Source organism: Nonomuraea sp. NPDC050153, from assembly GCF_044460125.1.
In the GTDB taxonomy this organism is placed as follows: Bacteria; Actinomycetota; Actinomycetes; order Streptosporangiales; family Streptosporangiaceae; genus Nonomuraea.
The window spans coordinates 112846-168917 of sequence record NZ_JBITJQ010000025.1 but is presented as its reverse complement, the minus strand read 5'-3'; the positions used below and the strand labels follow the sequence as shown (position 1 = coordinate 168917).

50 protein-coding genes (1 of these 50 running past the window's edge) are annotated in these 56072 nt (G+C 71.5%); 27 read left to right on the top strand and 23 right to left on the bottom strand.

The genetic code is table 11. The annotated features are described in order from the left end of the window. The 3 genes from ACIBQ1_RS42560 to ACIBQ1_RS42550 all read left to right on the top strand — a co-directional run. Window positions 1-2656, top strand: the 3' portion of a protein-coding gene (locus ACIBQ1_RS42560; RefSeq protein ID WP_397286244.1) for a CHAT domain-containing protein. The gene continues 791 nt to the left of window position 1, outside the view; only the last 2656 of its 3447 coding nucleotides appear in the window; its start codon lies beyond the left edge, outside the window; the stop codon is at window positions 2654-2656. A gap of 189 nt (window positions 2657-2845) precedes the next feature. Further along, the gene (locus ACIBQ1_RS42555) at window positions 2846-2998 is read left to right on the top strand and encodes a hypothetical protein (protein WP_397286242.1); all 153 of its coding nucleotides are present in this window, start codon (window positions 2846-2848) and stop codon (window positions 2996-2998) included. A gap of 816 nt (window positions 2999-3814) precedes the next feature. Beyond that, window positions 3815-3964, top strand: a complete 150-nt coding sequence (locus ACIBQ1_RS42550) for a hypothetical protein (RefSeq protein WP_397286240.1) — start codon at window positions 3815-3817, stop codon at window positions 3962-3964. A 440-nt stretch (window positions 3965-4404) separates the two neighbouring features. Here ACIBQ1_RS42550 and ACIBQ1_RS42545 read toward each other — a convergent pair whose 3' ends face one another. Next, complete coding sequence (locus tag ACIBQ1_RS42545) at window positions 4405-4926, bottom strand: RICIN domain-containing protein (RefSeq protein WP_397286238.1); 522 nt, start codon at window positions 4924-4926, stop codon at window positions 4405-4407. A gap of 340 nt (window positions 4927-5266) precedes the next feature. On the opposite strand from ACIBQ1_RS42545, the gene ACIBQ1_RS42540 reads away from it, so the two are divergent. From ACIBQ1_RS42540 to ACIBQ1_RS42515, 6 genes are all read left to right on the top strand, one after another. Next, window positions 5267-7270 (top strand): histidine kinase, encoded by a 2004-nt coding sequence (locus ACIBQ1_RS42540; protein WP_397286236.1) that lies wholly within the window; start codon window positions 5267-5269, stop codon window positions 7268-7270. Then, window positions 7258-7905: a response regulator gene (locus ACIBQ1_RS42535; protein ID WP_397286234.1), complete on the top strand. Its 648-nt coding sequence runs from the start codon at window positions 7258-7260 to the stop codon at window positions 7903-7905. The genes ACIBQ1_RS42540 and ACIBQ1_RS42535 overlap by 13 nt, the downstream gene beginning before the upstream one ends. 190 nt (window positions 7906-8095) lie before the next feature. Then, the gene (locus ACIBQ1_RS42530) at window positions 8096-8767 is read left to right on the top strand and encodes a hypothetical protein (RefSeq protein ID WP_397286232.1); all 672 of its coding nucleotides are present in this window, start codon (window positions 8096-8098) and stop codon (window positions 8765-8767) included. A gap of 354 nt (window positions 8768-9121) precedes the next feature. Beyond that, window positions 9122-9301: a hypothetical protein gene (locus ACIBQ1_RS42525; protein ID WP_397286230.1), complete on the top strand. Its 180-nt coding sequence runs from the start codon at window positions 9122-9124 to the stop codon at window positions 9299-9301. A gap of 97 nt (window positions 9302-9398) precedes the next feature. Then, window positions 9399-9656, top strand: coding sequence for an acyl carrier protein (locus ACIBQ1_RS42520; RefSeq protein WP_397286228.1), 258 nt, complete (start codon window positions 9399-9401; stop codon window positions 9654-9656). Between the two features lie 7 nt (window positions 9657-9663). Next, entirely contained in the window at window positions 9664-10872 is a 1209-nt protein-coding gene (locus ACIBQ1_RS42515) for a wax ester/triacylglycerol synthase domain-containing protein (RefSeq protein ID WP_397286226.1), read from the top strand. A 7-nt stretch (window positions 10873-10879) separates the two neighbouring features. Here the strand turns inward: ACIBQ1_RS42515 and ACIBQ1_RS42510 are convergent, their stop codons facing one another. Further along, window positions 10880-12958: an alpha-galactosidase gene (locus ACIBQ1_RS42510; RefSeq protein ID WP_397286224.1), complete on the bottom strand. Its 2079-nt coding sequence runs from the start codon at window positions 12956-12958 to the stop codon at window positions 10880-10882. Between the two features lie 72 nt (window positions 12959-13030). On the opposite strand from ACIBQ1_RS42510, the gene ACIBQ1_RS42505 reads away from it, so the two are divergent. Then, complete coding sequence (locus ACIBQ1_RS42505) at window positions 13031-14197, top strand: ROK family protein (RefSeq protein ID WP_397286222.1); 1167 nt, start codon at window positions 13031-13033, stop codon at window positions 14195-14197. Then, on the top strand, window positions 14198-15946 hold the full coding sequence (locus tag ACIBQ1_RS42500) for a glycoside hydrolase family 36 protein (RefSeq protein ID WP_397286220.1): 1749 nt from the start codon (window positions 14198-14200) through the stop codon (window positions 15944-15946). It begins immediately after the preceding gene. Between the two features lie 121 nt (window positions 15947-16067). Here the strand turns inward: ACIBQ1_RS42500 and ACIBQ1_RS42495 are convergent, their stop codons facing one another. Genes ACIBQ1_RS42495 through ACIBQ1_RS42480 form a run of 4 tightly spaced genes read right to left on the bottom strand, consistent with a single transcriptional unit; the run spans window position 16068 to window position 21415 of the window. Next, window positions 16068-17645 (bottom strand): hypothetical protein, encoded by a 1578-nt coding sequence (locus ACIBQ1_RS42495; protein ID WP_397286219.1) that lies wholly within the window; start codon window positions 17643-17645, stop codon window positions 16068-16070. Window positions 17646-17652: 7 nt separating this feature from the next. Beyond that, window positions 17653-18858, bottom strand: a complete 1206-nt coding sequence (locus ACIBQ1_RS42490; RefSeq protein ID WP_397286217.1) for a hypothetical protein — start codon at window positions 18856-18858, stop codon at window positions 17653-17655. Beyond that, window positions 18855-19673, bottom strand: coding sequence for a hypothetical protein (locus tag ACIBQ1_RS42485; RefSeq protein WP_397286215.1), 819 nt, complete (start codon window positions 19671-19673; stop codon window positions 18855-18857). Before ACIBQ1_RS42485 ends, ACIBQ1_RS42490 begins: the two co-directional genes overlap by 4 nt. Continuing rightward, window positions 19673-21415 (bottom strand): glycoside hydrolase family 97 catalytic domain-containing protein, encoded by a 1743-nt coding sequence (locus ACIBQ1_RS42480; protein ID WP_397286213.1) that lies wholly within the window; start codon window positions 21413-21415, stop codon window positions 19673-19675. The genes ACIBQ1_RS42485 and ACIBQ1_RS42480 overlap by 1 nt, the downstream gene beginning before the upstream one ends. Before the next feature lie 179 nt (window positions 21416-21594). Here ACIBQ1_RS42480 and ACIBQ1_RS42475 point away from each other — a divergent pair, with 179 nt between their 5' ends. The 6 genes from ACIBQ1_RS42475 to ACIBQ1_RS42450 all read left to right on the top strand — a co-directional run bounded on the left by ACIBQ1_RS42475 (window position 21595) and on the right by ACIBQ1_RS42450 (window position 27336). After that, window positions 21595-21888 carry a hypothetical protein gene (locus ACIBQ1_RS42475; RefSeq protein WP_397286211.1) on the top strand — a complete coding sequence of 98 codons (294 nt, stop codon included), beginning with the start codon at window positions 21595-21597 and terminating at the stop codon, window positions 21886-21888. A 9-nt stretch (window positions 21889-21897) separates the two neighbouring features. After that, a complete protein-coding gene (locus ACIBQ1_RS42470; RefSeq protein WP_397286210.1) occupies window positions 21898-23325 on the top strand; it encodes an ABC transporter substrate-binding protein in 1428 nt (475 codons plus the stop codon). After that, a complete protein-coding gene (locus ACIBQ1_RS42465) occupies window positions 23322-24221 on the top strand; it encodes a carbohydrate ABC transporter permease (protein ID WP_397286208.1) in 900 nt (299 codons plus the stop codon). Before ACIBQ1_RS42470 ends, ACIBQ1_RS42465 begins: the two co-directional genes overlap by 4 nt. An 8-nt stretch (window positions 24222-24229) precedes the next feature. After that, entirely contained in the window at window positions 24230-25138 is a 909-nt protein-coding gene (locus tag ACIBQ1_RS42460; protein WP_397286207.1) for a carbohydrate ABC transporter permease, read from the top strand. 3 nt (window positions 25139-25141) lie between these two features. After that, window positions 25142-26131, top strand: a complete 990-nt coding sequence (locus ACIBQ1_RS42455; protein ID WP_397286205.1) for an aldo/keto reductase — start codon at window positions 25142-25144, stop codon at window positions 26129-26131. 173 nt (window positions 26132-26304) lie between these two features. Further along, window positions 26305-27336 (top strand): aldo/keto reductase, encoded by a 1032-nt coding sequence (locus tag ACIBQ1_RS42450; RefSeq protein WP_397286204.1) that lies wholly within the window; start codon window positions 26305-26307, stop codon window positions 27334-27336. 106 nt (window positions 27337-27442) lie between these two features. Here the strand turns inward: ACIBQ1_RS42450 and ACIBQ1_RS42445 are convergent, their stop codons facing one another. From ACIBQ1_RS42445 to ACIBQ1_RS42425, 5 genes are read right to left on the bottom strand one after another with little or no spacing between them, the layout of a single operon-like run. Continuing rightward, a complete protein-coding gene (locus ACIBQ1_RS42445; protein ID WP_397286202.1) occupies window positions 27443-28762 on the bottom strand; it encodes a hypothetical protein in 1320 nt (439 codons plus the stop codon). Between the two features lie 47 nt (window positions 28763-28809). Continuing rightward, the gene (locus ACIBQ1_RS42440; RefSeq protein WP_397286200.1) at window positions 28810-32220 is read right to left on the bottom strand and encodes a hypothetical protein; all 3411 of its coding nucleotides are present in this window, start codon (window positions 32218-32220) and stop codon (window positions 28810-28812) included. After that, the gene (locus ACIBQ1_RS42435; RefSeq protein WP_397286198.1) at window positions 32217-33029 is read right to left on the bottom strand and encodes a carbohydrate ABC transporter permease; all 813 of its coding nucleotides are present in this window, start codon (window positions 33027-33029) and stop codon (window positions 32217-32219) included. Before ACIBQ1_RS42435 ends, ACIBQ1_RS42440 begins: the two co-directional genes overlap by 4 nt. Then, on the bottom strand, window positions 33026-33937 hold the full coding sequence (locus ACIBQ1_RS42430; protein ID WP_397286196.1) for a carbohydrate ABC transporter permease: 912 nt from the start codon (window positions 33935-33937) through the stop codon (window positions 33026-33028). Before ACIBQ1_RS42430 ends, ACIBQ1_RS42435 begins: the two co-directional genes overlap by 4 nt. Beyond that, window positions 33934-35238: an extracellular solute-binding protein gene (locus tag ACIBQ1_RS42425; protein ID WP_397286194.1), complete on the bottom strand. Its 1305-nt coding sequence runs from the start codon at window positions 35236-35238 to the stop codon at window positions 33934-33936. The genes ACIBQ1_RS42430 and ACIBQ1_RS42425 overlap by 4 nt, the downstream gene beginning before the upstream one ends. Window positions 35239-35410: 172 nt before the next feature. Between ACIBQ1_RS42425 and ACIBQ1_RS42420 the strand changes: the two genes are divergently transcribed. From ACIBQ1_RS42420 to ACIBQ1_RS42410, 3 genes are all read left to right on the top strand, one after another. Next, window positions 35411-36196, top strand: a complete 786-nt coding sequence (locus ACIBQ1_RS42420; RefSeq protein ID WP_397286192.1) for a DeoR/GlpR family DNA-binding transcription regulator — start codon at window positions 35411-35413, stop codon at window positions 36194-36196. Between the two features lie 93 nt (window positions 36197-36289). Next, window positions 36290-37846, top strand: a complete 1557-nt coding sequence (locus tag ACIBQ1_RS42415) for an alkaline phosphatase D family protein (protein WP_397286190.1) — start codon at window positions 36290-36292, stop codon at window positions 37844-37846. Between the two features lie 15 nt (window positions 37847-37861). Then, complete coding sequence (locus ACIBQ1_RS42410; RefSeq protein WP_397286188.1) at window positions 37862-38758, top strand: discoidin domain-containing protein; 897 nt, start codon at window positions 37862-37864, stop codon at window positions 38756-38758. Window positions 38759-38788: 30 nt separating this feature from the next. On the opposite strand, the gene ACIBQ1_RS42405 is transcribed toward ACIBQ1_RS42410, so the two are convergent. Continuing rightward, on the bottom strand, window positions 38789-39157 hold the full coding sequence (locus ACIBQ1_RS42405; RefSeq protein WP_397286186.1) for a hypothetical protein: 369 nt from the start codon (window positions 39155-39157) through the stop codon (window positions 38789-38791). A gap of 95 nt (window positions 39158-39252) precedes the next feature. Between ACIBQ1_RS42405 and ACIBQ1_RS42400 the strand changes: the two genes are divergently transcribed. Together ACIBQ1_RS42400 and ACIBQ1_RS42395 are read left to right on the top strand one after the other, a co-directional pair. Beyond that, window positions 39253-39684, top strand: coding sequence for a hypothetical protein (locus ACIBQ1_RS42400; protein WP_397286184.1), 432 nt, complete (start codon window positions 39253-39255; stop codon window positions 39682-39684). Between the two features lie 68 nt (window positions 39685-39752). Next, window positions 39753-40412, top strand: a complete 660-nt coding sequence (locus ACIBQ1_RS42395) for a hypothetical protein (RefSeq protein ID WP_397286182.1) — start codon at window positions 39753-39755, stop codon at window positions 40410-40412. Between the two features lie 5 nt (window positions 40413-40417). Here the strand turns inward: ACIBQ1_RS42395 and pcaG are convergent, their stop codons facing one another. From pcaG to ACIBQ1_RS42370, 5 genes are read right to left on the bottom strand one after another with little or no spacing between them, the layout of a single operon-like run. After that, window positions 40418-40942: a protocatechuate 3,4-dioxygenase subunit alpha gene (gene pcaG / locus ACIBQ1_RS42390; RefSeq protein ID WP_397286180.1), complete on the bottom strand. Its 525-nt coding sequence runs from the start codon at window positions 40940-40942 to the stop codon at window positions 40418-40420. Continuing rightward, complete coding sequence (gene pcaH / locus ACIBQ1_RS42385; protein ID WP_397286178.1) at window positions 40939-41691, bottom strand: protocatechuate 3,4-dioxygenase subunit beta; 753 nt, start codon at window positions 41689-41691, stop codon at window positions 40939-40941. The genes pcaG and pcaH overlap by 4 nt, the downstream gene beginning before the upstream one ends. 6 nt (window positions 41692-41697) lie before the next feature. Next, complete coding sequence (locus ACIBQ1_RS42380; RefSeq protein WP_397286176.1) at window positions 41698-42855, bottom strand: thiolase family protein; 1158 nt, start codon at window positions 42853-42855, stop codon at window positions 41698-41700. Continuing rightward, entirely contained in the window at window positions 42852-43481 is a 630-nt protein-coding gene (locus ACIBQ1_RS42375; protein WP_397286174.1) for a CoA transferase subunit B, read from the bottom strand. Before ACIBQ1_RS42375 ends, ACIBQ1_RS42380 begins: the two co-directional genes overlap by 4 nt. Continuing rightward, entirely contained in the window at window positions 43478-44260 is a 783-nt protein-coding gene (locus tag ACIBQ1_RS42370) for a CoA transferase subunit A (RefSeq protein ID WP_397286172.1), read from the bottom strand. The genes ACIBQ1_RS42375 and ACIBQ1_RS42370 overlap by 4 nt, the downstream gene beginning before the upstream one ends. Before the next feature lie 119 nt (window positions 44261-44379). Between ACIBQ1_RS42370 and ACIBQ1_RS42365 the strand changes: the two genes are divergently transcribed. Then, window positions 44380-45864, top strand: coding sequence for an IclR family transcriptional regulator C-terminal domain-containing protein (locus tag ACIBQ1_RS42365; protein ID WP_397286170.1), 1485 nt, complete (start codon window positions 44380-44382; stop codon window positions 45862-45864). Between the two features lie 54 nt (window positions 45865-45918). On the opposite strand, the gene ACIBQ1_RS42360 is transcribed toward ACIBQ1_RS42365, so the two are convergent. Beyond that, window positions 45919-46119 carry a DUF5708 family protein gene (locus ACIBQ1_RS42360; RefSeq protein WP_397286168.1) on the bottom strand — a complete coding sequence of 67 codons (201 nt, stop codon included), beginning with the start codon at window positions 46117-46119 and terminating at the stop codon, window positions 45919-45921. 149 nt (window positions 46120-46268) lie between these two features. After that, window positions 46269-46688, bottom strand: coding sequence for a hypothetical protein (locus ACIBQ1_RS42355; RefSeq protein ID WP_355368969.1), 420 nt, complete (start codon window positions 46686-46688; stop codon window positions 46269-46271). 289 nt (window positions 46689-46977) lie between these two features. Here ACIBQ1_RS42355 and ACIBQ1_RS42350 point away from each other — a divergent pair, with 289 nt between their 5' ends. Together ACIBQ1_RS42350 and ACIBQ1_RS42345 are read left to right on the top strand one after the other, a co-directional pair. Next, a complete protein-coding gene (locus tag ACIBQ1_RS42350; protein WP_397286166.1) occupies window positions 46978-49416 on the top strand; it encodes a LuxR C-terminal-related transcriptional regulator in 2439 nt (812 codons plus the stop codon). Beyond that, window positions 49413-51557 carry an ATP-binding protein gene (locus ACIBQ1_RS42345; RefSeq protein ID WP_397286164.1) on the top strand — a complete coding sequence of 715 codons (2145 nt, stop codon included), beginning with the start codon at window positions 49413-49415 and terminating at the stop codon, window positions 51555-51557. The genes ACIBQ1_RS42350 and ACIBQ1_RS42345 overlap by 4 nt, the downstream gene beginning before the upstream one ends. Here the strand turns inward: ACIBQ1_RS42345 and ACIBQ1_RS42340 are convergent. Beyond that, on the bottom strand, window positions 51499-52416 hold the full coding sequence (locus ACIBQ1_RS42340) for a LysR family transcriptional regulator (protein ID WP_397286162.1): 918 nt from the start codon (window positions 52414-52416) through the stop codon (window positions 51499-51501). The genes ACIBQ1_RS42345 and ACIBQ1_RS42340 overlap by 59 nt on opposite strands. A 103-nt stretch (window positions 52417-52519) precedes the next feature. Between ACIBQ1_RS42340 and ACIBQ1_RS42335 the strand changes: the two genes are divergently transcribed. Then, window positions 52520-53611 (top strand): 1-aminocyclopropane-1-carboxylate deaminase/D-cysteine desulfhydrase, encoded by a 1092-nt coding sequence (locus tag ACIBQ1_RS42335; RefSeq protein ID WP_397286161.1) that lies wholly within the window; start codon window positions 52520-52522, stop codon window positions 53609-53611. Window positions 53612-53623: 12 nt separating this feature from the next. Here the strand turns inward: ACIBQ1_RS42335 and ACIBQ1_RS42330 are convergent, their stop codons facing one another. The 3 genes from ACIBQ1_RS42330 to ACIBQ1_RS42320 form a co-directional block, all read right to left on the bottom strand. Next, entirely contained in the window at window positions 53624-54142 is a 519-nt protein-coding gene (locus tag ACIBQ1_RS42330; RefSeq protein WP_397286159.1) for a nitroreductase family deazaflavin-dependent oxidoreductase, read from the bottom strand. 66 nt (window positions 54143-54208) lie between these two features. Then, window positions 54209-54766: a GNAT family N-acetyltransferase gene (locus tag ACIBQ1_RS42325; RefSeq protein WP_397286157.1), complete on the bottom strand. Its 558-nt coding sequence runs from the start codon at window positions 54764-54766 to the stop codon at window positions 54209-54211. Beyond that, on the bottom strand, window positions 54766-55338 hold the full coding sequence (locus ACIBQ1_RS42320; RefSeq protein WP_397286155.1) for a CGNR zinc finger domain-containing protein: 573 nt from the start codon (window positions 55336-55338) through the stop codon (window positions 54766-54768). The genes ACIBQ1_RS42325 and ACIBQ1_RS42320 overlap by 1 nt, the downstream gene beginning before the upstream one ends. Before the next feature lie 89 nt (window positions 55339-55427). On the opposite strand from ACIBQ1_RS42320, the gene ACIBQ1_RS42315 reads away from it, so the two are divergent. Next, window positions 55428-56027, top strand: a complete 600-nt coding sequence (locus ACIBQ1_RS42315; protein ID WP_397286153.1) for a TetR family transcriptional regulator — start codon at window positions 55428-55430, stop codon at window positions 56025-56027. Window positions 56028-56072 lie beyond the last annotated feature (45 nt).

The following is a 56072-nucleotide window of genomic DNA, read 5'->3' as shown; positions in this document are numbered from 1 at the left end:
GACCCCCGCGGAGACCGAGCGCTTCGGCGAGGCCGCGATCGGGTGGGACGCGCCCCTCGACGGGCTGACGGACCTGCTCCAACGGCTCGCCGCGGAGCCGCCCGGAGAATCTCCGGCCACCCCGGAGAACGGCGGGCCACGCCAGGTCATGCGCACCCTCGGCGGAGGAGAGTGGCAGCCCTTCGCCTGGACCGACACCCACGTCATCGAGCCGCCCGACGGGCTGCAAGAGGCCGTCGCCGCGTACGAGGCCGGACGGTACGAGGAGGCATTGGAGCGGACACTGCTGGTGGAGCGTTCCTGCCGTCCCGACCAGAGGCGGCTGTGCACGCTCTACACCGCGATGCTGACCTTGGAGTGCGGCCGGCCCTATGGACGCGGCATGGCCCAGGGCGCAATCGAGGCGACGATCACCGGCATCCAAAACACCGGTCGGGTGGAGCTGAACGAGCTGACCGCGCTGGCGCATGTCCAACGCGTGCTCGGCGAGGTGGAGAGGTCGATCGGAGAGTTCCAGTGGGCACTCAACCATCAGCTCAGCGCGTTCGACCTCTATCTGAGTCTCGAGGACTGGGGCTGGCTCTCCGAAGTCGGCCCTGCCCTCGTTGTCTCCCTTGTGGCGTTCGGCCGCAAAGGCGAGGCGTTCGACATCGCCGACCGGCTGGACTCGGAGGAGATCTGGCACAAGATGCCCCGCGCGCTGCTCGCGCAGATGTTCGGCGCCCTGGCCTCCGCCGTGGAACCCGGACTGGAGATCGTCTGTGATCTGGGCACCGGGGAGGTCGGCGCCATCAACCTGGGCGGGGCCAGGTCGATGGCCGTGCTGGAGTTCCGCAGCCCCGACGCTCCCGGCGAGGCCGGCACGCTGATCGTCGGGAATCGCTGCCTGAACGAGCTGGTCCGGGCGCTGGCCGCCGCAGAGGATCCCGCTGACCGGCTACGGCTGTTCCTGGCGATCCTGCAGGCGGAGGCCCGCTTCCTGACCGATGGCCGCGGGCCGCGGCAAACGGTCAACGGCAGCCTGATCCGGAGCGTGCACCAGCTCGTGGCATTGGCGCTCCAGGCTGCCGGAGACGATCCCCCGCAGGGCCTGGCAACGGACGTCGCCCTCGCCTTCGCGCTGGCCTGTCAGGTGGCGGTCATCGAGGCGCTGCAGGCGGATGAGATCTTCGCCCGTGGCGGCGCGACAGGCGACCTGTCGGTCCGGTTGTGGGGATCGGCGCTGCTCACCGGCAAGGCGGCCTACGAGCTCGACCGCATCCTGGACGTTCGGCGCCGCAACACCATGACCGCACACGGATCGTTGACCGAGGCGGTCCTCACCAGCTACGCGCTGGCTCTGGAGACCGCAGGAGAGCTCGACCAGGCCATCGACCTCTACCAGGAGCTCATACCCCGCGCCGAGAAGCGGCGTTCGGTCTTCCTCAACCGGAGGCTCACGCTCTGGGCCCAGGCCACGATGACCCCGCCCTACACCCGGCTCTCGCGCTGCCTTTTCGCCCGCTACCTGTCCGGTGGACACTTCCAGGACGCCCTCCTCGCGGGCGACGCGCTCGAGCGGCATCGCGCGCGGGAGCTCCGGCAGCGGGGCATCGTCCTGACCGGGACGGAGCCGCCCCGGTGGCTGCGCTCGCCGCTCACGTCGGCCGCCGCCACGCTGCCGGACGGACACGCCGTCATCTGCGTCGGCCTACATCCCCACACAGTTCGCGTCGAGGGCCGGTGGATGGCGCTCGCGCTCCCCGCCGACGGAGTCGGCGGGTGGGCGGAGGAGACCACCCCGCCCGAGCTGCTCTTCGAGATCCACCTCTGGTTCTCCGACCGGATGCAGCAGGCGGCACAGGCGGTACGCGAGGCACGGATCGCCACCATGGAGGAGTACACCGGCATCCTCGAACGGTTCGTCCCGGCCGCGGACGTCCACGAGCGCCTCGCCTCGCTCTGGCAGGCACTGGGGGCAGGTGCCGGACGCTTCCGCGAGCTGCACCTCAGCACCGAGAGCTACGCGCTCCAGCTGCCGTGGTCAGCGGCCGCCCTGGCCTCGGCGGGGGAGGAGGTCGTGGTGCGGGTCGTGGCGACCACAGCGCTGGTCGGACGGCCTCGGCGGCCGGCCGAGCCGGCTCCGACGATCGTCGTCGCCGTTCAGGACGACCGGTCGGAGCGCGCGAACGCGCAACTGCTGGAGGCGGGCGGCGACCTGGCCGAGCTGATCTACTCGGAGCAGCCCTCGGACGAAGCCGACGTCGGTGTCTGCCTCCAGGCGGATCTCCATCGGGTGAGCTCGGCCGACGCCCTCGTGCTCCTGGGTCACGGCCGCCGCGGCCGCGGCCTCACCCACACGCTGCACGACTTCACCACGCAGCCGCGCACGGTCGTCCTGCTGGGCTGCTGGTCGGCCCACATCGACCAGGACCTCTCCCACATGGAGGTCGAGGGCTTGGCCGTCTCGCTGCTGGCCTCCGGCGTCGAAGCGGTCGTCGCCTCCCTCTGGCCGGTGACCCTGGAAGCGGGTGCCCTGCTCACCTCCCGCTACCTCGCCGAGCTGAACCGCGCAGTCCCACCCGGACGCGCCTTCGCCACGGCCCGCACTGTGCTCCGCTCCGATCCCCGCTTCGACCATCCGGCCGTTTGGTGCGGCTTCACCCTCTTCGGCTAAAGCGCGCTCACACACCAGACGGTTGCGGAGGCCACCCGCAACCCAGATCGCCCAGCTCAGCCACGACCTGCGTCGTCCAGGCGGCACCCGCCCGCGCCCCCCGGAACAGCCCGGCAGAGCGGCCGCACCTGGCCCAGCCTCCTCACTCCGAAAGGCCGACTCCTGGCCGCCGAACAGCTCCTGCACGACATGCTGACCGCGCTCGCCGACGACGGTGTGACCGTGCCCGCGTTCCTCGCTGACGCCCTCGCCGAGGCGTGGGGCGAAGACGAAGCCGAGACGACCCCGTCCATCCGCTACCGCCCCCTCCTGGATGCATGCCCTCGGCCGCGCCGCTGTTGACCCGCACGGCACCTACGGCGACCCAAGCAACGTCATCACCGACTACGAAACCCACATCGTCAACGGCGAGCCGGGCATAGGGCCAGCCTTGATCTCGCACGCGTTGCTGCTGGCGTATTCGAACAGCTCATCCTGGACGGCACCATGCGCGCGTCCCACTGCTCAAGCAACGCGCGGACACGCTGGCTGATCTCCTCACGTTGCCGGAGCAGTTCGTTGACCACCTCAGCGTTCATCGGTCGCCGTTCCACTCAGCTGCCAGAGCGGCCGCGGCTCGGAGCGCGGCAGCCAACTCCCCGTGAAGGGCGGGGCGAACACCATCCAACTTGTCCAGCACATCGGCCATGACGACTGCCTCCGCAAGGGAGAACTGCGTGGAGAGGAAGGCCCATCTGGTGCCTGACGCGTCCGGTTGAACACATCGACATGCGGCGGGTGCAGCATGCCGTCGCCGTAATCGGTTTGCAGCAGCAGCACCAGGACGCCTGTACTCCAGCAGCTCGTGCACGGCGAAGCCGGCCACCGCGATGCCCACCTCGGCGAGGAACGCGGCGAGCGGCCTGCCCGCCCAGGTGAACTCCTCCCTCAGCCGGCTCTCCAGCAGATCGCCGGCGGGGACGCACCTTGAGAGCCGAGTCCGGCCGCCTGCTGGACGCCAGCCTGGAGCGCAGCGGCCAGCTCCTGCACCACATGGGCGACGCCTGAAGCGCCGAAGTCGCCGCCTGCGACGCCCTCGCCGGCCGCGACGCCCTCGCCGGCGCCCGGGCGAGACCCAGCGACGAGCGCGAACGAGCCCGCACGGCCTTACCCGGCGGAGTGGATCACGAGGGACTGCCGCCGCTCCTGGATGGGGTCGACGACTGGGCCGCCCGCGACGCTTACCTCGCCGACGGGCACGCCGACGTCGACCGTGACGACGCCGCCCCCGACGACGAAGGACCTCGCCCGGAAGCAAGCAGCCGGTGAGCGCCGAAGTCGTCGCGCTGCGCCCCCGCGCCAAGCGACAGGGACCTAGGACCCAGGTGAAGATCTCCGGCTGCCATCAATCCGAAACCGGCGCCGCGCACTGGCTGACCATCCGCTCCTACCTCGACAGCGCCCGCAAGAACGGGCTGAGCGCCTTCGAGGCGATCCACCGCGCCTTCACCGGCAACCTGTGGATGCCGCCCGTCGCACTCGACGCGAACAGGTCGGTGGCGGCCGGTTCTGGCGCTGCACGCTGCGGCACGCCGGCCGGACGCCTCCGCCACCGGTCGGCCGGATGGCCGCGTTATCAGCCGAGGACCGAGGTCTGCGCATGGCTCCTCCTGTCAAAGGATCTCGACAACCACCCCAAACCAACCCGGCAAACCTCAGAACCCGGCCCCGCGCCGCATTGGCGATGCGAGGGCCGGGGTCGGATACGTCTAGACGACCCTGTTGATGTGCCAGCTTTGGTTCTCGCCGCCCCAGCAGCGGGCCTGGACTACCCTGGCGCCGTTGGCGGGGTCCACATTGGCAACGTCCAGGCACAGGCCACTGTGCTTGGCGATGACGCGCCTGGTGCCGTCGGCGTTCTTCTTGAGCCGCCACCGCTGGTTGGCTTTGAAGCTGCAGGTCGCCTGGATCACGGCCGCCGCGTTCGCGGTGCTCGCGAAGGCGACGTCCAGGCACTTGCCGCTGTGCCTGGCGACGAACACGTACGACCCGTCGTCGAACTTGCGGGCCTCCCACTGCTGGCTGAGCACTCGGTCCAGGCACTGCCACTGGTGCGTCGGGGTGGCGTGCAGGGTGCTCCCGTGCAATATGTCCAGGCACTTGCCGCTGTGCTCGACGACGAACTTGTAGTAGGCGGGTTCGGCGTGGGCGATCCCGGTTCCGGTGAGGGCGAGGCCGGCGGCCGCGGTCAAGGCGACGACGAGGGCGCGGCGGGCTGTTGCGAAGGACATGGTGACTCTACCTTTCATGTGATCACGAGTCGGCGTGACGAGCGGATTCCTCATGAGTGATGAGCGCAGTGGGCTGGTGGAACTAGCAGCACCGTGACCTAGCAGCACCGTGATCTCGACCGCCGCGAGGTCACGCCTATCCGGTTGAAAGCCCGGGTCTCGCTGAGGGACGAGGTGTAGGGAGCGGGGATCGGGTGGTGTGTCATGGCCACCACGATGGCCTGGCCGGGGGTGGTCGTTCACGGGTGGTGGCCCGCTGATCGCCTCCGGGTTTTCCCGGAGTACGGGCCCCTGGACGACCTGGTTGCCGCACCCGGTGGGCAGGGGCGATCATTCGGTCATGACCACCGAGGCCCGGCGGGCCGACGTACTGCGCGTGGCCGGCTGGATCCTCGGCGTTCTGGGCGCGTTGCTCGGAATTGTCGCCCTGTTGCTGGCCCTGCCCAACGGCCTCGCCGGCGTGGTGTCGGCGGTGGGCGTGGCGGGCGGCTCCTGCGTCAGCGTCTTGTGCGCGATCATCATTGATCACAAACCCGGCAATCGGGCCGCCTGGGCGTTGCTGGCAGGCGGATGGCTGCTGGCCGCTGACAGCCTCGGCTACAGCTGGGCCGCCCTGCACACGCAGGAGGGCTCCTCCTCACCGATGGTCTTGGCCACGGCCTTCGCCGTTGACACCTTGGCGGGCGAGTCGCTGCCGCTGTTCTTGCTGTTGTTCCCCGATGGGCGCCTGCCGTCGAAGCGCTGGCGGCCGGTTCTGGCGCTGTACCTGGCGGGCTGGGCGGCGGCGGGTACAGCCGCCGCGATGGCCGTCTGGCCCTCGGGCGAGCGGATCATCGCGCTGTACGTCGGAGGGCATGTCGAGGCATTGCCTGCGCGGCTGAGTGCCGCCGAGACCGTCACGGCCGCCACCGACCTGTTCGGCATGCTGTTCTTGCTGGTGGGCATCGCCGCGGTGGCGGTGCGCCTGCGCCGAGCCCGTGGGATCGAACGCACGCAGCTGCTGTGGGCGGCCTGGGGGCTCGGCGTCACCGTGGCGATCATGATCTCGACCGCGGCCGCGTCGGGAACCCTCAAGACGGTCCTGGCGGTGCTCGCGCCGCTGCCGTTCTACGCGGCCATCACCGTGGCCATGCGCCGCCATCAGTTGTTCGACGTGCAGCGACTGATCCGGCGCACGGTCACCTACACCGCCATCTCCGCGATCCTGCTGGGCCTGTACGCGATCGTGGCAGTCGCAGTGGGCGCGATCACCGGCCAGTTCGGGGCCGGTTCCTCGGTTGCCGTGGCGGCGGCGACCCTCGCGGTCGCGGCGGCTTTCCGTCCCGCCCTGCGGCTGGTGCGGGCAATCGTCGACCGGCGCTTCGATCACCGTACCTGGCTGGCCGTGCAGACCCTGGACGCCTTCACGGGACGACTGCGCGCGGGCACCGCCGCGCCGGCCGATCTCCTCGTGGCGTTACGCCAGGCGGTCGACGACCCCACCGCACGCGTGGCCTACGTCGAGGACGGGCAGCTGATCGAGCTGGACGGCAGCCCCACGGATCTCGGCGACCCACGGCCCGGGCGGCTGCGCCGGCAGGTGACGGCCGGCGGTTCGCCCGTGGCCATGGTCGATCTGGATGCGCGACTGGCCGAGGAGCCGCGCCTGGTCGAGGCCGCGCTGGCCGCAGCCGCGCTCCCGCTGGAGAACGCCGCCCTGCACGCCCGTGCCGCCGTTCGGCTGGCCGACGTACGGGCCTCGCGCAGCCGCATCGTGGCCGCCGAGGACTCCCAGCGGCGGCGCATCGAACGCGACCTGCACGACGGCGCCCAGCAGCGCCTGGTCGCGCTGGCCCTGCGGCTGCGCATCGCCCAGCGCGAGGTGACCACCACCAGCCACCGCGCCGCCACCGTACTGGGCGAGGCGGTGGAGGAACTGCGCGCCACCGTCGATGAGCTGCGGGAACTCACCCGCGGCATCCTGCCCCCCGTCCTCACCGACGAAGGACTCGCCGTCGCGCTGCGCACGGCCGCGGCACGGCTACCGCTGCCCGTGACCTTCGATGTCACGACCGAGCGCTTCCCACCCACGATCGAGGCCACCTGCTGGTACGTGGCGTGTGAGGCCATGGCCAACGCCGTCAAACACGCCGGTGCCGCGACCGTACACCTCAGTGTGCAACGCACCGGCGACACCGTCGTCCTGCAGGTCGGCGATGACGGCGCGGGCGGCGCCTGCGTGGTCTCCGGCGGCGGGTTGCAGGGACTCAGCGACCGCGTGGCGGCCGTCGGCGGCCGGTTCCACCTGACCAGCCCACCAGGGGCAGGCACCCGGCTGACGGTGGAGCTGCCATGCGCGTCGTGATCGCCGACGACAGCGTCCTGCTGCGCGAAGGCATCGCCGGCCTGCTCGCCAACGCCGGCTTCGAGGTCGTGGCCAGCGTGGGCACCGCCGACGCGCTCGTGGAAGCAGTCAGCGTCCACGAACCCGACATCGCCGTCATCGACATCAGAATGCCGCCCACTCACACCGACGAAGGGCTGCGCGCGGCCACGCAGCTGCGTGACACGCAGCCGGGCCTGGCGATCCTGCTGCTGTCACAATGGGTCCACGCCGGACGCGCGCTCGACCTGTTCCGCAACGGCGCGAGGCTCGGGTATCTGCTGAAAGACCGTGTCATCGACGTCGACGACTTCCTGGAAGCGCTGCGCCGCATCGCCAAGGGCGGCACCGTACTCGACCCTGACGTAGTCGCAGCTCTCGTCGGTGCCAATCCCGGACAGAACGCGCTGAGCCGCCTCACCGACCGGGAGAGGCAGGTCCTCGCACTCATGGCCGAGGGCCGCTCCAACAGCGCCATCGCCGAACGCCTCTACCTCGGCCGCAAAACCGTCGAAACACACGTCAACGCCATCTTCACCAAACTCGACCTCGACCCGGCCAGCGACGACAACCGCCGTGTCCTGGCCGTCCTGACCTGGCTGCGCGCCCAGCAGTGAACACCCACGACGGGAACTCTCGAGGTCTCGCCATCTCGGTGGGGCGTCCGTGGTCATGCCGAATGATCGCCCCTGCCCGCCGGGTGCGGCAACCAGGTCGTCCAGGGGCCCGTACTCCGGGAAAACCCGGAGGCGATCAGCGGGCCACCACCCGTGAACGACCACCCCCGGCCAGGCCATCGTGGTGGCCATGAGCACACAACACCCGATTCCCGTCACCGACGTCGCAGCCGCGACCGGCCGCCGAGCCATGGGCTCCGTGCTGGCCGCCATCAGCCTCATCGCCGCCCCGGCGCTGCTCGCCCTCGGCCTCGCCCTGTACACCAGCCCGTGGCACGACAGCATCCCGGACTACGCGGCGATCGATACCGACCACGCGCAGATGCTGCTGTCGACCAACCTCTCCCTGGCCGCCTTCCCGTTCCTGTACGGCTCCGCCATCGCCATCGCCGTGGTGGCCCGCCGCGCACCATGGCTGGCCGCCACCGGACTGGCCTGCTCCTTCCTCGGCCTGACCGCGATGCTCGTCAACGGCATGGTCGACCTGCCGCTGATCATGATGGCCGGCATCGACGACAGGACAGGCTTCGCCGAGGTGGCCACCAAGCTCGACACACAACTGCCGATCGTGTCCTATCTGTTCCCGCTCTATCTCCTCGGCACGATCATGCTCGCCGCCGCGCTCTGGCGGACCAAGACGGTACCCCGGTGGTCGGCCGTCTGCATCGGCACCGGAGGCCTGTTCCCCATCGCCATCATCACAGGGATCGGAGCAACCGCGCTGATCATCGCCGCCATCCGCATCGCGGGAGCCCTCCCGCTGGTCAAAACGCTGTTGAGCAGGCCAGCTGCCGACCGCTAGACCACGGCACCTCGCGCCGGCGAGAAACCCGGGCAGCGACACCGCTGAAGACCACTTCGACCGCCGGGCCCAGTCGGCCGGGGATAAGAACGAGGCCCGCGACAAGGATGCCCGTGATGACGAGACCATTGACGACGAAGACGACCGCTGACCTCGATATTCGCGCGTGCCAGGCCCCAGCCGATGTGATCGGGAGGACCAGCCCTCCCGATCACAACACAGCCGCGTCCGTGACGGCCGGGCGCAGCCGGCGCCCTGGCCCGGCGGCGGCGCTCCCGCGGCCTGCCCGGACACGCCACCGCGTGGGGCACGATCGGCGACGCCGGGTTCGTCGCCCGCCACGGCATCGCGGCGGTGTTCGCCGGGAACGGCTTCCTGCCCATGACGTCCGGTGAGGCGCTGACGGCGGCCGAGTGCCTCATCGCGGCAGACGTCGAAGCCGCCGCGGTGTCCCGCTACGACTGGGCCCGATGCCGGGCCGTCCTGAAGGCCGACGCCGACGTCGCGACCCGGCTCAGCCCGCTGATCGGCTAGTCAGGGGCCGTTCTTGACCCGACACGAGGACTCCGGCGCCGCCCCGGCCGCCCGCGCGGCGACATGCTGGGACCTCGCGACGGAAAGGCGAGAACTCTTGTCCGAGGAAGACATCCTGCGGCTCGTGCGCGAGTACTGCGCCGAGATCTACGTCGTCGACCTGGCGGCCGTCACCCCGCGGACCACGTTCGTGGACGACCTCGAGTCCGACAGCATGAGCGTGCTCGAACTGCGGGCGGCGCTGGGCGGCCACGGGCTGGACATCGACCCGTCCGACTGCACGATGGAGATGACGGTCGGCGACATCGCCCGGTTGGCGCACCGTTCGTACCTCGCGCGGCAGACGGCCGGTTAGCGGGGCCATGGCCGTACCGCTGACCGGGTCGGACCGGCTCTTCCTCGGCGAGCTCGGCACGGCCGGCGACTACCGGCTGCACATAGCCCTCGCGGCGCGGCTGCCCGGCCCCGCGCCTGCCATCGATGAGCTGCGGCGGCTGGCCGCCGACTCGGCCGCGCGGGCCCCGGTGCTGACCTACCGGCTGGCCCGCGGGCGGTGGGCGCCGGATCCCGCGTTCGACCCGGCGCACCACGTCGTGGAGTACCGGGTGGCGCCGGGCCGGGACGTGTGCGCGGCCGTGGTGGACGCCGTCAGGGACAACCGGCTGCGGCCCGAGCACCCGCTGTGGAGCCTGATGGCCGTGCACGGGTACGCCGAGGACGAGCACGTGCTGTGCTACCGCGTGCACCACGCCTTCCAGGACGGTGTGGGGGCGGCCCGGATCGCGGTGCGGGCCGTGCTGCTGGGCAGAAGCGTCCCCGCGCCCGAGCGTGAGGTGGCGGTGCGCGCGCCGGTCCGGGCACGGATGCGGCTGCTCGCCACGGGGGCCCGGCTGGCGGCCCCGTCGGCGCGGCTCAGGCCGCCCCCGAGCACGGCAGGCGCGGCGGGGACGGGCGCGCGGACGTTCTTCCTGCGTCTCGACGTCGCCGCCGTCCGCCGGATCGCCGCCGCGACCGGCGCGAGCGTCCCGCAGGTGGGCCTGGCCGTGCTGGCCGGCGCGCTGCGGGCCTGGAACCCGTCCCACTGGCGGAAGGCGGGCCGCCGGGGCACGACGGTCTCCTTCCCGCTCAACCTGAACGGCCGCCTGCGCGACGGCGGCCTGGGCAACGGAGCGACCACCATGCCGGTCGTCCTGCCCTGCGCCGAGCCCGCGCCGCGCGAGCGGCTGCGCCGGGTCATGGAGCAGACGAGCGTCGAGCGGATGGCCGCCTACCGGCGCGACCGCTACCCGGTCAGGGCCCCGGCGGCGGTGTTCCGGCTGTTCAGGTGGCTTGCGACCAGGGCGTTCCCGGGCCGGCTGACGGTGAGCGTCATCGGGGTGAGCCTGCCGCTGGACGGCTGCTTCGCCGTCCCGCCCACGTACGACACCGGCGGAGGGGTCGTGTCGATGGTGCACAGCGGCACCACCGTCGTCGCCTCCTGCGTCTTCTCGGCCGCGATCGCGCACGCCGACCGGCTCCCGAGCCTCATGGAGCAGGCCCTCGACGAGCTGCGGCGCGAGGTCGCCCGATGAGCCGGCATCAGCAGGCGCGCAGGCGGAGGAGGCTGCTGGCGTAGCCGCCTTTCGGCTGCAGCGGCGGCAGGCCGCGGGACATCAGCACCGCGCCGTGGTGCACCGCGCCGGTGTCCTCGTCCCGGTAGCGGCCGTCCGGGTCGAGCCCGGCCAGGCGGAGCGGGGCGATCGGCGTGCCGAACGCGACGGGCCCGTGCCAGGCGAGCACGACCACCCGGTCCTCGTGCACGTACTGCACCCCGTACGGAAGCCGCCACAACCGCCCGAACTGCACCACGGGCCGGATGTCCTTGTAGACGGCCACCAGCTCGGCCGCCTCCGACAGCTCGGCCTCGCTCCAGCGGGAGAGGTCGCCGCCGAGCCCGAGCGCCCCCGCCATGGCCACGTGGAAGCGGAAGCGGAGCGGGACGGAGCGCCCGGTCAGCGGGTTCGGGCTGTCGGTGACCCAGGCGGCCATGGCCCGGGCCGGGTACACCTGGCTGAAGCCGCGCTGGATCGCGATGCGGTCGTGGGCGTCGGTGTTGTCGGAGGTCCACACCTGGTCGGTGCGGGCCAGGATGCCCAGGTCGGTACGGCCGCCGCCGCCCGCGCACGCCTCGATGCGCAGGTGCGGGTGGTCGGCTCGGAGCCGGTCCATGATCGAGTAGACGGCTCTGACGTGATCGATCCAGAGCCGGTCCTGGTCAGGGTCGCCGGGCCGGCCCGCCTCGGTGAAGGCGCGGTTGAAGTCCCACTTCAGGAAGTCGACGGCGTGCTCGGAGACCAGCTTGTGCAGCCATTTGTGCGCCCAGTCGGCGACGTCGGGGCGGGCGAAGTTCAGCACGAGCTGGTTGCGCAGCAGCGTGCGGGAGCGGCCCGGCATGTGCAGGACCCAGTCGGGATCGGCGCGGTAGAGGTCGCTGTCGGGGTTGACCATTTCAGGCTCGACCCACAGGCCGAACCGCATGCCCAGCCGGTGCACCTCGTCGATGAGCGGGCTCAGCCCGTCGGGGAAGCGCTCCTCGTTCACCCACCAGTCGCCGAGCCCCGCGCTGTCGCCGGTGCGCCCGCCGAACCAGGCGTCGTCCATCACGAACAGCTCCGCGCCCGTCCGGGCCGCCAGCCGCGCGAGGTGGCGCTGGTTGGTCTCGTTCACGTCGAAGCCGACGGCCTCCCAGGCGTTGTAGACGACCGGGCGCGGCTCGTCCGGCCTGGGCAGCACGTGCCTGGCGACGTGGTCGTGCCAGCGCCGGCTGGCCTGGCCGTACCCGTCGGGCGCGTACACGCCGGCGAACACCGGCGTCACCCACTCCTCGCCCGGCTCCAGCCGCCAGGTGAGGCCCTCGTGGCCGAACCCGCCGGTCCAGCTCACCCGCCCGGCGGGCGTGCGGGTGAGCGTGACGCGCCAGCTCCCGCTCCAGGCCAGGGCGCAGCTCCACACCTCGCCGTGCCGCTCGCCCGCGTCGCCGCCGTCGATCATGAGCCAGGGGTTCGCGTGGTGGCTGCTCAGCCCGCGCCTGCTGGTCAGCGTCGTCTCCCCCACGACCGGCTCGGTACGGCTCAGCGCGTGCTCCGAGCTCCAGCCGCCCGTGACGTGGCTGAGCCGGTAGCCGTCCAGTGCCGGAACGCTCCAGGCCGCCGAGTCGCACCGCAGCACCGTCACCGGCACCTGCGGGCGTAGCACGGTCCAGCGCTCGATCACGTCGCTGTCCTCGCGCACCCGGTAGTGCAACTCGACCAGGAGCGGCCGGCGGCGGTCGGAGAACCGCAACGTCAGGTGGCCCCCGTCGACGCCGTCGCCGATGTCGTGGCCGTCGTGCCGCCACTCGATCCCCCGGTCGCCGCCGGGGAGGACGACCTGCAGCGACGGCGTCTCGAACCGGGCCCCCACCTCGGAGACCAGCTCCTCCTCGCCCGCCGTGCTGTCGAAGCTGCTGGCCCCGGACGCGGCGGGGCCGGGGAGGCTGGCGGCCTGCTCGGCGGTCAGCGCGGGGCCCCAGTGCAGGCAGCGGGGAGCGTCGTCGTCCGCGAGGGCCACGACGTAGCTCGTGCCCGGGGTACGCAGCAGCCACCTGCGGCTGGAGGCGTCGAAGGTCACCGATCGCATGACCCGGAGCCTAGGCACGACCCCGCTCGAATTCAATTCTTGACGAAGTTAATTACTGCTACTATTGCATCCATGCACCCTCGGCTCACCTCGACTCCCGCGGCGGCCACCGTGTTCACCATGGTGCTGACCCAGGGGCCGGTCTCCCGGGTGGAGATCGCCAAGCGGAGCGGGCTGTCGTCCGCCGCCGTCACCAAGGCCGCCCGGCCGTTCATCGAGGCAGGCTACTTGGAGGAGCTGGAGGCCACCGAGCGTACGGCACCGGGCGCGGGCCGCCCGGCAAGCCCTCTGTCCATCCGGCCCGAGCGGGAGTTCTTCTGCGGTGTGAAGATCACCCACGAGGAGCTCATCGGCGTCGTCACCGACCTGCGCGCGCAGCCGCTGGTCTCGGCGCACCGCCCGCTGGCCACGACGTCGGTCGAGGGCGTGGTCTCGGCGCTGGCCGAGCTGGTCGCCGAGTTGCTGGCCGCCGACCCCGCCTACGGCGAGCGCTGCCACGCGCTGGGCCTGGCCGTGTCGGGCGACGTCGACAAGGCCCACGGGGTGGTGCGTTACTCCCCTTTCCTGCAATGGCACCAGGTGCCGCTGGCGCGGCTGGCCGCCGAGGCGACGGGCCTGGCCGTCACGATCGAGAACGACGTCAAGTCGCTCACCGTGGCCGAGCAGTGGTTCGGCGACGGGGTGGGCGCGTCGTCGTTCGCCCTGGTCACCGTGGGGGTGGGGATCGGGTGCGGGCTGGTGGTGAACGATCGGGTGGTGGCCGGCGCACACGGGGTGGCCGGGGAGATCGGCCACATCCCCGTCGGGGGTGACGAGCCCGAGTGCCACTGCGGCGGGCGCGGCTGCGTCGAGGCCATCGCCGGCACGGCGCCGCTGCTGGCGGCGGCGCGCGCGGCGGCCGGCGACGAGTCGCTGACCGTGGGCGCAGCCGTCGACGCTGCCCACGCGGGCGATCCGGGGGTGCGCGAGGTGTTCGCCCGCGCGGGCCACGCCATCGGGCTGGCCATGGCCGCGATGGCCAACCTCTTCGGGCCGGAGCGCATCATCGTGACCGGCGACGTGCCCGGGCTGGCCTCGTACGACCTGTTGGAGGAGCAGCTCAACCGGGCGTTCGCGGCCCAGGCGTTCGGCGCGGCCGCCGACTGCCGCCTGCTGCTGCGCCCGCGCTCGTTCGAGCAGTGGGCCCGCGGCGCCGCCGCGGTCGCCATCCAGCACCACTTCACCCTCCAGGGAGATTGAGTGACCGCAGCCCCCGGCATCTGGCAGCCGCACGATCGGGAGTTCGAGGGGCCGCAGGAGGTGCGGGTCGAGGCGGCGGGGCTGGAGTTCGCGTGCTCGGCGGCGGCCGTGCTCACCTGGACCGCGTCCGAGCCGTCCCCGGGCGTCCTTGAGTTGCGGGTCGCCCCCGACAGGGTCGCCGACGTGCGGGTGGCCTGGCGGATTCCGTGCGCGGACGCGACCGCGTTCTGGGCCGCCGACGGCGGCGAGCACCGGGGGCTGCCGCCGTTCTGGCGTCGTCCCCGCACGGCGGCGCTGGAGAAGAACGCGCCCGTCGGCTGCCTGGTGGGCACCGGTGACGTGGCGCTGTGCACCTACGCCGCGGGCGAGGTGGTCCGGCCCGTGCGGACGCGCACCGGGGTGGTGGAGGAGACCGGCGAGTTCGGGTTCTGGGTGGAGCAGGAGGCCGGGCCGGACGAGGGGCTCGTGCTGCGACTCGACCTCACCCGGCGGCACTTCGCCAGGACGCTGGCCGAGGTGGCGGACTGGTGGCGCGCGCTGCACGGCCCGATCGCCGACGTGCCGCGGGTGGCGCGGATGCCCGCGTACTCGACCTGGTACGCCATGCAGCAGCACGTCAGCGCCGAGAGCGTGGAGCGGCAGGCGGGGCCGGCGGCCGGGCTGGGCTGCGAGGCGATCATCGTGGACGACGGCTGGCACAGCGACGACCGGGGGCGCGGGTACGGCTATGTCGGCGAGTGGGAGCCGTCCCCCACCACATTCCCCGATATTTCGGGACACGTGGCCAAGGTGCGGGGCGAGGGGCTGGCGTACCTGCTCTGGTACGCCCTGCCGTTCGTCGGCCGCCACACGGCGCTGTGGGAGCGCGTGCGGGGGTACACGCTGGCCTACAAGGAGCACATGAACGCCGGCATCGTCGACCCCCGCTACCCGCACGTCCGCGACCTGATCGCCGGCCACCTCACCCGGGCGGTCACGGAGTGGGGCATGGACGGGCTCAAGATCGACTTCATCGACCAGTTCGCCGTGGAGGACCCGCCCGAGCCCGGCCCCGAGGCCGACTGCCGGACCGTGAACGAGGGCGTGCGCCGGCTCCTGGCGCAACTGCCGCGCGACTGCCTGGTCGAGCTGCGGCAGCCGTACGTCAGCCCGGGCCTGTGGCCGTACGCCACGATGGTGCGCGCCTCCGACTGCCCGCTCAGCCCGGCGCACAACCGTCAGCGCACGGTGGACCTGCGGCTGATCGCGGGACCGCTGGCGGTGCACGCGGACATGCTGATGTGGCACCCGGACGAGCGGCCCGAGCACGTCGCCACGCAGCTCGTGAACGTGCTCTTCTCGGTGCCGCAGATCTCGGTGGACCTGACCGCGCAGACGCCCGAGCAGAGCGAGGTGCTGCGGTTCTGGCTGGGCTTCTTCCGGGAGCAGGCGGAGGTGCTGCAGCGCGGCGCCTTCGAGCCCGCCCGGCCCGACCTGGCCTACCCGCAGGTCACGGCCCGCTCGGGCGACACGGTCATCACGGCCCGGTACGCGCCGATGCCGGTCACCGCGCCCGCCTCCGGCACGCTCTGGCTGGCCAACGGCGACGCCTCGACGGACGTGCTGCTGCGGGTGCCCGACGCGGGCACGGCCCACGCCACGATCCTCGACTGCCGCGGCCGCACCGTCACCGAGGGCGACCTGCCCCTGCGACCCGGCATCGCCCAGGTCACCGTCCCGGAGGGCGGCCTGCTGCGCCTGGAACGCTAGCGTCGGCGCCCGCCGCCCGCTTCCGGGGGCTCGGGGCCCATCGGCGCGGCGATTCTCAGGGCGCGCGAACAGGCGCAGCCGCTCAAGCGCCCGGAGAGTCGGCGGCTGCGCCCGGTCCGCGTTACCGGCGCAGGCGGTCCAGCAGCTGCGCCTGGTAGAGCGAGGGCGGCAGCAGGCCGGGCTGGTTGGCGCCCTCGATGTACCCGGCCGGCTGCTCGAACGGCCCGTCGCCGGTGATCGTGCCGTGGCAGCCGATCGCGTAGTTCTGGGCGGTCGGCGGTTTCTGCACGATGAGCCTGCTGGTCGACACGTCGCAGTTCCAGGCCACCGAGTGGGCCGCCGACCATCCGTGCGAGGTGCCGTACCGGCCGCGGTTGTAGAGCCCGAGCGTGTAGTCGTAGTGCGGGTCGATGTCCTTGTGGCCGTCGAACAGCAGCGCCTGTGACCACCGGCGGTGGCCCTCGCTGGAGTTGAGCGCGTACTCCGAGGTGCCGCGCAGGAACACCACGCCCGACACCGTGCTGTGGCCGTTGGAGACGAACGCGTGCCTGGCCTTGTACGCGTAGCAGTCGCGGAAGAGCACCTGCTGCGAGTAGACGTAGGTGTTGAAGTTGTAGCGCCTGCTGCCCGTCACGATGCTGACCGGGTCGATGGCCCGGCAGTTCTCGACCGTGGCGCGGGTGGTCTCCTGGGTGGCGACCCCGGCCTGGGTGAAGTGGAGCATCGTGCAGTCGCGCACCCACGAGTCCTCGGTGCGCAGCAGGACGATCGCGTTGTAGGCGTGGTCCTCGTCCTGCTCCGGGTCCCCGTGGTACTCGATGTCGACGCGCAGCCGCTCCACGCCCACCTGGGTGACCAGCCCGGCCCGGTCCCACTTGTACAGGAAGGACGGGGACAGGGCGCGGTTGAGGTGGTTGAAGACCGGAACATCGATTTTCACGACATTTCCGGAAACTTCGCGTACGTACCGGTTGTAGATGATCGGATGCTCGCCCACCTTCCACGCGGGCCCCACGTCGTGGCCGCCGTAGTCGATGGCCTTCAGCCACTCCTCGGTGCAGGGATGGGTGATGACGATGTTGTCGCCGGGCCGCAGCGCGCCCGGGTCGGCGACCGCGAACTCGCGCGCGCCCACCTGCACGAAGTCGGTGGTGATGTCGGTGCGGGTGCCCGCGACCTCGCCCGTCCAGCCGCCGCCCGCCGCGCCGCCGGCCACGATCACGTCGCGGTCCTTCGGGTTGTTGCCGGTGGCCTTGATGATCGTGTTGCTCGCCGGGTCCTCGCCGTCGCCGGTGCCGCGCAGGACCATGCCGCTCGCCCGTACGTACAGGGTGCCCGCCACCGGGTAGACGCCGGGCAGCAGGAGCAGGGCGCCGCGCCGCGCGCGGGGCAGCGCGGCCACCTCGTCGAGCGCCGCCTGGACGTGGGCGGTGTTGTCGCCCTCGATCGGGCGGATCGCCTTGACGACCGGCACGTGCGGGATCGGCCGCTCGCCGTTGCGGTAGCCGGCGTGGCTGAAGTCGGGGACGCGGTTGGCCTCCGCGTCCTGCTCGTAGGCCAGCCGCCCCCACCGGTCGTAGCGCACCAGGCGGGACTGCCAGGCCGTCGAGGCGCTCGCGGGCAGCGCGCCGGCGGCGGCGGACAGCGCCAGCGCTCCGCCCGCCGCGAGCACGGCCCGCCTGCTGAGGTCATGTGCCATGTTCCACCTACCCGATGACGATCTTGTCGAGCTCGGGACCCCGAGCGGTGAGGCCGAAGAACCGGATCGTGTTGACCCCGGCCACCAGGTCCACCGGCACCGTCGCGGTGGTCACCGTGTCCTTGGTGCCGGTCATCGGCACCTGGATCGCGTCGCCGCCGTTGACGCTGATCGAGAACGACTGGGAGCCGTCCACCAGCGCGTGCACGGTCAGCTGCCGCGTCCCGGTGGTCTCCGACAGCACGCCTCTCAGCACGGCGTAGTCGTAGATGTTGCCGCCGATGAGGATGACCTTCCGCCCGCCCGAGCAGACGGCGCAGTAGGCCGGTTCGGCGGCGCCCTCGAAGACGTTGCCGACCCGCTCGGCCTCGTACGTCCCCGGGCTCCGGTCCGGCGGCGGCAGCCGCACCGGCGGCGTCGCGGCTCCGAGCTGCTCCGCCTTCAGGTCCTTGACCAGCAGGTATGTCTCCTGCAGCCCGGCGCTCTTGATGCTGCGGTAGATGCCCCACTTGGGCCGGTTGTACTGCTCCTGCGTCCACCACAGGTCGATGTTCTCGACCTTCTGGTCCACGATCGTCCGCGAGCCGTTCTTCTGGCCGTCACGCAGCACCCATCGCATGTATCCGGCGTCGCCGGACTTGAACTCGATGGTGGTCGTGACCCACTTGTTCTGGATCGGCTCGAGGTCGGCCGTGGCGAAGTCGTGCGACTTGTTGTCCTCGAGCGTCCAGTACCGGGCCGCGATCTTCTGCACGCCGTTCACGACCGGCAGCGAGATCTGCGCGATCGGCGTGCCGACGTCGGAGTTCTTCAGCTGCCAGATGTGGGTGAAGTTCGTGGTCGCGTCGAGCGTGTCCGGGATGTACATCTGGTACGTGATCCGCCAGGTCTCGTCCTTGCGGATCTCCAGCGGGGTGCCGTCCGCGGCCCGCATGCCGCGTACCTCGTTGCGCATGCGATCGGAGCCGTCGCGGTCTTCCAGATGGGCGTCGAACCGCCACCCGCCCTTCTCGGCGCGCACGTGCGGCAGTCCCTCGGGATGCGAGCCGCGCCGGTCGTCCTCCAGGGCCTCGAACGCGTTGACGCCGTCGCGCCACGGGCTGGGGTTCCACCGCGTCTCCCATCGGGGAGACCCGGCGGCAACGGCGTGGGCCGGGGCCGTCTGCAGGAGCAGCGCCATCGCCGCCAGGGCTCCCACCAGGTGCCTTCTCACTGAATCGTCACCCTGTCGAGATCGGGCGCGCTGGCGCCGCCGGTGAGCTGGTGAGCCTGGAGGTTGCGGACCAGGAGGTAGGTGTTCTGCAGGCCGGAGCTGTTGATGCTGCGGTAGATGCCCCACTTGGGCCGCAGGTACTCGTCGTCGCCCCGCCACAGGTCGGTGTTGTCCAGGCGCTTGTCGACGAGCGTGGTGGAGCCGTCCTTGAGCGTCCAGCGCAGGTAGCCGCTGTCGGACGCCTTGAACTCGAACGTCGTGTCCACCCACTTGCCCTGGATCGGCTCCAGGTTCGTGTTGCCGACCTCGTGGGTCTGCTCGGCCTCGTCCCAGTAACGGACGTTGATCTTGGGAGTGCCGCCCGAGATCGGCAGCGACATCGTGTAGAGGGGCGCGCCGGAGCCGGGCACCTTCATCTGCGCGATGTGGGTGAAGCTGCTGGTGGCGTCCAGCGAGGCCGGGATGTACATCTGGTAGCCGATGCGCCAGGTCTCGTTCTCGAGGATCTTGAGGTACGAGCTGCCGCCGGTCCGCATGCCCTTGACCTCGTTGCGCTGGCGGTCGTCGCCGTCGCGGTCCTGGGTATGCATGTCGAAGCGGTACGCGCCGCCGGAGACGTAGATGTGCGTGACGCCGGGGTGCGAGCCGGCGCGGTCGTCCTCGATGCCCTCGAACGCCTCGGCGACGGTGTCGTTCGCCGGGTCCGGGCTCCAGCGCAGCGTCCAGGCGGCCGCCGCGGCGGGGGCGGCGGTGGGCAGTGCGGTGGCGGCGGTGACCGCCAGGGCGGCTAAGACGCCGCCGATGCGCTTGTTCATCAGGCCTCTTTCCTGAGGTGAAGCGTGAACCCGCCGTTGGGGGGCACGGCGAGGTCGAGCTTGCCCCCGGCGGAGACGGTGACCGTCTCGGCGAGGAGCCGGTCGCCTGGGGCGTCCCGGTAGATCTCGGCCGCCCACTCCCCCTGGTCGAGGAAGTCGAGCGGCACGGTGAGCGTGCGGGCCTCGCCCGACACGCCCGCGCCGACGTACCATTCGCCGCCGCTCCTCCTGGCCAGCAGGATGTGGTCGGCGGGGTCGCCGGACAGCAGCCGCGTCTCGTCCCAGGCGGTGGGGACGGCCGACAGCAGCCGCAGCGCCTCCGGCCGGGCCTCGTAGGCCTCGATGCCGTCGGCGAAGTGCTGGACGCCGGACTCGAAGATCACCGACAGCGCGAGCTCGAACCCGGCCGAGATCGTGCGCACGCCGGTGAACGTGCACGGCGTGAAGTCCATCGGGCCCTGCACGTTGCGGGTGAAGGCCAGCGACAGGTAGTGGGTGGGCTGGTAGAGCGGCTGCTTGCCGGGCTTCGGCTTGATCCACTCGGCGCCCTTGACGGCTTCGGCGGTCATGAACTGCGGCCAGGTCCGCTCGGTGCCGCGCGGGATCGTGCCGCCGTGGAAGACCACCATGAGTTCGAGGCGGGCGGTGGCGGCCAGGATGGCGTCGAACCAGCGCATCCGGTCCTGGCCGTCGGACTCGGTGAAGTCGATCTTCACGCCGACCGCGCCCCACTCCTTCCAGAGCCCGAGCTTCTCGCGGTGCTCCAGCTCGGTGTCCACGTGTTGCCAGTGCGACCAGAGCCAGATGCCGACGCCCTTCTCCTTGGCGTAGGCGATCAGCTCGGGCATCCACTCCTTGTTCCAGCCCGCGTCGGCCAGCACGTACGGCCAGCCGTTCGCGGCGGCGAAGTCGACCCAGCGCTTCTGGGCGTCGAGGTCGCGGGTCGAGGGCCCGTCGGACCACCACGACCAGGCGGCGGCCCCCGGCCTGATCCAGGAGGCGTCCTCGACCCTCGACGGCTCCGCGAGGCTGGTGACCAGGTCGTTCTCCACGATCGTGGCCAGGTCGCCGACGACCATCGTGCGCCAGGGGGTGGTGAGCGGGCTGGCGGCGGTCACGTACGGGTCGGGCAGGTCGAGCCGGAACGCGTGGCCGTCGAAGCGCAGGCGGGAGCCGGCGTAGCCGCTGTCCAGGTTCGACTCGGTGACGAACATCCAGGAGCCGCCGGTCTCGAAGAGCGAGGGGTAGCCGTACAGGATGGGCTCGGCGTCGGCGACGCTGCTGTGCCGGTGGATCTCCTCGTAGTCGCAGCGGCCGTTCTCGTACGGGAGCAGCACGGCGCGGGCCTCGGCCGGCAGGACGTACTCGGAGGTCTCCTCCACGACGGTGACCGGCCCGGTCCACGGCACCACGTACCGGTAGGCGACGCCGTGCCCGCCGACGCGGACCTGCACGTCGAGCCGGTGCCCGTCCTTGGTGAAGGACAGCGTCCACTCCCCGGCCTCGTAGCTGTGCTCGCGCCGCTTGCCGGTGGCCGTGCGATAGGTCTCCTCGACCCGCCGCTCGGACATCCCGGACAGCGTGAGCCCCTTGCTCAGGTCGGCGTGGGCGGTCCTGATGCCCAGCCTGGACGGCTGCAGCACCGTCCGCTCTCGGTGGCGCACCTCCAACGTGAGCACGCCCTCGGCGGAGAGGGTCAGCCCCGCTTCCAGGTCCTCGTCACTGAACGTCCAGCTTGGCACGTGCCCTCCAGAAGGATGAAGAGATAGGAGGAGTCGATCGCGGCTCACCGGCCGTCCAGATGTGCGGTGCGGCCGCCGGTCAAGGCATCCGGATCTCCTCACAGTGCGCTAGAGCCTAGGTTGCAAGCGCTTTCAATTCAATTCTTGACGAAGTTAATTACCGGGTCTACGGTACGGCCATGCCTCACGGACTGTCAGAAGGCCAGCACATCAGCTCGTCGATACATCCGACCTCTGCCGCTCGGCTGGCCGAGTTCCGTGAACAACGCCGCGGATTGCCCGTTCACCGGGGGCTCTACACGCTCGCCGCCCGCCACGCGTGGGTCCAGCAGCGCGAGCGCCTTACGGACGAGCGGTACCAGCCCCACTTCGACCCCGACCTGTTCGACCCGGACGCATGGGCGGAGGCGGCGGCCGGCGCGGGAATGCGGCGCCCGGACGTGCCGGTGCCGGTGATCGAGCTCTTCCTTTGAGAGGCCCCCATGGAGATGAACCGTCGCCAGATGCTGGCCTTGGCGGTGGCGGCCGCGACCGCGCCCGTGCTGTCCGCCTGCGCGGACACCAGGCAGCAGAAGCAGGCCGCGGCTCCGGTCAAGTCCGGTGCGCAACTGATCGACCCCAACCGGCCGGGCAGCGACGCCTGGCCGTTCGAGGCGGCCGAGCAGCTCAACAACTCGCTGACGTGGCCGAAGACGAACGTGCCCGACCCGGCGTCCAAGGTGACGATCACGCTGGCGATGACCACGGACGCGGTCACCGAGGTACGCAACGCCCAGTTCGACTTCTTCTTCAAGAAGCGCCACCCGAACATCGAGATCAAGCGGGAGTCGGCGCCCTTCGACCAGTTCCTGACGAAGTACATGACGCAGGCCGCCGGCGGCACGCTGCCCGACGTGCTCTACAACCACTACTCCTGGACGCAGAACCTCATCGCCAACCAGGTGCTGCATCCGGTGGACGAGTTCATCGCCAAGACGCCCGAGTTCGACATGGACGACATCCCGCAGAGCGGGCTCGGCTACTTCAAGCGTGACGGCAAGCTGTACGGCCTGCCCACCGACATGGCGCCCAAGCTGCTCTTCTTCAACAAGGACCTGTTCGACAAGGCCGGGATCGACTACCCGGACGAAAGCTGGACGTTCGACAAGCTCTTCGAGACGGCGAAGAAGATGACCAGCGGGTCGGGCGCGGAGAAGATCTACGGCTTCTCCCCCATGCCGACGCCGTCCCCCGACCTCAGCGCCGTCTTCCTGCTGCCGTTCGGCGCCCGGTTCCTGGACGCCTCCGAGTCGAAGGTGCTGATCAACGAGCCCAAGGCCAAGGAGGCCATGGAGCGCTGGATGGACCTGCTGCTCAAGGACAAGGCGGTGCCGAGCCTGGCCGAGCTGCAGCTGCTGGAGAAGGTGGACCCGTTCAAGACCGGCCACGCGGCCATGCTGATCAACGGCGCCTGGCTGATGCTGGAGCTGTCCAAGCAGACGGCGTTCAAGTGGGGCGCCACGCACATGCCCAAGGGACCCGCGGGCCGCTTCACCCCGGCCGTGGGCAGCGCGCTGGTGATGACGGCCTCCTCGCAGAACAAGGACGCCGCCTGGATCTACATGCACGAGTTCCTGTCGTCCTCCGGCTACAAGTTCCGCCAGATCTCCGCGCCCGCCCGGCAGTCCGCCTGGGAGGACAACGCGAAGGCCGTCGGCATCCCGGACGAGACGGCGAAGCTGGTCAAGGAGATCCTGGCCGACTACGCCTCCGACGACGGCGTGCTGCGGCTGCCGGCCAACAAGAAGGTCGTCGACACGGCCAAGCCCATCTGGGAGCGCGCGATGCTCGGCAAGATCAGCGTGGACGACGCGCTGAAGGAGATCGCCGAGAAGGTCACGCCCGTGCTGGCCGAGAACAAGATCGCATGACCTCCGTCAGCGCCCCCAGCACGCTGGCGCGCCGCGAGGCGCGGCGGTTCCACCTGTTCGTCTCGCCGTGGCTGATCGGGTTCGTGCTCTTCAGCGCGGGCCCGATCCTCGCCGCCATCGTGCTGAGCTTCATGGAGTGGAACCTCCTGAAGCCGCCGAAGTGGGTGGGGTTCGCCAACTACGTGCGCATGTTCAACGACCCCGACTTCTGGGAGTCGATCGAGAACACCGTGCAGTACGGCGTCGGCGCGGTGGCGCTCGGCGTGTCGTTCACGTTCCTGCTGGCGCTGCTGCTCAACCAGCCGCTGCGCTTCCAGGGGCTGTTCCGCACCGTGATGTACCTGCCGTCGGTGGTGTCGGGCCTGGCCACGGCGCTGCTGTGGCTGAACATCCTGCACCCCGACTACGGGCTGATCAACAAGGTGCTGGCGTCGTTCGGCATCCAGGGGCCCGGCTGGCTGGCCTCGCAGGAGTGGGCCATTCCCGGGCTCGTGCTGATGAGCGTGTGGGGCGCGGGCAACACGATCGTCATCTACCTGGCCGGGCTGCAGGGCATCCCGAAGACGCTCTACGAGGCCGCCGAGATCGACGGCGCGGGGTGGTGGCGCCGGTTCTGGAGCGTGACCGTGCCGATGATGTCGCCGGTCATCTTCTTCAACGTGGTGACCGGGTTCATCGCGGCGCTGCAGAGCTACGTGCTCATCCTGGTCATGACCGAGGGCGGCCCCGGCAACGCGACGATGGTGCTGGGGCTCTACATCTACCGCAACGCGTTCGTCTACTTCGACATGGGGTACGCGGCCACGCTGTCGTGGGCGATGTTCGTGCTGGTCATCGCCGTGACCGCGATCCAGTTCAGCCTGGCCAGGCGCTGGGTGCACTACGAGTTCAAATGAGGTCGCCGATGCTCGTCGAGACCGCGGTCAAGCCCGCGCGCTCCCCCAGGCCGGGTGGCAAGCCCCTGAGCTCGGAGCAGGCCGAGCGCGTCAGGAGGATCCGGCGCTCCGGCGCGTACATCCTGCTGGTCATCAGCTCGGCGGTGTTCCTGCTGCCGTTCCTGTGGATGGTGACGACCTCGCTCAAGTCGGACGCCGAGAACCTGGCCTTCCCACCGCAGTGGCTGCCCGACTCCTTCAACTTCGACAACTACGCCAAGGGCTGGAGCGGGTCGCTGCCGTTCAACAGGTTCCTGCTGAACACGATCGTGATCACCGCGCTGTCCATGGCGGGCAACCTCATCTCGTGCATCCTGCCGGCGTACGCGTTCGCCCGGCTGCGGGCGCGGGCGGCGGGCGTCATGTTCACGGCACTGCTGGCGACCATGATGATCCCGCGCGAGATCACGCTGGTGCCGAAGTTCGTGATGTTCTCCAAGCTCGGCTGGGTCGACACGTACCTGCCGCTCATCGTGCCGGAGTTCTTCGGCGTCGCCCTCTACATCTTCCTGCTGCGCCAGTTCTTCACCACGATCCCGCAGGAGCTCATCGACGCGGCCCGCATCGACGGGGCCTCGGAGCTGCGCATCCTGTGGAGCGTCATGCTGCCGCTGGCCAAGCCCGCCATCGCGGCGATCTGCCTGTTCTCCTTCGTGGGCAACTGGAACCAGTATCTGGAGAACTCCATCTACCTGCGCTCGATGGAGAAGATCACTCTCGCGCAGGGGCTGGGCATGTTCAACGGGCAGTATGTCACCCAGTACAACCAGATGATGGCCGTCGCGCTAGTGTCGATGTTGCCCATCCTCATCATCTTTTTCCTGGCGCAGAAGACGTTCATCCGGGGCGTCACGCTCACCGGAATCGCAGGAAGGTAATCCTTGGACGAGGTTCAGGACAAGTACGAACGCCAGCCGTACAGAAGGTGCGGCCGTAGCGGTCTCCTCCTCCCCGCCGTGTCGCTCGGCCTGTGGCACAACTTCGGCGGGGGCAAAGCTCTCGACAGCCAGCGCGCCATCTTCCACAAGGCGCTCGACCTCGGCATCACCCACTTCGACATCGCCGACCGCTACGGCCCGCCGTTCGGCGCCGCCGAGGCCACGTTCAGCCGGCTCCTGCCGCGGTCGATGCGTGACGAGGTGGTCGTCACCACCAAGGGCAGCAATCCCATGTGGGACGGCCCGTACGGCAAGGGCAACTCGCGCAAGCACCTGCTCGCCACGCTCGACCGGTCGCTGACCCGGCTCGGCCTCGACTTCGTCGACATCTTCTACCTGCACCGCGACGACGCGGAGACGCCGCTCGAGGAGCAGGTGGCCACGCTGGATCACCTGGTCCGCACGGGGCGCACCCTGTACGTGGGCGTGTCGAACTTCTCGCCCGAGCGCACGGCGGAGGCCGCCCGACTGCTGCGCGAGCTGGGCACGCCGCTGCTGGTCCACCAGCCGTCCTACTCGCTGCTCAACCGGAAGATCGAGCACGGCCTGCTGGGCGTGCTGGAGCAGGAGGGCGTCGGCTGCGTGGTCTACTCGCCGCTGGCCCAGGGCCTGCTCACCGACCGCTACCTCGACGGCATCCCCGCCGACTCGCGGGCGGCCGAGGGGCGTTTCCTCACCGCCGACCGGGTGACGCCGGAGGTGCTGGCGTTCGTGCGGTCGTTGTCGGAGCTGGCCGCCTCCCGCGGGCAGACGGTGGCGCAGCTCTCCCTGGCCTGGGCGCTCAGGGACCCCCGCGTCACGTCGGTGCTGGTCGGCGCCTCCAGCCCCGAGCAGCTTGAGGCGAACGTGGCCGCCGTGGACCGGCTCGACTTCTCCGACGACGAGCTGGCCGCCATCGACCGCGCCGCCAAGGAGGCCGGTATCGAGGCGTAAGGAGTCGTCTCCCCGTGAGAGCGAGGGCGCTCGCTCGTCACGGGGATCCGCCCGCGTGCGCGGCGATGGCCGCGGCGGGCGCGATCCACCGACGTCACAACTCCATAATGAAACACACTTCCCGTTAGCGTGCTACCTTAAAGGGACCATTGGCCCATTAAGGAGTACCTGTCATGGAATATCGGCAGTTGGGGGCGTCCGGGCTCAAGGTCCCGGCGCTGAGCTTCGGCGCCGGGACGTTCGCCGGGAAGGGCGAGCTGTTCAGCGCGTGGGGCGACACCGACGTGACCCAGGCCCGGCGGCTGGTGGACATCTGCCTGGACGCGGGGGTCACGATGTTCGACACCGCCGACGTCTACTCCGACGGCGCGTCCGAGGAGGTCCTGGGCCAGGCGCTCAAGGGGCGGCGCGAGCGGGCGCTCATCTCCACCAAGGCGGGGCTGCCCATGGGTGACGGGCCCGGCGACGCCGGCACCTCCCGGCAACGGCTGATCACGTCGGTCGACGACGCGCTGCGCCGCCTCGGCACCGACCGCATCGACCTGTTCCAGCTGCACGCCTTCGACGCGGCGACCCCGGTGGAGGAGGTCCTGTCCACGCTCGACTCCCTGGTCAGGGCGGGCAAGCTGCGGTACGTGGGCGTCTCGAACTTCTCCGGCTGGCAGCTCATGAAGTCGCTGGCGACCGCCGAGCGGTACGGCTACCCGCGCTACGTGGCCCACCAGGTCTACTACTCCCTGGTCGGGCGCGACTACGAGTGGGAGCTGATGCCGCTCGGCGTCGACCAGGGCGTCGGCGCGGTGGTGTGGAGCCCGCTCGGCTGGGGCCGCCTCACCGGCCGCATCCGGCGCGGCCGGCCGATCCCCGAGGGCAGCCGTCTGCACAAGACCGCCTCCTTCGGGCCGCCGGTGGCCGACGAGCTGCTGTTCTCGGTGGTGGACGCCCTGGACGAGATCGCCGCGGAGACCGGCAGGTCGGTCCCCCAGGTCGCGCTCAACTGGCTGCTGCGCCGCCCGACGGTCTCCTCGGTCATCGTCGGCGCCCGCGACGAGTCGCAGCTCCAGGAGAACCTGGGGGCGATCGGCTGGGAGCTGACGCCGGACCAGGTGGCCCGGCTGGACGCGGCCGGCGTCACCACGGCGGCCTACCCCTACTTCCCGTACCGGCGTCAGGAAGGTTTCGCCCGGCTCAACCCGCCGATCTGAAAATTTCACCGCGGCGACGGGCGTTCGCGCTGGTCGCCGGGAGGGCGGGGGCGCAGAACGGCCGGTGGTGCAGCGCGACCCAGCCGCCGAACCCGCAATATCCCACCTACGGCCTGTGGGCGTACGTGTACTGAGGCCGGGCGTCCAGCACCGTACCGTTCCGGACCAGAGCCGGCGGCCCGGGGGACGAGGGGCGCAGCCAGGCCACCTCCACCCCCGTGCCGATCAGCTCGAAGACGTAGGCGTCCGGCCGCCCCGGCACCTCCACGCGGCGGACGCCCTCCGCCCCGGCCAGTCGCGACGACAGCTCGGCGAACGCGTCCGCGGACGGGTGCCGCACGGACATCGTGCCGCCCTCGAAGGCCATCAGCCGGAACTTCGAGAACATCAGCTGCAGGAGGTTGTACGGATCGGCCGGCTCGGGCATGTCGGGGCCGAGCTGCCAGCAGACGGTGAGCCGCAGGCCGCTCGACAGGGCCAGCATGTTCCTGATGACGAGGTCGTCGGCGTTGATCCGGTGCCGCAGGTCCTCGAACTCCCGCGGGCAGCCGGTCATGAACATCTGGAGGGTCGGCGGCAGCTCGGCCATCCGGTCGTAGAGCCGTTTCATGGCCGCGCGCACCGGTTCGGTGGTGAGCCGCCCCTCGTGAAGGTCCTCGACGGTCAGGCGGTGCCACGGCTGGATGCCCCCGGCCTCGATCACCTCCGTCAGATGCTCGAACACCTCGGGATACTCGATCGGCACCGGCCCGTTGTACTCGCCCGCCACGACCGGTTTGTCCCCCACGGCCGCGCGCACCTCCTCGATCGTGCGGGGGATCAGGTACGGGTCCCCGTACAGGTGGACGTCGAAGACGTCGTAGGCGTCCCGGCCCTCCTCGATGACCTGGAGGAAGAAGTCCCGCTCGCCGTCGGAATCGTCCTGGGCGCCGAAGACGCCGGGCGGGCAGCCGCCGAGCACCACGGCGGCGTCCGGGTCGGCGCTCTTGACCGCCTGGTGGAAGGCCGCGAGGTGGGCCACGTAGCCGGCGGCCGTGCCGGCCCAGAACAGGGCGATGCAGGGCTCGTTCTCGCACTGCCAGTAACGCACGCGGCCCCGGCAGCGCTCCACGAGGGCGCGCACCGTGGCGGCGTAGGCCGCCGGGTCGAGGGGCGGCGAGGCGGGCAGCAGGTCGGTGGCGCGGGTGGAGCCCCACGGCGAGGCCGCGCCGAGCGTGAACCAGAGCTCGGTGTCGTCGTCGACCTGGTCGAGCACGGCGTCCACCGCCGACCAGTCGTGGCGGCCGGGCTCGGGTTCGAGCTGCGACCAGTAGAAGAACACGCGCACCAGCCCCGCGCCCAGCTCCCTGACCTGCGGGGCGAACGTGTCGGGCTTGTCGACGAGGCCGTACTGCAGACCTCGCACCACTCCGAGTCGAATGTCCATGACCTCACGGTCCCCGGCCGCCCTGGTAAAAGGCTGGCAGCGCGCTGTCAGTCCGTGCGCAGGCGGACGGGGCCGAACAGGCCGGTGCGCCGCTGGCCGGGGAAGACGAAGTGCGTGGGGCTGACCTCGTCCAGGTAGGGGCCGAGGGTGCCGAGGACCAGGATCTCGATCGTGTTCTCGCCCTCGTCGAGCCGTACGTCGAAGGTGTAGGGCGAGCACACCCTGATCCCGCAGGGCCGACCGTTCACGGTGACCTCGGCCGTGCCGCGGACGCCGCCGAGGTCGACCACGCCCGGCCCGGCGGCGGCGGTGACCGTGGTGCGGTAGCGGACGCCGCCGCTGTAGCCGGACAGGCCGCGTTCCTCCCAGTCGCCGAGCCGCATCCGGCCGGGGCCGCAGGTGAAGCGGACCGGGCCGGTCAGCGACCCGGTGACCGCCAGCTCAGTCCCGTGGATCCGCACGGGACCGGTCGCGTCCACCTCGATCCCGGTCACGCCGGGCGGCGGGTCCAGCAGGAGGCGCGTGGGGCGGGGGTGCCCGCCCGGGACCGCGAACACGGCGGGCGGCGCGGTCGCGCGCCCGTCGAGCCAGCCCGCCCCGGGCAGCGGGTGCGGCCGGGGCCGCAGGTGGAGCGCGGCGGGGTCGCCCTGCTGGCGCCGCCGTACGCGGGGCCGCGACGGCCAGCCGGGGCCGGAGACCGCGAGGCCGTCCACCAGCACCCAGCCGTCCGACTCCACGGTGATCGTGTTGGCGCCGGGCCTGAGCAGGCCGGACACGTCGTAGCGGCGCACCCGCGGGATGTCCGCCTCCTCGTACGGGTCGAACCCGCCCTGCCTGCCCGCTTCCGCCCCGTTCACCAGCACCCGGCAGTACGCCGTCGAGGCCACCTGCAGCAGCTCGTACGGGGGCGCGCCGACGTGCACGGTGGTCTCCATGATCCCGCCGATCCACTCGGGCAGGACCGCGTCGCGGGGGTCGGCGACCAGGCAGACGTAGGCCCGCAGGTCGAGCTCCTCGTCGGGGACGAGCCGCAGCTCCAGGAGGTGTTCGCCGGGCGCGAGCGGCGTGCGCGAGACGGCCGCGTATCCCGCGTCGTCCAGCGGCAGCTCCACGCCGTCCAGCCAGACGGTCTTCGCCGCCCCGGCCCCGACCGCCAGCCTGCCCCCGAAGACGTCGGCGGGCACGTCGGCGGGCGCGTCGGCGGGCACGTCGGCGGGCACGTCGGCGGGCACGGTGAGCAGGCTGCGGAAGCGAGCTTCCTCCCCCGCCCCGACCTTCCCGAACGCCAGGAACTCCACGGGCACGTGTCCCTTGGGGCCGAGGGTCTCCCGGTGGATCGGGTCCTTGCGCAGCCCGCGCGAGGGCGACCACACCGACGGCGTCCACGGCCCGGCCCCCACGCGCTGCTCGCCCCGGGGTTCGAACGTCACGTGCACCGGCTCCCCGTCCGGCGTGCGCAGCGTCCAGCGCTCGACGGTGGCGCGGCTGCCGAAGTCCGACCAGGTGTCGTCCAGCGTCGGCACGAGCTCGACGTCCCACTCCTCGCCCAGGTCCACCTCCTGCCGGAAGCTCTGGCGCGGTGCCGGATCGCGGGAGGTCCCGTCGAAGATCAGCAGCGCGGCGGGCCCGTCGTCGAAGGGCACGACGACCTCCACGGCATCCCCGTCCGCGGTGCACGGCAGCGCCCGGGGCTCCCCGCCGAACAGCCCGGCCAGCAGCGGTGTCCCGGAGACGCCCCGCACCTTCACCCTCATCTCGCGGGCGTACCGGGCGGGGTCGAAGTCGATGTCGGCGTCCAGCCAGCCCAGCTCGACGCCGCGCTCCTCGGGCCGCCCCACGCCGATCCTGCTGGCCATGGGGAACGCGGCGGTCAGGAACACCAGCGTGGTCTCCCCGACCTCGCGCACCAGCGGCGGCACCGGCGCCTCGACCCGCCGTTCGAGCCCGGCCAGCGCCGCCCCGAGCCCGTCGGCGCTCTCGGCGAGCACGGCCGGGAGCCCGTCCGGGGCCTCCCCCACCGCGACCAGCAGCCCGCCGCCGGCGGCGAACTCCTTCAGCTGGGCGGCCACGTCCTCGTCGAGCACGGTCACGGCGGGCAGCACGACGGCCCGGTACGCCTCGGTGGAGACGGCCAGCCGCCCGTCGCGCACGCTCGCGCGCCGCACCGAGTCCTCGTCGATCACGTCGGCGTCGAGGCCGAGCCGGTCGAGCACCCCGGGCACGGTCGCGAACCACGCCATGTCGCCCACGAGCTCCCGGTAGACCTCCTGCGCCCGCGCGGCCCGCGCGCCGACGCCGTCCAGCCCGGTACCGGCCTGCGACGTCGCGGTGGGCAGGAGCACCGCGACGTCGCAGGCGTGGCGGCCCAGGGACAGGGCCGCGCACAGGCGGGTCACCGCGTCCGCGAAGACCCGGTGGTGCCGCCAGTAGGGCTGGCGCCAGTCGGTGGACGGCGGCGCCCATTCCCACCAGCCGCGCCGGGTCGTGTAGTAGACGGCGTGGGGGTTGTAGAGGTTGGCACCGGCGCGCAGCCAGGGCAGCAACCAGTCGAAGGTCTCCTCCAGGGTGCCGCCCCAGCCGCTGGAGTGGAACGCCTCGATCCAGGTGCGCGGCCTGCCGTACAGGTGGGCGAGCGAGGAGTGCAGGCGGGCGTCGCCGTGGTGGTCGGAGCCGGGCGCGCTGAACCAGCGATGGGTGCGCGCGTAGTCGGCGTAGAGCCGGACGCCGTCCACGGGACGCCCGGCGCGGGCCGGGTCCTGCTGGTCGCAGCCGTTGAGCAGGCCGTGCCGCTCGTGCCAGGCGGCCAGCGGCCGGAAGAACGCCTCCTCGGCCAGCTCGGCCCGGGTGAGCTGGTAGGCGTGCCAGTCGGGCGCGTCGAGGGTGAACGGCCGGCCGCGCCGGGCCGCGTACTCCGCGGCGAACGTCGGAGACCAGGTGGGCACGGTGGGCAGCTCGTCCTGGAACGACCCGGCGATCACCTTGCCGAACCAGTGGCCGACCCGCCGCTCGAACTCGCCGTGCACCCGGTCGATCAGCACCGCGCACGCCTCGCGCGACAGGTAGTCGAAGCCGCGTGTCGAGACCGTCCCGTCGGGGGCCAGCCACTGCCCGGCGAACTCCGGACGTTCCTGGACGAGACGGGCCTGCAGGTCCGCGCCGGAGAAGCCGAGCTGGTCGTAGAACCACAGATACGCGCCCAGCTCGCAGGCGTCGGCGCAGACGCCGTCCAGCAGCTCCCACCACGCCTCGGACAGGAACGGCGGGTCGTCGGCGTCGGAGCCGAACAGCGGCCCCGACGGGGCCAGGTTGAGGATGACGAGGTTGCGCACTCCTCCGGCGACCAGCCGCTCCATCTGCCAGCGCAGCCGGTCGCGGCGCAGGGGCTCGCCGCTCCACCACCAGATGGCCGCCGGGGAGAACTCTCGCGGCGGCTCCCGGAGCACGTCGAGAACGGTCATCCCTTGAGCCCGCTGGAGAAGCCCTTGATGACGTAGCGCTGCAGCACCAGGAAGACCGCCACGATCGGCAGCGCCCCCAGGACAAGCCCGGCGAAGACGAGGCCGTGGTCGGAGACGTACTGGCCGACGAAGGCGAAGACGCTGACCGGGACCGTCTCGAACCCGGAGCCGCCCAGGTAGAGCAGCGGGGTGAAGAAGTCATTCCAGATGAAGACGGCGTTGAGGATCAGCACGGTGCCGGTGATGGGCCGCAGCAGCGGGAAGACCACCCGGGTGAACGCCGTCAGATGGGAGGCGCCGTCGATCTGGGCGGCGCTGGCGTACTCGCGGGGCAGCGCGCGGATGAAGCCGGTGTAGAGGAAGACCGTGAAGGGCAGCTGGATGCCGGTGTAGAAGAGGATCATCCCGGCGTGCGTGCCGATCAGCCCGAGGTCGGTCACCAGCTCGTAGAGCGGGATCATGCCGAGCTGGAACGGCAGCACGATGCCCAGCAGGAAGAGGACGTAGAGGCCGTAGCCGAGCCTGCTCTGCACGCGGGCCAGGAAGTAGGAGGCGAACGAGCCGAGCGCGATCAGCAGGACCAGGCTCACCACGGTGATCACCGTGCTGTTCACCAGCGACGGGCCGAGCGCGGCGGCCGACCACGCCTTGCCGAAGTTGTCCAGCGTGGGCGGGTCGGGCAGCGCCAGCGGCGTCTGGGAGATCTGGGCCGGGTCCTTCAGCGACAGCGAGATCAGCGTGTAGACGGGGAACAGGAACGCCACCGCGACCGCGATCATCACGATCTCCAGCAGGAACGTCCTTCTCACGCGGCCACCTCCCGGTTGCGCAGATAGTAGACCTGGACGAGGGAGACGGCCGCCACGAACAGGGCGAGCACCAGCGCGATCGCGGTGCTGTAGCCGAACTTGCCGAACACGAACGCCTGCTTGTAGAGCACCGTGGACAGCGTCTCCGTGGCGTAGCCGGGGCCGCCGTTGGTGGCGGCGAAGATCTGGTCGAAGAGCTTGAGCCCGCCGATCGTGGAGAGCATCAGGTTGATCGTCACCGCGGGGGCGAGCAGCGGCCAGGTGACGTAGCGGAAACGCTGGAAGGTGCCCGCGCCGTCGATCATCGCCGCCTCGTGCAGCTCCCTGGGCACGCCTTCGAGCCCGGCCAGGAAGATGACCATGGAGTAGCCGGCGTACTGCCACACGACCATGCCGGCGATCGACCACAGCGCCACCGACGGATCGCCCAGCCAGTCCACGCTCAGGCCGAGCAGCCCGTTCAGGCCGGCCGACGGGTCGGGGTTGTAGACGTACTTCCACAGGAACGCCACCATGACCGGGCTGACGACCACGGGCGCGAAGAAGATCACCCGCAGCAGCGCCCGGCTCTTCAGCCTGGCGTTGACGCCCAGGGCCAGCAGCAGGCCGACGCCGTTCTGGACGGCCACGATGGCCACGGTGAGCAGCAGCGTGTTGCCGATCGAGCCCATGGCCTGCTCGTCGCCCAGGAGCGTGCCGAAGTTGGCCAGGCCGACGAAGGACATGTCCTGGCCGATGCCGCTCCAGTCCGTGAAGGCGTACACCACGCCGGCCGCGGCCGGGTAGAGCACGACCAGCGCGTAGACGACGAGCGCGGGCGCGGCGAACAGCCAGGACGGCGAGCCGGCGCTGAAGCGCCGCCTGCGCCGCGAGAGGGCCGAGCGCCGTTGGACGGTCAGGGAGGTCACTTCTTGTACGCCTCGTCCATCTTCTTCAGCGCCTCGTCGATCGTGGACTTGCCGGCCAGCAACTCCTGGATCACCGCGAAGTGCACCGGCTGCACCTCGGCGTTGGGCCAGCGCTGGTCCATGAACGGCACCGCCCGGTCCTTGGTGAACGGCAGGAACGACTGGACGGCCGGGTCGATGGTCGAGGAGGCGTCCTGGGTGAGCGGGATGGCGGCGATGGCCTTGGCCCAGGCGTTGATGTTCTCCTGCTTGCCGAGGAAGTCGATGAACGCCTTGGCCTCCTCGACGTGCTTGCCCTTGGCGCTGGCGCCGAGGCCGACGACCACACCGGCGGGGATCCACACCTGGTTGGCGTCGTCCGCGCCCGGCACGGGGAACATCGACAGGTCGTCGGGCGAGGAGGCCGCCTTGCGGAAGTCGGGCAGCACGGCCGACACCTGGATCGCCATGCCCGCCTTACCGGTGGCCACCATCGAGATCTGCTGCTCGAACGTGGTGCCGTTCGGCTTGTCGTTGAAGAAGCCGCGCTTCTGCAGCTCCAGGTACATCTCCATGGCCTGGCGCCAGCCCGACTGGGCGAAGGAGGTCTGCCCGGCGAGCTGCTTGTCGTCGAACGTCGGGTCCTTGGCGTAAACGGTCGAGGGCACCAGCGCGTACGTGATGAGCTGGGTGACCCACGGCGTCTGCGCGCCCAGCGCGATCGGCGTGATGCCGGCCTTCTTCAGCTTGTCGCAGACCGCGAGGAACTCCGTCCACGTGGTCGGCGGCGCGTCCACGCCGGCCTTCTCGAACGCCTTCTTGTTGTAGACGGCGCCGATGACCGACGAGCCCGCGGAGTAGATGTAGGTCTTGCCGTCGAGCTGGAAGGCGGGCTTGAAGCCGACGGGGATCGTCTGCGTCCACGGCTGGGCGGACAGATCGGCCAGCAGCCCGGCCTTGGCGATCTGGGTCATGGACATGGCGCTGCCGTTGCCCGGGTAGACCACGTGCAGGTCGGGCGCATTGCCCGCGCCGAGCTGGGTGCGGACCGAGGTCTGCACCTGGTCGGTGGGGGCGAAGGAGGCGGTGAGCCGCACCTCCGGCTTCACCTTCTGGTAGGCGGCCAGCAGCTCGTCCATCGGCGCCTTCTGGTCGGCCACGCCGAGGAACTTCAGGTCGACCCCGGCGGCGGACCCGCCGCCCGTGGTGGCGGTGGTCTCGGGCTTGGTCGAGCACGCCGTGGCCACGGCCGCCACCGCGAGGCCACCCATCATGCGGAAGAACTGGACCCGGCTCAGTCGGGCGTCACGCAGATCGGTCATGTCATGTCTCCTCGACGGCGCTGGGGGAGCCGATACGAACGTTTTAATGACGGGCCTGTTAAGTTAACAGCGGATTCTGTTAAAAATGAGGGATGTCGGGAGGGTACGAGTCGCCCGAGAAGCGTGTCAAGAGTAGGATCCGCAACCGTCCTAGCGAGGGTGAGGGCTCAGGTTGAATTCGCGGCAGCACACCTCCGGCAAGTCCGCCCGGTGGCGGGACATGGCCGAGCACATCGTGCGGCGGGGCTCGGCCACGGTGACCGAGCTCGCGGAGAGCTTCGACGTGAGCGTGATGACCGTGCACCGCGACCTCGACGAGCTGGAGCGCCAGGGCATGGTGCGCAAGGTCCGCGGCGGCGCCACCGCCCAGGCCTCCAACGTCTGGGAGAGCAACATCGCCTACCGGCTCACGGCGCACACCCCCGAGAAGGACGCGATCGCCAGGGTGGTGGCCGGGCTGATCGAGCCGGGCAGCTCGGTGATGCTCGACGATTCGACCACGGCCCTGGCCGTGGCCCGCCACCTGGGCGAGCTGGCGCCGCTGACCGTGCTGACGAACTTCCTCGAGGCGATCAGGCTGCTCGCGGCCACCCCCGACATCCGGCTCATCGCGCTCGGCGGCGAATATCACGCCACCCATGACTCGTTCCTCGGCCTCGGCTGCGTGGACGCGGTCGAGGCGGTCAGCACGGACCTGGTCGTGGTCTCCACCTCGGCGGTCTCCGACCAGTACGCCTTCCACCAGGAGCAGGAGATCGTGCTGGTCAAGCGGGCGATGCTGCGCTCGGGCACCCGCCGGGTCCTGGCCGTGGACGGCTCGAAGCTGGCCAGGGTGGCGCTGCACCGGGTCGCGCCGCTGGAGGAGTTCGACGTCATCGTGGTCGACTCCAACGCGCCCGCCGAGATGCTGCAGCGCCTGCGCGACCGGCATCGGCGGGTCGAGGTCGCGCAGTTGTAACACTCTGATCTGTGATTTGTAACTTAACTCTTGTTACGAGCTTGCCTGCTTGCTACAAAGTGAGGGCTTTCGCCCCCCATCTGAGGAAGCTGCATGCACTCGCGTCGTTCGTTCCTCGGCCTCAGCGCTTTAGCCCTGGCGTTCAGCACCGACCTCGCCGACCCGTGGACCGCCGGGGCCACGGTGAGAGGCGACTACCCCTTCCAGCTCGGCGTCGCGTCCGGCGACCCGCTGCCCGACCGGGTGATCCTCTGGACCCGGCTGGCGGTCCGGCCGCTCGAACCGCTCGGCGGGCTGCCGTACAACAAGATCAAGGTCGAGTGGGAGATCGCCGAGGACGAGGCGTTCACCCGCCGCGCGGGGCACGGCGCCACGTGGGCCGCCCCCGAGTACGGCCACTCGGTCCACGTGGACGCCAAGGGGCTGCGCCCCGGCCGCGACTACTTCTACCGCTTCCGCACCGGCGGCGAGATCAGCCCGGTCGGCAGGACCAGGACGGCGCCCGCGCCGCGCAGCAGCCCCGATTCGCTGCGGCTGGCCTTCGCCTCGTGCGCGTCGTGGCAGGACGGCTACTACTCGGCCTACCGCCACCTCGCGGAGGAGCGGCCCGACGTCGTCTTCCACCTCGGGGACTACATCTACGAGTACGGCATCGTCCCCACGGGCGGGAACCGCAACACGCCGGTGCCCGAGCAGTTCCGGGTGCAGTGCGACACGCTCGACCGCTACCGCGTCCAGTACGGCCTCTACAAGAGCGACCCCGACCTGCAGGCCGCGCACCAGGCGGCGCCGTGGATCGTCACGTGGGACGACCACGAGGTGCTCGACAACTGGGCGGGCCGGTTCGGCCCCGGCGGAGAGGTGTCCGAGCAGGACTACCTGGTGATCCGCGCCAACGCCTTCCGCGCGTACTGGGAGAACCTGCCCCTCAGGGTGCCGGCCGTGCAGGGGCCCGATGCCCGGATCTACCGCCGCTTCGCCTTCGGCGACCTGGCCGAGTTCAACGTGCTGGACACCCGGCAGTACCGCGACGACCAGGTGTGCGGCGACGGGCAGCAGGTCGGCTGCGCCGAGCGGCTCGACCCGGCCCGGCAGATGCTCGGGGCCGAGCAGGAGAAGTGGCTGCTCGACGGCCTGGGCGCGTCCCGCGCCAAGTGGAACGTGCTGGCCCAGCAGATCGCCATGATCCAGCTCGACTACGACGCCGGGCCCGCGCAGCGGCTCAGCATGGACCTCTGGGACGGCTACAGGGCGGCCAAGGACCGCGTGCTGAACGGCATGGTGGACCGGCAGGTCAGCAACCCCGTGGTGCTGACCGGCGACATCCACTACAACCTGGCCGGGGAGCTCAAGGCGAACTTCGACGACCCCTCCTCGCGCACGGTCGGCGTGGAGTTCGTCGGCACCTCCGTCAGCAGCGGCGGCAACGGCAACCCCGCCACCGGCCTGCCGCCCGGCGGCGTCGACCCGGTCAACCCGCATCTGCGCTTCTCCAGCTACCAGCGCGGCTACGTCTCCTGCGAGGTCACCAGGAGCCAGTGGCGGGCGGACTTCAAGGTGCTGCCGTACGTGGACCGGCCCGGCGCGCCGGTCTCCACCAGAGCGAGCCTCGTGACCCTCGACGGCGTGCCCGGCCTGCACGCGCTCTGACAGGAAGGACCGACCATGCGACTCCTCACCGCCGCGCTGGCCGCCACCGCCGTCGTCATGACCGCCCCGGCCGCCTGGGCGCAGGACCCCTCCGAACCCCCGTCGAACCCCTCGCTCACCGTCAGATCGGGCGGCTCCAAGGGCACCGGAAAGCTGACCCCCATCGCGGGCGCCGAGCGGGTCGTGGCCCCGCTCGGCGTGGACCCGGCCTGCCCGGCCAAGATCAAGATCGGCCTGCGCAGCGACGCCAGGAAGCCGTCGTACGCGACCATGTCCGTCGAAGTGACGCAGCCGCTGTCCGTCTCCCGCTCGATGCTGACCAGCTACCTGCCGCCCGGCTACGAGCTCGGCGCGAAGCTGCTGATCGCCGTGCCGCCCACCACGCCGCAGGGCGAGTACGCGCTGCGCCTGAAGACGCCGGACCAGACCCTGTCGGTCCCCGTCCAGGTCGTCACCCTGGACCAGCTCGACAACGGCGGCAACCTCGCCCTGCTCCGCCCGGTCACCGCCTCCTCCCAGCACACCAACGCCAACTACCCGCCGTGCAGCGTCGCCGACGGCGACGCGGGCTCGAACGGCTGGGCCGGGGGCAACGGCTGGAACGACGCCACGGCCAGGACCTGGCCGGACACGGTGTCGATCGCGCTGGGCGGCCCCAAGCAGATCTCCCGCGTCGACCTCTACACCCTGAACACCGAGCGCTACCCGGCCTCGAGCGTCGGGCTGCGCGACTGGGACGTCCAGGCGGGGCTGAACGGCCAGTGGCAGACGGTCGCGCAGGTCCGGGGCAACACCGCGGGCAACGTCCGCTCGGACTTCGCCCCGGTCGCCGCGGACGCGGTCCGCATCGTCGCCCTGGCCTCGAACGGCGCCAACGACTACACCCGCATCACGGAGGTCGAGGTCCGCTAGGACCTCCCGGTCAGCCCTGGCGGCGGGACTTCACCGCCAGGGCCCCCACCACGAACAGCCCCGCCGGCCACAACCGCCGGAACCACAGCCCCGCCCGCACGTCGCGGGGGTCGGCCGCGCGGCCGGCCGCCACGCCTGCACCACGGCCGGCGCCGGCGTGATCGGGTAGAAGAGCAGCGCGCCGAGCCCGACGTCGGACACGGCGAAGGCGTCGTGGGCGGGGTCGGGACGCAGCGCGGGCACGAGGGCGAGCACGGCGAGGCTGAACGCGGCGGCGGCGCCGTACACGATCCACGCGGCCCGTCCGAACAGCGGGCGCGCGTGCTCGGGGCGGACGCCGCGCAACCAGCGCCGCTGCTGGATCGGCGCGACCCTGCCCGCGCGGTCCCCCGTGGTCATCGTGGAGAGAGAGCGCTGACCCGGATGTCACATTCGCGGGGGCTACGACGTCTTGTCTGTGTAGACGCGGCGTACCGAACAGCGAGGTGAGCCCCTTGATCCCCAACACCGATCCCAGCGCCTGGCGGATCGTCATGGACGCCAGCGAGGCGACGCTCTCGAGCGGCCACGAGACACGTGACTTCGACGGCTCTTTCTATCTGAGCCCGGACGAGTCGCTGGCGGGCTTCACGCTGCGGGTCTCCCTGCCCGGCGGGCCCGAGCTCCTGTGGGAGTCGGCGAACCTGGAGGGCGGGACCGAGGTCCGCGGGAGCAGCCTGCTGCACCTGGGCCGCCGGAGGGCACCGGCCGACGTGTCGGGGTTCTGCGCGCGGGTGCCCGTGGGGCGGACCGGGAACACGTACCTGAAGATCGTCCTGGCGGCGACGTTCTCGCCGCTGCGGCTGCGCTGGCCGAGGTGGCGGGTGCGGCCGGTGACGCTGCGGCTGTTCAGCGAGATCCGCCCCACCGTGCTCCCGTCCAGGTGACTCTCGACGCTTCGTAAATGTACGAAGCGTCACGGCACGCCGCGCGATCACGGCTAACCTGCCGTTTCATGATGTACGGCCCCCAGCAGCAGCCACCGTCCAACGCCCCCTATCCCCCGCAGCGGCACCCCACCTTCGCGCCGCCCCCCGTGGTGATCGACGTCGGCGGCGACGCCAAGGTGAAGGCGCTGATCGGCGGCTCCGTCGCGGGCGTCCTCGGGCTCATGGCGATCTTCTCGGCGCTCACCGGGCAGACGACGGGCGGCTCGGGCTCCGCCGTCGCCGTCCTGCTCCTCGGGCTCGTCTTCCTGTTCATCGGGCTGCTGCCGATCATCGCCTGGCGCAAGATCAGCCGGCCGCGCAAGCTCGTCTTCGACGGCCACGGCGTGCGCTGGGACGACCCCCAGGGCAGGCCGTGGGCCGCCCCGTGGGCCGAGCTGTCCGGGGTGGGCATCTCGCGGACCCGCCAGCGCCGCGTCAAGCCGGCCGACTACATCATCCGCAAGACGATGGTCCGCATCGACCTCTTCCCGGCCGACCCGGGCTTCCGCTCGCGCCATCCGGACATGGAGCACCTGTGGGAGTTCCACACGGTCAAGAACGGCTACCGGCTCCCGCTGGGCTCGAACCCCAAGTACATCCCGGTCATCGAACACGCGATGCGGCAGTACCGCCCGGCGATCTACCTGGGCATCCGCGACGAGGGCTTCATGGTGGGCCTGGTCTGAGAAGATCAGCCGAAGTCCAGGAAGACGGTCTCCTTGTCGCCCTGCAGGTGGATGTCGAACCGGTAGACGCCCGCCCGCTCCTCCACGGGCACCAGCGTCCGCCCGCGCTCGGGGGGCAGCGAGCCGAGGAAGGCGTCCTGGGTGAAGTAGATGCGGGTGTAGAGGTGGTGGAGCAGGCCGCGGGCGAACACGCAGACGCTGATGTACCCGTTGCCGGGCGGGAGCGTGCGCAGGGCCCAGCCGCCGTCGGCGTCGGTGGCCACCCGGCCGAACCCCGTGAAGCCGACGCCGCTCCTGCCCAGCAGCGCGCCGCTGACCTGGTCGCGCCGCAGTGTGCCCGGCGCGCCGTCGAGGTTGCCCGACGGGTCGGCCTGCCAGAACTCCAGCAGCGCGTCGGGCACCGGCTCGCCCGCGCCGTCGTAGACGTACCCGTGGACGGTGATCCCGCTTTCGGCGACGTCGCCGCCGCGGGGGATCGGGAGCGCGAAGCCGTAGAACGGGCCCACGGTCTGGGAGGGGGTGGGGTTCACCGGCCTTCCTCCATCCAGGTCGCGGCGGGGCCGTCCAGCACGATGTCCCACCGGTAGCCCAGCGACCACTCCGGCACGGACAGGTCGTGGTCGTAGGCGGAGACCAGCCGCTGCCTGGCCCGCTCGTCGGTGACGGAGCCGAGCACGGGGTCGTACCGGAACAGCGGGTCGTTCGGGAAGTACATCTGCGTGACCAGCCGCTGCGTGAAGGCCGTGCCGAACACCGAGAAGTGGATGTGCGCGGGCCGCCAGGCGTTGACGTGGTTGCGCCACGGGTACGCGCCGGGCTTGATCGTGGTGAAGGCGTAGCGGCCCTCGTCGTCGGTCAGGCAGCGGCCCACGCCGGAGAAGTTGGGATCGAGCGGCGCGGGATGGTCGTCGCGCTGGTGGAGGTAGCGGCCCGAGGCGTTGGCCTGCCAGATCTCCACGAGCTGGCCGCGTACCGGGCGGCCGTCGCGGTCCAGCACCCGCCCCTGGACGGTGATCCGCTCGCCGAGCGGCTCGCCGGCGTGCTGCCTGGTCAGGTCCGCGTCGAACGGGGCGACGTCGGCGACGCCGAAGACCGGCCCGGCCAGCTCCGCGGCCTCCGGGTCCTTCAGCGCGACGAGCGGCTGCTTGGGGTGGCGCAGCAGGCTGCTGCGGTAGGGGGCGAAGTCGCGATCGGGATGGTTCGCCACCTCGCCCGAGCGGGCCCGGTGGAGCTCGGCGATCTCGCGGTCGATGTCGGCTTGGGTGAGGGGTGGGGTCATCTGCGGCTACCTTTCCAGGACGAGGGCCAGGCCCTGGCCGACACCGATGCAGAGGGACGCGAGCCCGGTGCCGGACCCGGCCGCGGCGAGCCGGTGGGCCAGGGTGCCGGCGATGCGGGCGCCGGAGGCCCCGAGCGGGTGGCCCAGGGCGATGGCGCCGCCGTCGGGGTTGACGATGGCGGGGTCGAGGTCGGGCAGCTCGGCCAGGCAGCCGAGCACCTGCGCGGCGAACGCCTCGTTCAGCTCGGCGCTCGCCAGGTCGCCGAACCCCTTGCCCGCCCTGGCCAGGGCCTTGCGCGAGGCTTCGACCGGGCCGAGCCCGAAGTGGCGGGGTTGCAGGGCACTGGCCGCGCCGGCGACGATCCTGGCCAGGGGCTCGCGGCCGCGCAGCCCCGCCTCGTCGGTCAGCAGCAGGGCCGCCGCGCCGTCGTTGAGCGGTGAGGAGTTGCCGGCCGTAACCGTGCCGCCGTCCTTCCTGAACACCGGTCTGAGCCGGGCCAGCGCCTCCGGCGAGGTGTCCTCGCGGATGCCCTCGTCCCGGGTCAGGCCCCCGATGGGGACGATCTCGCGCTCGAACGACGCCTTGGCCGCCTTCTGGTGGCTGGCCAGCGCGTACGCGTCCTGCTCGGCCCTGGCGATGCCGTGCAGGTCGGCGATCAGCTCGGCGCCCTCGCCCAGGGGCACGGTGTGCTCGGCGGGCATCCTCGGGTTGACCAGCCGCCAGCCGAGCGTGGTGGAGACCAGCTCCTGGCCGCCGGCCGGGAAGGCCCTGTCCGGCTTGGGCAGCACCCACGGGGCGCGGGTCATCGACTCCACGCCGCCGGCGATCACCGTGGAGGCGTCGCCGAGGGCGATCATGCGGTACGCCTGGATGACGGCCTCCATGCCGGAGCCGCACAGCCGGTTCACGGTCACGCCCGGGGTGGTCACGGGCAGGCCGGCGAGCAGCGCGGCCATGCGGGCGACGTTGCGGTTCTCCTCGCCCGCGCCGTTGGCGTTGCCGAGGATCACCTCGTCGGGGGCTTCTACGTCGTTGCGCTCGGCGACGGCCTTGACGACGTGGGCGGCCAGGTCGTCGGGGCGGATGCCGGACAGCGCCCCGCCGTGGCGGCCGAAGGGCGTGCGGACGGCGTCCACGATGTAGACGGTGGAGACGGTGTTCATACGGCTACCTCCGCTTCGGTGCGGTCGCGCAGTTCGGCCACGCTCACTCCGGGCGCGGTCTCGACCAGCCTCAGCCCCGCCCCGGTGACGTCGAGGACGCCCAGGTCGGTGATGATCCGGTGCACGCACGCCTTCCCCGTGAGGGGCAGCGAGCACTCCTTGACGATCTTCGGCGTGCCGTCCTTGGCGAGGTGATCCATGATCACGATGACCCGGCCCGCGCCGTGGACCAGGTCCATCGCCCCGCCCATGCCCTTGACCAGCCTGCCGGGCACCATCCAGTTCGCCAGGTCGCCCTTCGCCGAGACCTGCATCGCGCCCAGCACCGCCACGTCGATGTGCCCGCCCCGGATCATCCCGAACGACAGCGACGAGTCGAAGAACGACGCGCCCGCCAGCACGGTCACGGTCTCCTTGCCGGCGTTGATCAGGTCGGGGTCCAGCCCGTCGGGGGCGGGGTAGGGGCCGACGCCGAGGATGCCGTTCTCGGAGTGCAGGATCACGTCCACCTCGGGCGGCAGGAACGACGGGATGCGGGTGGGCAGCCCGATGCCGAGGTTGACGTAGTCGCCGTCGCGCAGCTCGGCCGCCGCCCGCGCGACCATCTCGTCCCTGGTCCAGCTCATGAGGTGGTGGTCCCTTCCCGTGCCGGAGGCGCGGAAACAGTGCGCCGTTCTATGCCCTTGTCGGCGGCCTGCTCGGGGGTCAGGACCAGGACCCGCTGGACGAACACGCCGGGCAGGTGCACCTCGTCCGGCTCCAGCTCGGTCAGCTCCTCGATCTCGGCGACCGTGACCCGGCCGGCCATCGCGGCGAGGGGGTTGAAGTTGCGGGCGGACTTGTTGAAGACCAGGTTGCCGTGCCGGTCCCCCTTGGCGGCCCGCACCAGCGCGAAGTCCGTGGTGATGCTGTGCTCCAGCACGTACGCGCGGCCGTCGAACTCGCGGACCTCCTTCGGCGGCGAGGCCACCGCGATCGAGCCGTCCGGGTTGTGGCGCAGCGGCAGGCCGCCGTCGGCGACCGGCGTGCCGACCCCGGCCGGGGTGTAGAAGGCGGGGATGCCGGCGCCGCCCGCGCGCAGCCGCTCGGCCAGGCTGCCCTGCGGGGTCAGCTCGACCTCCAGCTCCCCGGCGAGGTACTGGCGGGCGAACTCCTTGTTGTCGCCGATGTAGGAGGCGGTCACGCGGGCGATGCGGCCGGCCGCCAGCAGGACGCCCAGGCCGCCGCCGTCCACTCCGCAGTTGTTCGACACCACGCCGATCCCCCTCACACCGGTGTTGTAGAGGGCCTGGATCAGGACGTTGGGGATGCCGCTGAGCCCGAAGCCGCCGACCGCGAACGACGCGCCGTCCGACACGCCGGCCAGCGCCTCCTCCGCGGTCGTGACCACCTTGTCTCTCCGCACGACGCTCCATCCGTAAGGGAGTGTTCGCATAGTGAACATTAGTTCACTATTGTGCTGTCGAGTATGCGTACGCGACCGTGCTCGTGTCAAAGTGCCTTGATGGAGCGGAGGAGGGCCGGATGGAGCCAGCAGGGACCCTGGAACGCGGCCTGGCCGTGCTGCGGGCGCTGACGGCGGATCCAGCCGGAGGGCCGGACGGGCGCTCGCGCTCCGCGCGGATGCGCGCCACCGACCTCGTGCGCGCCACCGGGCTGGCCAGGTCCACGGTCGACCGCGTGCTGGCCACCCTGGTCCACCTCGGCCACGTCCGCGCCGAGGGGCGCGACCTGCTGCCCGCGCCGCGCCTGATGGAGCTGGGCGAGGCGTACCTCGCCTGCGGCGGCCTGCGCGACCCCCTCGCGCCGCCGGCCCAGCAGCTCGCGGAGGAGCTGGACGAGTCCGTGTCGCTGGCCGTCGGTGACGGTGACGGGGTGCGCTTCATCGGCCAGTTCACCCGCAGGCGCACCATGTCGATCGCCTTCCGGGTGGGCGACCTGCTGCCCGCCGACCGCTGCGCGGCGGGCCTGGCCCTGGGCGACCCCGCCGCGCCGTGGGCCGAGGACGACCAGCTCATCGAGCCGGGCCTGGTCGCGGTCGCGATGCCCGTACGCGACCCGGGGCGGCAGGCGGTCTGCGCGGTCAGCGTCGTCAGCCACACCAGCCGGCACACCGCCGCCAGCCTGCGCGATTACGCGCTCCCCCGGCTGCGCGAGACGGTCGCGGCCATGGAGGCGGCCCTGACCGAGCCGGCGACCCGGCCTCCGCTGGTCGCCAGCACAGACCTTTCACGTACCGCGAAGGACGAGCTGGGCAGCGGATATCTGCAGTCGCTGGCCCGCGGCCTGGCCGTGCTGGTGTCGCTCGGCTCGGCCCGCGGCGGGCTGAGCCTGGCCGACGCCGCCAAGACCACGGGGCTCCCGCGCGCCACCGTGCGGCGCTCGCTGCAGGTGCTGACCCGGCTGGGCTACGTGGCCTGCCACGACTCCCGCTTCGCCGTGCTGCCCAAGGTGATGGAGCTGGGCTACGCCGCCCTGTCGGAGCGCACCTTCGGCGAGGTCGTCCAGCCGCACCTGGCCGACCTGGTGGCCCGCGTCCACGAGTCGGCCTCGGTCGGGGTGCTGTCGGGCGACGACGTCCTGTACGTGGCCCGCGTGCCCACCGTGAGCATCATGACCGTCAACATCACGGTCGGCACCCGCTTCCCCGCGTACGCCACCTCGATGGGGCGGGTGCTCCTGGCCGACCAGCCCGAGGAACGGCTGGCCGCCGTCGCGCCCGAGCCGCTGACCCGCCACACCATCACGGCGCCGGACCGGCTGCGGGCGGCCGTCCGGCAGGCCGCCAGGGACGGCTACGCGCTGGTGGACCAGGAGTTGGAGGAGGGGGTCCGGTCGATCGCCGTGCCAGTCCTGGGGCGGGACGGGCGGGTGGTCGCGGCCGTCAACGTCGCCACCCACGCCAGCCGGGCCACCCGCGCCGACCTGCTCCGCGACGTGCTGCCCGCCCTGACCGAGACGGCCGCCAGGATGTCGGCCGACCTCCGGCACGTCCCCGCCGCGCCGTGAGCGGCAGCGCCGGCCACGCTCGATGCCCTCGCCGCGGCGCCGTGAGCGGCAGCCTCAGCCGCGCTCGGCGCGCTCGCCGCGGACGATCCGGTAGAGCCCGTACGCGGCCTCGATCACGCCGAGCACCATCATGACCACGCCGACCTTCGACGGGGTGAACACGACGATCTCGATGTCGAGCCCGAACAGCCACAGCGCCAGCCCGATGACGAAGACCACCAGTCCGGTGAGGAACGTCTTGCGGGCGGGAGTCATGGGAACCTCTTTCGATCAGAGCCGTTTCCCGCAACGCTAGCGACGGCCCTGACCGCAGGTCTTCCTGCCCGCTGAGGAGATCGGGGTACATCTTTCGGGTGACGCGGCGCGGCGGCCCGTTCCTCCCGCCGCCGCGCACCGCGCGATCGTCACCCGCGAACGCCCGTCGCCCCTCGGGCCGGCGAGATCAGGCCGTACATGACCAGGGCGCAGAGCGCGATCGCGATCACCGACCAGAGGGGGAAGGCCACCATGAAGGCGAAGTGGCCGATCATCGCGAGCCCCGCCAGGGCGACCCCGGCCCAGCGGGCCCACATCATCCCGGCCAGCACGCCGAGCCCCACCGCGAACTGCAGGACGCCGATCACCAGCCAGACCCAGCCCCATGCGGTGTAGTTCCACACCAGCAGGTGGCCGCCGGGCGTGACGAAGAAGTACGTCTTGAACAGGGCTATGACGCCTTCGATGATGTTGAAGATCCCCAACACCAGCGAGAGTGTGCCGGCGAATCCGAGCCAGCCCGAATAGCCACCACCATGGAACGCGAACGGTGACGTCGAGGTCGTCATGATCGTCTCCTTCCCGGCGAGTCGAGACACCGGGCCTCGTCTGCACCCATGCCCGAAATGCCTAAAGGCAAAATCCCGCCGGGCAAAGCTATGCCCGCATATCAGCAAAGAGCGGCACCATTCGCCCCCGCTCTTTTCCCGATTTTTTAGGAAAATGGGGATTCGCTTGGCCGACGCCACCGCGTGAGAAGCGACAAAGTGCGAGGGATACCCTCACCGAATAATCTGGGAGTGGAGGCTCGGTCACCGGCGGCGCGGTGATCCGAGCGCCGGAGCCGCTGGAGCATTGATGACCACAACCGCACCGAACGTTTCCTGCCACCTTCCGGCCGAGCTCAACAGCTTCATCGGCCGGCGGCACGAAATCGCCGAGGTCAAGCGGCTGCTGTCCGATGCCCGGCTGGTGACGCTGATCGGCGTCGGCGGCGTCGGCAAGACCCGCCTGGCCCTGCGCGTCGGGTTCGACCTGCGGCGCAGCTGTCCCGACGGCGTGTGGCTGGTCGAGCTCGCCGCGCTGGAGAGCCCGGAATTGCTGGTGCAGACGGTGATGGAATCCCTGGAAATCCAGGACCGTTCCGTACGCCCGCCCATCGAGGTGCTCACGGACCATCTGCGTGACAAGAAACTGCTCCTCATCCTGGACAACTGCGAGCACCTGCTGGACGAATGCGCCGCGGTGGCCGAGACGCTCATGCGCGCCGCGCCCGGTCTGCGGATCCTGGCCACCAGCAGGCAGCCGCTCGGCGTCGTGGGCGAGCAGATGATGGCCGTTCCGCCGCTGCCCATGCCGGATTTCGACATTTCGCGGTCGTCCACGGATTCGCTGAAACAGTTCGACGCGATCCGGCTGTTCGCCGACCGGTCCCAGTCCGTGCTGCCGGGGTTCGAGGTCACCGACGCCAACCAGGACAGCGTGGCGCGGATCGTGCGGCGGCTGGACGGCATCCCGCTGGCGATCGAACTGGCCGCCGTCCGGCTGCGGGCGATCTCCGTGGAGCAGTTGCTGGCCCGGCTGGACGACCGGTTCCGGCTGCTCACGATGGGGGCCCGGACCGCGCTGCCACGCCAGCAGACGCTGCGGGCGCTGATCGACTGGAGCTACGCCCTCTGCACCGAGCAGGAGCGGCTGCTCTGGGCCCGGCTTTCGGTGTTCTCCGGCGGTCTGGACCTGGAGGCGGCCGAGCACGTGTGCACCGGCGACGGCATCGACCCCGACGAGATCGTCGACCTGGTGGTCGGCCTGGTGGGCAAGTCGGTGCTGGCCCGCGAGGGCGACCAGACCACGGTGCGCTACCGGCTGCTGGAGACGATCCGCCAGTACGGCCGTGACCGGCTGCGCGAGTCGGGCGAGGAGGCGGAGCTGAGGGCCAGGCACCGCGACTGGTTCCAGAACCTCGCGAACCGCGGGCAGCGGCAGTGGTTCGGCCCCGACCAGGTGGCCTGGTTCAAGCGGCTGCGCGCCGAGCACGGCAACATCCGCACGGCGCTCGACTACTGCCTCACGACGCCGGGCGAGGCGGAGCGCGGCCTGGCCATCGCCACGGCGCTGCGGTTCTACTGGATCGGGAGCGGCTCGCTGCGGGAGCCGCGCGACTGGCTCGACCGCCTGCTCGCGGCGGACCCGGCGGCAGGGCCCGCGACGGGCCCGGCACCCGGTCAGGCGGCAGGGCCTGCGGCAGGCCCAGCGGCGGGCCCAGCAGTGGGCTCTGCGGCGGGTGGCGAGCCGACGATCGCCCGTGCCAACGCCCTGTGCGTCAACGCGCGGCTGGCGGTCCTGCAGAGCGACTTCGCGCTGGCGGCGGACATGCTCACGGAGGTCCGCGAGCTGGCGAAGAAGCTCGACGACGCGGCGATCCTCGCCGAGATCTCCTACGTCTCCGGCCTCGCGACCCTGATCCAGCGCGACCTCACCGGCGCGGCGGCCCTGCTGGAGGAGGCGGTGGCGGGCTACCGCGAGGTGGACGCGCAGATGGGGGTGGTGAACACGCTGCTGTACCTGGCCACCGCCTACTCGCTCCTCGGCCGTTCCGACGAGGCCGTCGCGCGCTTCAAGGAGGGCCTGGAGATCTGCGTGGGCCGCGAGGACCACTGGTTCACGTCATACACGCTGTGGGTGTACGGGATCGAGATCTGGCGGCAGGGCGACGTGGCGCGGGCGGTCGAGATGGAGCGCGAGGCCATCCGGCTCAAGGAGCCCTTCGACGACCGGCTGGGCACCGCCCTGTGCGTCGAGGCGCTGGCGTGCATGGCCGCCGACGGCACGCCCGAGCGCTCCGCCGTGCTGTTCGGGGCCTCGCAGGAGCGCTGGCGGTCGTTCGGCGCGCCCCCGTTCGGCTATCTGTTGGGCCTGCACGAAGCCTCCGAGACGCTGGCGCGCGAACGACTGGGCGAGGAGGAGTTCGAGGCCGCCTTCCGCCGGGGCACCGAGCTCACCCCGGCCGACGCGCTCGCGTACGCGATGTGCCAGAGCGTGAAGCCGGCCAAGCCGGCCAAGCCGGCGGCCGCGGCGGCCCAGGCCTCGCCGCTCACCCGGCGAGAGATGGAGATCGCCCGGCTCGTCGCCCAGGGCATGACCAACAAGGCCATCGCCTCCGCGCTGGTGATCGCCCAGCGCACGGCGGAGGGTCACGTCGAGCACATCCTGACCAAGCTCGGGTTCAACTCGCGGGCCCAGATCGCGGCCTGGGTCGGCGAGCAGGGCCACAACCTTCCCGGGAGCGCCCCATGACGTCCGGCGCCGGCGTTCTGACCGACAAGTCCACCTTTGTTGGGCGAACGCGGGAGCTGTCCACGGTGCGGAAGCTGCTGGGCAAGTCCCGGCTGCTCACCCTGACGGGCGCGGGCGGCGTCGGCAAGACCCGGCTGGCGCTCAGGGCGGCGGAGCTACTGCGGGCGGCGTACCAGGACGGGGTGGAGGTGGTCGAGCTGGCCACCCTGGAGACGGGCGACCTGCTGGAGTCGGAGGTCGCCACGGCGCTGGGGCTGCGCGACGTGCGCCGCGACCTCATGGGCGTGCTGGTGGACTACCTGTCCGGCAGGCGGATGCTGCTGGTCCTGGACAACTGCGAGCACCTGAGCGCGGTCTGCGCCCGGTTCGTGGAGCGGCTGCTGCAATCCGCGCCCCGGGTGCAGGTCCTGGCGACCAGCAGGCAGACGCTGCGGGTCTCCGGCGAGCAGGTGCTGATGGTCGCTCCCTTGCCCACCCCTGATTGCGAGCACACGGTCCGGGAAGTCGGCCGGCACGACTCCGTCCGGCTGTTCGTGGAGCGCGCGGCGGGCGCCGTGCCCGGCTTCCGGCTGAACGCGCGCAACGTGGCGCCCGTGGCGCAGCTGGTCCGGCGCCTGGAGGGCATCCCGCTGGCGATCGAGCTGGCCGCGGTCCGGCTGCGCTCCATGCCGCTCGAACGCCTGGCGCGGGAGCTGGAGGAGCGGTTCGACGTGCTGGCCGCGAAGACTCCCGCCGCCCTGCCCCGCCACCAGACGATGCGCGCGACCATGGAGTGGAGCTTCCGCCTCTGCTCGGCCGGGGAGCGGCGGCTGTGGGCGCGGCTGGGGATGTTCCCCTCCGGGGCCGACCTGGAGACCGCCGAGGCGGTGTGCTCCGGCGACGGCATCGACCGGTTCGACGTGCTCGATCACCTGTCCGGGCTGGTGGACAAGTCGGTCCTGATCAGGGACGGCTCCAGATATCGCATGCCGGAGCCCCTGCGCGCGTACGGCTGCGAGCAGCTGCCGTCCTCCGAGGCGCGGCGGATGCGCCGGCGCTACGTCGAGCACTACCGGGACCTGGTGGCGGAGCACCGGGTCGACCGGATGGTGCCCGAGCAGCTGGACCGGTATCTGCTCCTGCAGCGGGAGCTGCCCAACATCCGCGTCGCCCTCGAGATGTGCCTGAGCGAGCCGGCCCTGGCTCCTGTGGAGCTGGCCGCCGCGACGGCGATGTGGTGCTTCTGGCTCCTGACCGGCTCGTTCACCGAGGGTCGCTACTGGCTGGGGCGCGGCCTGGAACTGGTGCCGGAGGGTGACCGGTGCCGTGCGATGGCGACCTGGGCCGACTGCCTGCTCGCCCTGCGCCAGGGCCAGGCCGTGACCGTCAGGCGGCGGCTGGCGGAATTCGTCGCCCGCGCTCGCCGGGAGGGCGATGAGCTGCTCATGGCGCGTGGCATCCGCAGCTCGGGCGTCGCGGCGTTCCTCACCGGCGACGCAGAGCGCGGCCTGGCGCTGATGCGGGAGTCCCTCGCCCGCCACGAGGCCATGGACGACATCGACGGCGTCATGTTCAACCTCTACGTCGGGGCCGCGTACGGCTCGAACGAGGTTCCCCGCCAGGCCGCCGAGTTCGGCGAGCGGCTCCTGGCCCTGTGCGAGAGCCGGCACGCCCTGGTCTTCCGCGCGTACGCGCAGCTCGCGCTCGGCGTCGCGTACTGGAATCTGGGCGACCGCCCGCGTGCCGAGGCGTTGCTGACGGCGGCCACCGAGTTCACCGGGGGGATCAACGACCGGTGGTGCCTCACCCAGTGCCTGGAGGTGCTGGCGTGGCTCGCGGGCGCGCGGGGCGAGCACGAACGGGCCGCCGAGCTGCTGGGGGCGGCGCACGTGATGTGGCAGGCGGTGGGCACCTCGCCGGAGTGGATGAGCTACCACGCGAGCTGGCACAGGCTCTGCACCGAGCAGGCCCGCGCGGCGCTGGGGCGGTCGGCGTTCGCGACCGCGTTCCGCCAGGGATCGCGGCTCGGGCCGCGGCGCTCCGTGAGCTACGCGGTGAGCGGCTCGCTATCGCGGCGGAGGGGCCAGGGCGCCGGAGCCCCCGTCACGACGGGCGCAGGAGGCCGGCGGCCACCGCTGACAGGCGCGTCTCCAACCGGGTGACGATGGCGGGCGCCCCGGCCGTGTCGATCCGGCAGCAGTAGAGGAAGCGTACGAGGGGCTCCTCGGCGATGGGGCGGGCCACGACGCCGGCCACCGGGTCCGTGAGCGCCAGCGCGGGCAGCACGGCGATGCCGAGCCCGTGGGCGACGAGCCGCAGCACCGTCCTGAAGTCGTCGCCGACGAAGGCGAGCCGCGCCCGCGGGCCGGCGGAGCGGGCCGGCTCGGCGAGGGGGCCGAGCCGGGTGCCGGTGACGGGGGTGCCGATCCACGGCTCGTCGGCCAGGTCTGCCAGGCTCAGCGACGCCCGCCCCGCCAGGGCGTGGCCGGCGGGGAGCACGACCATGACCGGGTCGCGGCCGATCAGCGAACGCCGCAGGCCCGGTGGCGGCGGCAGGGGGAACCAGTCGTAGTCGAAGGTGACCGCGAGGTCGATGTCGCCGCGGAGCAGCCGCTGGTAGCTGTCCTCGGTCTCGTGCTGGCTCAGCGTGACGCGCACGCCCGGGCAGGCGCGGCGGAACGCGGCCAGGGCCGGAGGGACGATGCCGGCGGCCGCGGAGACGAAGGCGCCCAGCCGTACCTCGCCCGACAGCCCGGCGTCCAGGGCCTCCAGCTCCGTGCGGGCCCGGGTCATCGCCGCCCGGACCGCCCCTTCGGCCCGCAGGAGGACGGCGCCGGCGGCGGTGGGGCGCACGGGACGGCGGTCGAGGAGGCGCAGGCCCGCCCGCCGTTCGAGGTCGGCGATCTGCTGGGAGACGGCCCCCTGCGTGTAGCCGAGCTCCTCGGCGGCCGCCGCGAACGAGCCGAGCCTGACGACCGCCTCCAGCGTGGCGAGGAGGCGGGGCTCCAGTTGTCCGGGCACGAACATTAGCGTACCTAATGTTGGCCTTAGCAGACTTTGCTGGTGCTTATCCGCAGGCTGGTGGAGCATGGGAGACACGCCGCCGGAAGAAGGGTTTCCCACCATGGATCTCGCCGCCCTCGACGCGCTGGTCGATCGGCTGCCGCGCAAGCGGATCGGCTTCTACCCGACGCCTTTCCACCGCCTGGACAATCTGTCGGCCGCCTACGGGGCCGGCTTCTTCCTCAAGCGGGAGGACCTGGCGGGGCCGGGCACCATCAGCGGGAGCAAGACCCGGCTGGCCGAGTTCGTCATCGGCCAGGCCCTGGCGGACGGCGTCACGCACATCATCACGCAGGGCGTCTACCTGACGAACTCCGGGATGCAGTTCGCCGCGGCCTGCCGGGCCGCCGGGCTCACGCCGATCCTCTTCCTCACCCGGGACGAAGGACGCCACGGGGAGCTCGCGGAGTATCGCGGGAACCTGCTGCTGAGCAAGATCATGGACGTGGAGACGCACTACATGCCCACCCGGGGCGGCGCCTACTGGGACACGCCCGACGAGCAGCAGCGCATCGTCGACGCGATGAACGCCCGCCAGGCCGAGCTCGCGGCGCGGGGGCACCGGGCGCTGATCGTGCCCACCGGCGGCGCCCACCCTTACGGCTTCGTCGCGCACACGCTGACGTTCACGGAGATGATCCAGCAGGCCGGGGCGTCCGGGGTCCGGCTCGACTACCTCTACCACACCGCGGGCACGGGCACGGCGCTGCCGGGGCTGATCGCGGCGAAGCTGATGACGGGGAGCCCGGTCGTCATCCGCTCCATCGCGATCTGCGACTACCGGCCCGGGAACTGGATCAACGTCGAGGTGATCGTCGACCGCGTGAAGCACATCCTCAAGCTGCTGGAGGTCGCGGTCCCCGCCGACGAGGTCATCCGCGCCGAGATCGACGTCGACGAGCGGTTCATCGGCGAGGACTACGCGGTGCCCTCGCCGGAGGGCGTGGCCGCCATCAAGGAGCTCGCCAGGTCGGACGGGGTGTTCATCGGCCCCGTCTACACGGGCAAGGGCTTCGCGGGGCTCCTCGACCACGTGCGCACGGGGCGGGTCGAGCCGGGCCGGAACGTGGCGTTCCTGCACACCGGGGACACCGCCAACCTGTTCGAGATCCCCCAGGTCGTCGGCGACGTGGCCGGCACCCGGTCTCCGTAAGCCCCCTGGGGATCAGGAACGCGGCGACAGGCGGAAGACGCGCAGCTCGCGGCCGGAGCGCTCGGTGTAGCCCTGGTACAGCGGCCAGAAGCGGGTGAGCGCCTGCCAGGCCTGCTCGCGGTCGGCACCGGCCAGCAGGGCAGCCGTGACGGGGATGACGCGCCCGCGGAACCTCACGCTGGCCTGCGGGGTCTTGAGCAGGTTGCCGCTCCAGGCGGGGTGGTGCTCCCTGCCGAAGTTGCTGCCGACCACGAGGAACGTGCCGCCCTCCTCGGGCAGGCAGGCCAGCGGGCTCTCGCGGAGCTGCCCGGACTTGCTGCCGGTCGTGGTGAGCAGCAGGTGGGGGATCATCTGGTCCCCCATGAGCACGCGGCCGCCCGTCATCCGGTTGACGAAACGATCAAGAGGCGGCACGATCTTGGGCGCGACCCGGGCGAACCCCCTCGTGCCGGCGAGCCACTGGAAGAACGGGCGCAGCGCGCTGCTGACGCGTGCCATGAACCCGCCGCTGGACTGCTGCTGCTCGACCACGGTGACCTCGTGTCCTCGTTGCGCTGCCGACGGGGGCCAAGGATACTTCCCAACCAAGCGATTGGTCTACTCGGCCCCGCCGTCGGCGCGGGCCGGGCGGTCGATCCGGTAGACGTAGTGGGCGGGCCCGTGGATCGGGTTGTCCGGCTCCAGCTCGCCTTCGGCCACCCGGCGCAGCCCGGCCTTCTCCAGCGCCCGCCACGACGCGCGGTTGGCCGCCGAGACGGGGACCAGCACGCAGGACGCGCCGGGGATCTCCTCCCAGATCCGCTCGATCACCGCGCCGATCATCTCCGGCCCCAGCCCCCGGCCGACCTGGGCGGGATCGCCGATGAGGTAGTCGATGCTCACCGCGCCGTCGGGCACGGGGGTGACCCCCTCCAGCTCGGCCAGGTAGGCGGGGTAGTCGGCGTACCGGGACCGCTGGACCAGCCCGAGCGGCCGGCCGTCGAGGAACACCAGCAGGTCCTCCGACGGCTCCTCCCCGCGGGCGGCGGGGCCGAAGTCGCGGGCCACCGCCTCCATCGAGGTCTCGTGGTTCCACCACAGCGCCACGTGCGGCTGCTCCAGCCACGTACGCAGCAGGGGGAAGTCCTCCTGGCCGAGCCGACGCCATGTGATCATCAGAACGCTCCGGGGGTGTGCTGCCGGCGGTAATAGCGGGCCTGGCGGTCGCGGTGCCCGCACGAGGGGTGGCACCAGCGCCGGCGCGAGTGGTGCTGGACGAAGAACAGGGAGCAGCCGGGGCCCTGGCAGCGCCGTACCCGGCCCGCCTGGGGACCGGTCAACAGCTCGACGCAGCAGGTGGCGATGCTCCCGAGCACGGCGGCGGCGCCGGTGACGGTGCCGGCCCGGCGCGAGGCCGGCGCGCCGCGGCTCCAGTCGAGCCGGAGGTACGTCGGCGCCGCCGCCGTGAAGCCGTTGACCCGCTCGACCAGCGCCGCGTCGGGAGCGCGTCCCTCGACGGCGGCCGACAGCAGGGCGTGCACGCAGTCGCGCAGCAGCCGCACCCGGCCCGCGTGCGGCCCCATGGGGACCGTCGCCCCGTGCCGCCCGGAGACCAGGGCGAACCACTCGCCGACCCGCCGGGCGTCGGCCAGGAAGTCGATCCGCGCCTCGCCCGTGCCGTACAGCGTGTTGGCCAGCTCCACCGCGAGAGGTTCCGTCCCGAGGATCGGGAACTCGGCATCCGTCACGATGCTGACGCTAACAAATTATTGCAACCGTCAGCATCTGAATTAAATAGGGGTGGGCAACTCCCCGTACGGGTTCTAGCTTGGCGGCCGTGGAGGCATGCACAGGCAGGACCGGGCGGCGGCCGGGGACCTCGACCACCAGGACAGAGATCGTCTCGGCGGCGGCCAGGGCCTTCAGCGCCCGCGGCTACGAAGCCACCAGCATGCGCCAGGTGGCCGCGAACGCCGGCGTGGACCCGGCGCTCGTCCGCCGCTTCTTCGGCGGCAAGGAGCAGTTGTTCAGCGCGGTCGTGACGGCGGCGTTCCAGCCCGAGCGGGCCGTGGTCACGCTCCTGGACGGGCCGCGCGGGTCGCTCGGGGAGCGGCTGGCCGGATACGTCCTCGGCCTGCTCGGCGCGGTCGACCAGCCGGGCCCGGTGCTGGGCCTGATGCGCTCGGCCGCCACGAGCGCGCACGCGGCGGCCCTGATCAGGAAGTTCCTCGCGAACGGCCTGCTCGGCGAGGTCACCGGGAAGCTCGGCGTGGACCGTCCCGAGCTGCGCGCGGCGCTCGCGGCCAGCCAGCTCGTGGGGCTGGTCATCACCCGCTACGCCGTACGGGTGGACGCGCTGGCCACGTCCGGGGCCGACGAGCTCATCGCATGGGTGGCACCGACGCTCCAGCGCTACCTCACCGGCCCCGCCCCGTGATCGCCCTTGAGGACGGGCGATCCCGCGACTCATCCGCCCGGGCTC

Excerpts from the sequence above, each read along its gene's own strand:
- ACIBQ1_RS42555 (WP_397286242.1), top strand. The coding sequence starts at position 2,846 with ATGCTGACCGCGCTCGCCGACGACGGTGTGACCGTGCCCGCGTTCCTC.
- ACIBQ1_RS42445 (WP_397286202.1), bottom strand. The coding sequence starts at position 28,762 with ATGGACATTCGACTCGGAGTGGTGCGAGGTCTGCAGTACGGCCTCGTC.
- ACIBQ1_RS42405 (WP_397286186.1), bottom strand. The coding sequence starts at position 39,157 with ATGACCACGGGGGACCGCGCGGGCAGGGTCGCGCCGATCCAGCAGCGG.
- ACIBQ1_RS42545 (WP_397286238.1), bottom strand. The coding sequence starts at position 4,926 with ATGTCCTTCGCAACAGCCCGCCGCGCCCTCGTCGTCGCCTTGACCGCG.
- ACIBQ1_RS42395 (WP_397286182.1), top strand. The coding sequence starts at position 39,753 with ATGATGTACGGCCCCCAGCAGCAGCCACCGTCCAACGCCCCCTATCCC.
- ACIBQ1_RS42335 (WP_397286161.1), top strand. The coding sequence starts at position 52,520 with ATGGATCTCGCCGCCCTCGACGCGCTGGTCGATCGGCTGCCGCGCAAG.
- ACIBQ1_RS42465 (WP_397286208.1), top strand. The coding sequence starts at position 23,322 with ATGACCTCCGTCAGCGCCCCCAGCACGCTGGCGCGCCGCGAGGCGCGG.
- ACIBQ1_RS42380 (WP_397286176.1), bottom strand. The coding sequence starts at position 42,855 with ATGAACACCGTCTCCACCGTCTACATCGTGGACGCCGTCCGCACGCCC.
- ACIBQ1_RS42375 (WP_397286174.1), bottom strand. The coding sequence starts at position 43,481 with ATGAGCTGGACCAGGGACGAGATGGTCGCGCGGGCGGCGGCCGAGCTG.
- ACIBQ1_RS42440 (WP_397286200.1), bottom strand. The coding sequence starts at position 32,220 with ATGACCGTTCTCGACGTGCTCCGGGAGCCGCCGCGAGAGTTCTCCCCG.
- ACIBQ1_RS42360 (WP_397286168.1), bottom strand. The coding sequence starts at position 46,119 with ATGACTCCCGCCCGCAAGACGTTCCTCACCGGACTGGTGGTCTTCGTC.
- ACIBQ1_RS42470 (WP_397286210.1), top strand. The coding sequence starts at position 21,898 with ATGGAGATGAACCGTCGCCAGATGCTGGCCTTGGCGGTGGCGGCCGCG.
- ACIBQ1_RS42365 (WP_397286170.1), top strand. The coding sequence starts at position 44,380 with ATGGAGCCAGCAGGGACCCTGGAACGCGGCCTGGCCGTGCTGCGGGCG.
- ACIBQ1_RS42450 (WP_397286204.1), top strand. The coding sequence starts at position 26,305 with ATGGAATATCGGCAGTTGGGGGCGTCCGGGCTCAAGGTCCCGGCGCTG.
- ACIBQ1_RS42475 (WP_397286211.1), top strand. The coding sequence starts at position 21,595 with ATGCCTCACGGACTGTCAGAAGGCCAGCACATCAGCTCGTCGATACAT.
- ACIBQ1_RS42495 (WP_397286219.1), bottom strand. The coding sequence starts at position 17,645 with ATGGCACATGACCTCAGCAGGCGGGCCGTGCTCGCGGCGGGCGGAGCG.
- ACIBQ1_RS42345 (WP_397286164.1), top strand. The coding sequence starts at position 49,413 with ATGACGTCCGGCGCCGGCGTTCTGACCGACAAGTCCACCTTTGTTGGG.
- ACIBQ1_RS42460 (WP_397286207.1), top strand. The coding sequence starts at position 24,230 with ATGCTCGTCGAGACCGCGGTCAAGCCCGCGCGCTCCCCCAGGCCGGGT.
- ACIBQ1_RS42355 (WP_355368969.1), bottom strand. The coding sequence starts at position 46,688 with ATGACGACCTCGACGTCACCGTTCGCGTTCCATGGTGGTGGCTATTCG.
- ACIBQ1_RS42515 (WP_397286226.1), top strand. The coding sequence starts at position 9,664 with ATGGCCGTACCGCTGACCGGGTCGGACCGGCTCTTCCTCGGCGAGCTC.
- ACIBQ1_RS42415 (WP_397286190.1), top strand. The coding sequence starts at position 36,290 with ATGCACTCGCGTCGTTCGTTCCTCGGCCTCAGCGCTTTAGCCCTGGCG.
- ACIBQ1_RS42350 (WP_397286166.1), top strand. The coding sequence starts at position 46,978 with ATGACCACAACCGCACCGAACGTTTCCTGCCACCTTCCGGCCGAGCTC.
- pcaH (WP_397286178.1), bottom strand. The coding sequence starts at position 41,691 with ATGACCCCACCCCTCACCCAAGCCGACATCGACCGCGAGATCGCCGAG.
- ACIBQ1_RS42540 (WP_397286236.1), top strand. The coding sequence starts at position 5,267 with ATGACCACCGAGGCCCGGCGGGCCGACGTACTGCGCGTGGCCGGCTGG.
- ACIBQ1_RS42410 (WP_397286188.1), top strand. The coding sequence starts at position 37,862 with ATGCGACTCCTCACCGCCGCGCTGGCCGCCACCGCCGTCGTCATGACC.
- ACIBQ1_RS42530 (WP_397286232.1), top strand. The coding sequence starts at position 8,096 with ATGAGCACACAACACCCGATTCCCGTCACCGACGTCGCAGCCGCGACC.
- ACIBQ1_RS42505 (WP_397286222.1), top strand. The coding sequence starts at position 13,031 with ATGCACCCTCGGCTCACCTCGACTCCCGCGGCGGCCACCGTGTTCACC.
- ACIBQ1_RS42485 (WP_397286215.1), bottom strand. The coding sequence starts at position 19,673 with ATGAACAAGCGCATCGGCGGCGTCTTAGCCGCCCTGGCGGTCACCGCC.
- ACIBQ1_RS42325 (WP_397286157.1), bottom strand. The coding sequence starts at position 54,766 with ATGATCACATGGCGTCGGCTCGGCCAGGAGGACTTCCCCCTGCTGCGT.
- ACIBQ1_RS42510 (WP_397286224.1), bottom strand. The coding sequence starts at position 12,958 with ATGCGATCGGTGACCTTCGACGCCTCCAGCCGCAGGTGGCTGCTGCGT.
- ACIBQ1_RS42535 (WP_397286234.1), top strand. The coding sequence starts at position 7,258 with ATGCGCGTCGTGATCGCCGACGACAGCGTCCTGCTGCGCGAAGGCATC.
- ACIBQ1_RS42425 (WP_397286194.1), bottom strand. The coding sequence starts at position 35,238 with ATGACCGATCTGCGTGACGCCCGACTGAGCCGGGTCCAGTTCTTCCGC.